50 protein-coding genes and 1 pseudogene (2 of these 51 cut by a window edge) are annotated in these 57671 nt (G+C 42.1%); 22 read left to right on the top strand and 29 right to left on the bottom strand.

The window, feature by feature from the left end:
• Positions 1-36: the 3' portion of a hypothetical protein gene (locus tag NG798_RS00505; protein WP_261219818.1), read on the top strand. The gene continues 90 nt to the left of window position 1, outside the view; 36 of the gene's 126 nt are visible here — the last part of the coding sequence; its start codon lies beyond the left edge, outside the window; its stop codon occupies positions 34-36.
• A gap of 560 nt (positions 37-596) precedes the next feature.
• Here the strand turns inward: NG798_RS00505 and NG798_RS00500 are convergent.
• The 4 genes and pseudogenes from NG798_RS00500 to NG798_RS00485 all read right to left on the bottom strand — a co-directional run bounded on the left by NG798_RS00500 (position 597) and on the right by NG798_RS00485 (position 3227).
• On the bottom strand, positions 597-1052 hold the full coding sequence (locus NG798_RS00500; RefSeq protein ID WP_261219817.1) for a tetratricopeptide repeat protein: 456 nt from the start codon (positions 1050-1052) through the stop codon (positions 597-599).
• Positions 1053-1077: 25 nt separating this feature from the next.
• Positions 1078-1536: pseudogene (locus NG798_RS00495) on the bottom strand (serine protease); the annotation flags it as partial.
• A 24-nt stretch (positions 1537-1560) separates the two neighbouring features.
• On the bottom strand, positions 1561-2445 hold the full coding sequence (locus NG798_RS00490) for a serine protease (protein ID WP_261219816.1): 885 nt from the start codon (positions 2443-2445) through the stop codon (positions 1561-1563).
• Between the two features lie 281 nt (positions 2446-2726).
• Positions 2727-3227, bottom strand: a complete 501-nt coding sequence (locus NG798_RS00485; RefSeq protein ID WP_261219815.1) for a COP23 domain-containing protein — start codon at positions 3225-3227, stop codon at positions 2727-2729.
• A gap of 505 nt (positions 3228-3732) precedes the next feature.
• Here NG798_RS00485 and NG798_RS00480 point away from each other — a divergent pair.
• Entirely contained in the window at positions 3733-3966 is a 234-nt protein-coding gene (locus NG798_RS00480; protein WP_261219814.1) for a hypothetical protein, read from the top strand.
• A gap of 758 nt (positions 3967-4724) precedes the next feature.
• Here NG798_RS00480 and NG798_RS00475 read toward each other — a convergent pair.
• From NG798_RS00475 to NG798_RS00360, 24 genes are all read right to left on the bottom strand, one after another.
• Positions 4725-5288: a hypothetical protein gene (locus tag NG798_RS00475; protein WP_261219813.1), complete on the bottom strand. Its 564-nt coding sequence runs from the start codon at positions 5286-5288 to the stop codon at positions 4725-4727.
• Positions 5289-5300: 12 nt separating this feature from the next.
• Positions 5301-5531, bottom strand: coding sequence for a hypothetical protein (locus tag NG798_RS00470; RefSeq protein ID WP_261219812.1), 231 nt, complete (start codon positions 5529-5531; stop codon positions 5301-5303).
• 68 nt (positions 5532-5599) lie between these two features.
• Positions 5600-7201 carry a hypothetical protein gene (locus NG798_RS00465; protein ID WP_261219811.1) on the bottom strand — a complete coding sequence of 534 codons (1602 nt, stop codon included), beginning with the start codon at positions 7199-7201 and terminating at the stop codon, positions 5600-5602.
• 51 nt (positions 7202-7252) lie between these two features.
• Positions 7253-8053, bottom strand: a complete 801-nt coding sequence (locus tag NG798_RS00460) for a hypothetical protein (RefSeq protein WP_261219810.1) — start codon at positions 8051-8053, stop codon at positions 7253-7255.
• A 44-nt stretch (positions 8054-8097) separates the two neighbouring features.
• A complete protein-coding gene (locus NG798_RS00455) occupies positions 8098-8613 on the bottom strand; it encodes a hypothetical protein (RefSeq protein ID WP_261219809.1) in 516 nt (171 codons plus the stop codon).
• 24 nt (positions 8614-8637) lie between these two features.
• The gene (locus NG798_RS00450; RefSeq protein ID WP_261219808.1) at positions 8638-10770 is read right to left on the bottom strand and encodes a hypothetical protein; all 2133 of its coding nucleotides are present in this window, start codon (positions 10768-10770) and stop codon (positions 8638-8640) included.
• Positions 10771-10775: 5 nt separating this feature from the next.
• Entirely contained in the window at positions 10776-13274 is a 2499-nt protein-coding gene (locus NG798_RS00445; protein ID WP_261219807.1) for a baseplate J/gp47 family protein, read from the bottom strand.
• Between the two features lie 24 nt (positions 13275-13298).
• Positions 13299-13751, bottom strand: a complete 453-nt coding sequence (locus tag NG798_RS00440) for a GPW/gp25 family protein (protein WP_261219806.1) — start codon at positions 13749-13751, stop codon at positions 13299-13301.
• 9 nt (positions 13752-13760) lie between these two features.
• The gene (locus tag NG798_RS00435) at positions 13761-14294 is read right to left on the bottom strand and encodes a hypothetical protein (RefSeq protein ID WP_261219805.1); all 534 of its coding nucleotides are present in this window, start codon (positions 14292-14294) and stop codon (positions 13761-13763) included.
• A gap of 40 nt (positions 14295-14334) precedes the next feature.
• A complete protein-coding gene (locus NG798_RS00430; protein WP_261219804.1) occupies positions 14335-15282 on the bottom strand; it encodes a phage baseplate assembly protein V in 948 nt (315 codons plus the stop codon).
• Entirely contained in the window at positions 15282-16250 is a 969-nt protein-coding gene (locus NG798_RS00425; protein WP_261219803.1) for a hypothetical protein, read from the bottom strand. The genes NG798_RS00430 and NG798_RS00425 overlap by 1 nt, the downstream gene beginning before the upstream one ends.
• 12 nt (positions 16251-16262) lie before the next feature.
• Entirely contained in the window at positions 16263-19829 is a 3567-nt protein-coding gene (locus NG798_RS00420; RefSeq protein ID WP_261219802.1) for a hypothetical protein, read from the bottom strand.
• 61 nt (positions 19830-19890) lie between these two features.
• On the bottom strand, positions 19891-20754 hold the full coding sequence (locus tag NG798_RS00415; RefSeq protein WP_261219801.1) for a DNA circularization N-terminal domain-containing protein: 864 nt from the start codon (positions 20752-20754) through the stop codon (positions 19891-19893).
• 2 nt (positions 20755-20756) lie between these two features.
• Positions 20757-22643, bottom strand: a complete 1887-nt coding sequence (locus NG798_RS00410; protein ID WP_261219800.1) for a hypothetical protein — start codon at positions 22641-22643, stop codon at positions 20757-20759.
• 49 nt (positions 22644-22692) lie between these two features.
• Positions 22693-23019, bottom strand: a complete 327-nt coding sequence (locus tag NG798_RS00405) for a hypothetical protein (protein ID WP_261219799.1) — start codon at positions 23017-23019, stop codon at positions 22693-22695.
• A gap of 50 nt (positions 23020-23069) precedes the next feature.
• Positions 23070-23576: a hypothetical protein gene (locus NG798_RS00400; protein WP_261219798.1), complete on the bottom strand. Its 507-nt coding sequence runs from the start codon at positions 23574-23576 to the stop codon at positions 23070-23072.
• A 67-nt stretch (positions 23577-23643) separates the two neighbouring features.
• Complete coding sequence (locus NG798_RS00395) at positions 23644-24723, bottom strand: phage tail sheath C-terminal domain-containing protein (RefSeq protein ID WP_261219797.1); 1080 nt, start codon at positions 24721-24723, stop codon at positions 23644-23646.
• Positions 24724-25345: 622 nt separating this feature from the next.
• Complete coding sequence (locus NG798_RS00390) at positions 25346-25807, bottom strand: DUF6760 family protein (protein WP_261219796.1); 462 nt, start codon at positions 25805-25807, stop codon at positions 25346-25348.
• A 21-nt stretch (positions 25808-25828) separates the two neighbouring features.
• Positions 25829-26170, bottom strand: coding sequence for a hypothetical protein (locus NG798_RS00385; RefSeq protein WP_261219795.1), 342 nt, complete (start codon positions 26168-26170; stop codon positions 25829-25831).
• Positions 26167-26670 carry a phage tail protein gene (locus NG798_RS00380; protein WP_261219794.1) on the bottom strand — a complete coding sequence of 168 codons (504 nt, stop codon included), beginning with the start codon at positions 26668-26670 and terminating at the stop codon, positions 26167-26169. Before NG798_RS00380 ends, NG798_RS00385 begins: the two co-directional genes overlap by 4 nt.
• Positions 26671-26784: 114 nt before the next feature.
• Positions 26785-27267, bottom strand: a complete 483-nt coding sequence (locus NG798_RS00375) for a phage tail protein (protein WP_261219793.1) — start codon at positions 27265-27267, stop codon at positions 26785-26787.
• Positions 27268-27332: 65 nt separating this feature from the next.
• The gene (locus NG798_RS00370; protein ID WP_261219792.1) at positions 27333-27821 is read right to left on the bottom strand and encodes a phage tail protein; all 489 of its coding nucleotides are present in this window, start codon (positions 27819-27821) and stop codon (positions 27333-27335) included.
• 118 nt (positions 27822-27939) lie between these two features.
• On the bottom strand, positions 27940-29655 hold the full coding sequence (locus NG798_RS00365; RefSeq protein ID WP_261219791.1) for a phage tail sheath C-terminal domain-containing protein: 1716 nt from the start codon (positions 29653-29655) through the stop codon (positions 27940-27942).
• 62 nt (positions 29656-29717) lie between these two features.
• The gene (locus NG798_RS00360; RefSeq protein WP_261219790.1) at positions 29718-30239 is read right to left on the bottom strand and encodes a DUF4255 domain-containing protein; all 522 of its coding nucleotides are present in this window, start codon (positions 30237-30239) and stop codon (positions 29718-29720) included.
• Between the two features lie 444 nt (positions 30240-30683).
• On the opposite strand from NG798_RS00360, the gene NG798_RS00355 reads away from it, so the two are divergent.
• From NG798_RS00355 to NG798_RS00315, 9 genes are all read left to right on the top strand, one after another.
• Positions 30684-31868: a sensor histidine kinase KdpD gene (locus NG798_RS00355; RefSeq protein WP_261219789.1), complete on the top strand. Its 1185-nt coding sequence runs from the start codon at positions 30684-30686 to the stop codon at positions 31866-31868.
• A gap of 63 nt (positions 31869-31931) precedes the next feature.
• A complete protein-coding gene (locus NG798_RS00350) occupies positions 31932-32630 on the top strand; it encodes a response regulator transcription factor (protein ID WP_261219788.1) in 699 nt (232 codons plus the stop codon).
• A gap of 72 nt (positions 32631-32702) precedes the next feature.
• Positions 32703-34016 carry a DUF4255 domain-containing protein gene (locus NG798_RS00345; RefSeq protein WP_261219787.1) on the top strand — a complete coding sequence of 438 codons (1314 nt, stop codon included), beginning with the start codon at positions 32703-32705 and terminating at the stop codon, positions 34014-34016.
• A gap of 63 nt (positions 34017-34079) precedes the next feature.
• On the top strand, positions 34080-34313 hold the full coding sequence (locus NG798_RS00340) for a hypothetical protein (protein WP_261219786.1): 234 nt from the start codon (positions 34080-34082) through the stop codon (positions 34311-34313).
• 22 nt (positions 34314-34335) lie between these two features.
• Positions 34336-36318 carry an ATP-binding protein gene (locus NG798_RS00335; protein WP_261219785.1) on the top strand — a complete coding sequence of 661 codons (1983 nt, stop codon included), beginning with the start codon at positions 34336-34338 and terminating at the stop codon, positions 36316-36318.
• Between the two features lie 165 nt (positions 36319-36483).
• Positions 36484-38553, top strand: a complete 2070-nt coding sequence (locus tag NG798_RS00330; protein ID WP_261219784.1) for a DUF4157 domain-containing protein — start codon at positions 36484-36486, stop codon at positions 38551-38553.
• 49 nt (positions 38554-38602) lie between these two features.
• Positions 38603-39163: a hypothetical protein gene (locus NG798_RS00325; protein WP_261219783.1), complete on the top strand. Its 561-nt coding sequence runs from the start codon at positions 38603-38605 to the stop codon at positions 39161-39163.
• 364 nt (positions 39164-39527) lie between these two features.
• Positions 39528-41477 carry a hypothetical protein gene (locus NG798_RS00320; protein WP_261219782.1) on the top strand — a complete coding sequence of 650 codons (1950 nt, stop codon included), beginning with the start codon at positions 39528-39530 and terminating at the stop codon, positions 41475-41477.
• Between the two features lie 56 nt (positions 41478-41533).
• Positions 41534-42145, top strand: a complete 612-nt coding sequence (locus tag NG798_RS00315) for a pentapeptide repeat-containing protein (protein ID WP_261219781.1) — start codon at positions 41534-41536, stop codon at positions 42143-42145.
• A gap of 46 nt (positions 42146-42191) precedes the next feature.
• Here the strand turns inward: NG798_RS00315 and NG798_RS00310 are convergent, their stop codons facing one another.
• Positions 42192-42401, bottom strand: a complete 210-nt coding sequence (locus NG798_RS00310) for a Nif11-like leader peptide family natural product precursor (protein WP_261219780.1) — start codon at positions 42399-42401, stop codon at positions 42192-42194.
• Positions 42402-42471: 70 nt separating this feature from the next.
• Here NG798_RS00310 and NG798_RS00305 point away from each other — a divergent pair, with 70 nt between their 5' ends.
• The 11 genes from NG798_RS00305 to NG798_RS00255 form a co-directional block, all read left to right on the top strand.
• Positions 42472-44976, top strand: a complete 2505-nt coding sequence (locus NG798_RS00305) for a PstS family phosphate ABC transporter substrate-binding protein (protein WP_261219779.1) — start codon at positions 42472-42474, stop codon at positions 44974-44976.
• Between the two features lie 380 nt (positions 44977-45356).
• A complete protein-coding gene (locus tag NG798_RS00300) occupies positions 45357-45935 on the top strand; it encodes a phage tail protein (RefSeq protein WP_261219778.1) in 579 nt (192 codons plus the stop codon).
• A gap of 167 nt (positions 45936-46102) precedes the next feature.
• The gene (locus tag NG798_RS00295) at positions 46103-46921 is read left to right on the top strand and encodes a hypothetical protein (protein WP_261219776.1); all 819 of its coding nucleotides are present in this window, start codon (positions 46103-46105) and stop codon (positions 46919-46921) included.
• A 33-nt stretch (positions 46922-46954) separates the two neighbouring features.
• A complete protein-coding gene (locus tag NG798_RS00290; RefSeq protein WP_261219775.1) occupies positions 46955-47506 on the top strand; it encodes a phage tail protein in 552 nt (183 codons plus the stop codon).
• 57 nt (positions 47507-47563) lie between these two features.
• Entirely contained in the window at positions 47564-49711 is a 2148-nt protein-coding gene (locus tag NG798_RS00285; RefSeq protein WP_261219773.1) for a VgrG-related protein, read from the top strand.
• A 97-nt stretch (positions 49712-49808) separates the two neighbouring features.
• Positions 49809-50096: a PAAR domain-containing protein gene (locus NG798_RS00280; protein ID WP_261219771.1), complete on the top strand. Its 288-nt coding sequence runs from the start codon at positions 49809-49811 to the stop codon at positions 50094-50096.
• 102 nt (positions 50097-50198) lie between these two features.
• The gene (locus NG798_RS00275) at positions 50199-50612 is read left to right on the top strand and encodes a GPW/gp25 family protein (RefSeq protein WP_261219770.1); all 414 of its coding nucleotides are present in this window, start codon (positions 50199-50201) and stop codon (positions 50610-50612) included.
• 437 nt (positions 50613-51049) lie between these two features.
• Positions 51050-53227: a putative baseplate assembly protein gene (locus NG798_RS00270; RefSeq protein WP_261219768.1), complete on the top strand. Its 2178-nt coding sequence runs from the start codon at positions 51050-51052 to the stop codon at positions 53225-53227.
• A gap of 93 nt (positions 53228-53320) precedes the next feature.
• Positions 53321-54370: a phage tail protein gene (locus NG798_RS00265; protein WP_261219767.1), complete on the top strand. Its 1050-nt coding sequence runs from the start codon at positions 53321-53323 to the stop codon at positions 54368-54370.
• Between the two features lie 80 nt (positions 54371-54450).
• Positions 54451-55788, top strand: a complete 1338-nt coding sequence (locus NG798_RS00260; protein WP_261219766.1) for a DUF4159 domain-containing protein — start codon at positions 54451-54453, stop codon at positions 55786-55788.
• Positions 55789-55905: 117 nt separating this feature from the next.
• Positions 55906-57671: the 5' portion of a cyclic nucleotide-binding domain-containing protein gene (locus NG798_RS00255; RefSeq protein WP_261219765.1), read on the top strand. Its footprint extends 58 nt past the window's final position; only the first 1766 of its 1824 coding nucleotides appear in the window; the start codon lies at positions 55906-55908; its stop codon lies beyond the right edge, outside the window.

The raw sequence follows: 57671 nt of genomic DNA, 5'->3' as shown, positions 1-57671 counted from the left end.
CAGAGAAATTTTTTGAGTGAGCCGGTGCCGGTGTGAATCTCGTCAATCGTCTTACTTGTGACAGTTGAAATTGTCACATAAGCTTGCCTCTTACCTGGTGGGCCATCTCTCTTTTTAGGGAAAATTGGTAGAAGTTTGGTAGAATTTTAGGGATAAGAGGCTGTAGTCGTTACCCCGTCAAGGGTGAGCGCTTCCATCGCACCGCAGAGGCCAGGGATTCGAGTTCCCTATTCTCCATTAATTAAAATCCTTTCACTGTAAGCATTATAGCCGTTTTCAACGCTTGGTTTTACCTACCTCTTTATGCCCTGAACTATAACCATTTATAGCCATCTGTAACCCTCTATATGGATTTTGGGTATAAAATGGCTATAAGCTGAAATCGTTGCAGGAATAGGGTTAGGGGGATGGAAGAAAGCAAGGGGAAGCGGCCAAAAGGAAAAAAAGGCAGTGTCGCAGAAATAGCATCTAGATGTGTTTTAATTGCTTGTTGTTCAGGTGTCAGGATTATATATCAAGTGGGAAGAGATGATAATTATCGCCTATTATACTGCTCAGCAATAAAAAAGTCATTCTGGGTTCACGAGTATTGATACTCATTGCAAAAGTGACACGCTCGCCCCTCTCCATGACTGCAAAGTAAAATCGCGCTTATTAATAGCAATTGCCTTATCAAAAGATTTTAAAGCCTCTTCAGGATTGTTTAAAAATCCAAGTAATAAAAGTCCACGCCAACGCCAAGCTTGATAAAATTGCGGGTGAATTTGGGTAGCTTTATCAAAAGACTCAAAAGCTTTTTGATATTCCTGATTATAAGATAATGCTAAACCCCTTGCATACCAAGCTTGCTCTAAATCCCCATTTAACTTAATAGCTTCATCAAACGCAGCAACAGCTTCTTTATATAAACCAATTCGCGACAACTGATTGCCATAGTTTATCCAATCTTTTGCCTTGGTTTTATCCTGGGGTGCTTCCAAGTTAAATGATGTAGCCCAATCAATTGAAAATTTATCGCCTTCGTTAACAGAATCAGGAATTGATGTCTCCACACTCAACTGTTGCTTAATCTTTAACTTACTTTCTGCTGACTTTAAAATCAGCCAGAAAAGTTTTTATTGGCACACCTAAACTATAGCCAAGCTGAATGTTATCCCTGTAATCTCCCTCCGTGCGTCCATGAATACCAATCACTCGTCCTTGAATATCCAAAACCGGCCCCCCACTCATGCCCCCTTGAGTTATATTCGTATAAACTAGCTCATAACCATAAGTCAAAGAACCCGGATCTTTCGCAAAAATAGAACCTTGCTCTTTACTCCAAATAAAACCCGGAGTAAACTTAGGTTTGGCTTTTTTTCCATCAGCTTTTCCCCAACCATAGGCAAAGACAAAGCGTTTTTTATCTAAATAATAATCCGCCAAAGTTGCCACTTGATAATTTTCATTACTGCTAAACTGCAACTCCGCTAAATCAGCCTGCGGATCAAGAGATTTCACCGTACTTTCCTTCACCGGATAACGTTTTCCATCGTGGGTAACAACTTCTTTATTTTTATTTTATGCCACATGATGCGCCGTCAAAACATAATAATTACTCCCCTCTTTCGCAATAATCACCCCTGAACCATTCTCCCCAAGAAAATCAATTCGCACCGTAATTTTTTTAGCAATTTCCCTCACATCATGGGGAATACCTGTTAAACTTAATTCCTGAGTTTCAACTAAACTGGGAGCCAATTTTGCCAACACCGGCACCCCCACCCCCCAACTCACAGCCATCATCTTATTTTTATCTTTTTCCGACGGACGCGAATTATCTTCAAACACAAAAGGATCGCCAAAAATCGGATAAGCATCTCTACCATTAACTGCAATTAATTCGCCGCGATTATTCAAAACCGGCCCGCCACTCATGCCTTTTTCAATAGCATTATCATACCCCAGCCGATAACCACCCTGCAAGGATTTCTCTGGCAGCACAGCAATTTTTCCCCGCGCAATTTTCAAATTATTTTGCTCCGAAGGAAAACCCGCCGCCACAAGTTCATCCCCCACTTTCAAAGCCTTAAAAAACTCGTTTTCTTCCAGATTTTCTGGAAATTCCGCTACCTGATAATCTGCCGAGGAACGAAACTGCAAAAGCGCTAAATCTTTGTCTTTACTATTGACATTTTTATCAATTTCTGCATCATAAAAATTGCCGTTGGGAGTTTGGATGCGGTGGGGGGTGCCAAGGTTGACGACGTGCTGATTTGTTAAGACTTTATAAACATCACCTTTTTTATTAATAATTGTCCCCGTTCCCCCCGATTGGCCGGCCATGACTTTAACGGTAATAGATTTTGCAAGTTCCTCCAAATTTTGCTGAGAGGATTGAGAAATTGCGGCGGTTGTTTCCTGTTTTTTTGGTGAGGAGTTGCAGCCATAAAAAACAGGAGACATGAGTAATAAGCTGCCTAAAAAGGCTGTGAAAAAAAGAGGTTGTTTTTTCATATTGTTTGACATAATTTTGGCTGAGTTTGTGCAAATATGCTGATAAACTGGGGTTTGGGGCCGGTAATTTTGGGACAATCCCCAGTGGCGCGGGCGTCCCGCCTGCGCGGGTAATGGCAATCGCAGGCAAGATGCCGGTGCGGGTAATCTCAATCGCAGGCAAGATGCCGGTGCCACTAGGGGGGGTGATTGTAGTTCCCTCCCTGTGGTTATCTATACATTTACTTTGCTTATTTTTCTGATGGAATAGATTTAACCCATTGCTCGAAATCAATATAAGGCCGGCCACTGCTTTGCTCAATGGGCCCCGCCGCACCGACATTTAAAAGATCATCAACTGCTTTACCGGCACTATCATTAGGCTTAAGAGTAAGCAAAGTTAAATCGCATTTCCCTCCTTTCGTATCAGAAAAGCAAATAACATCCTGATTATTTTCTCTGCCAACGGTGATAAAGTTTAAAACACCATTATTTTGAGCATTTTGCATTTGTTGCGTCACTTTTTCGCAACGTCTTTGCGGCGTAGATCCGCTACCTTCAAAATATTTTGATACCCAACGAATAACAGGTTTTTTTCCAATAGGTGTGAGTGCATAGGTGGTGGGTGTCTTGTTTTTACCAGCCTCACAGACAAAATTCATTTTAAGAGGCGGTGGCGTTTCTTCCTTACAACCGGCCACAGTTAACAACAAAACCCCAACCAAAAAACCATGCCAAATTTTAATATTCATGGCAGAATTACCTCTACCTAAAGGTATAAAACACTTTCAAACTTGAGAGGTATTATAGCTGAAGTTATGGGCCGGTGGCCCCACTTCACGAAAATTTAATCAAACTCAAAAAAACTCTATCTATCCCCTTCTACATCAGCCTCATTAAACATCCCAAATAGTTCTTAAATCTAATACAAAACTAGGCAGCACATTGCTTTATCTAAGCGTAATTGTGCGTGTAGCCTCTTTTGGATAAGCAATTCTTTCGTGTTCCACTCCACACACTTGTCAATCTCTTCGTTTAGGGCCACTAGCCGCTTTCTTGTGCGCGCGATCTCTTTGAGTAGCTCCTGAGATTGTGGGGCCGGTGTGATCAATGAGGGCGGTGATGCCGGTGGTATTTCATCTTCCGCATCTGCTTTACTTAATTGATGTAGCTCGATTTTCCACCAAAAGAAAGTGGGCTTGCGGTTCGTTTTAACCAGCTTTACTTGAAGCCGAGTTTTTATTAGAAAGGTCTAAGTTGGTTCAAGAGAAATTAGAGCCACAGGAAGAGATAGGTAGTGTGGCAAAAGCTTCGGAGGTTCCAGCAAGAGAAGCTGAACAAAAAGAAGATTGTTTAGCATTGCAAGTAAAGGCTTCTGATGAAGCGTCTGTTGTGAATGCTGTTTTCCAATTAATGGAATTGCTATCAGCGAAAAGCCTTTTTCAAGTGTCTATGCGCGGTCTAGCCACTGGCCAAGATAAATTAGTATAATTGGACTCAGTGCAAAAAGCGCCCGATGGTACAAGAAAAATTCACCATAATTCCAGATGAAGTTAGGGCAATTACAACGTAAAATTAGCCACTATTTTAAGATGGAAAACCTTACTATTTATGGAATTAAGAAAGTGATAGGAATGGTGGCTGCAAATCCATATCGTCAGATCCATAATCTAAAGAATCGAGATTTTAAAATTTTCTGAAATCACTTAGGAGCCAGCTTTTCTTTTATATCCAGCAAGTTCCCTATAACGTCCACTGCTCAAATGGTGGTGTTGTAGGTCGTCGCTTATTATGGAGAGATGTAGTAATAAAAAATACAAAAAATAATGCTACAATTAATTAGGATGTGATAAGCTTTGCTTAAGTCTGCGGCTATCGGGGTTAAAAGATAATGCCAACTAAAAAGCGAAATCGTCCTTTAAAACCTAGTGTGTAGTGACACTTGATAATGTTCTGAGGCTACAAGATATTCTAGGGTAAAACAAGGCGTTACTCGAAGTAAACCAAGTGTGAGAAAGTAATAATTAGATGCTTTGGGGTTTAAACTGAAAGAAAGGGTAGTTTTAAAGAGTAATAAACCGGTTGTATAGCTTTTTTTATGAGTATTAATACCGACGATTTATACTCTTCTGGAAGTAAAGGATATGTTTCTTACATTTAGCGTTTCTCAAATCAATGGGGTACAGAAAAAGCCGACAACTAGGCGTAAAATCGGCTTTTTAGCATACCTCATTATCTAAAAGGGTAGATTACTTTTGAGTAATTGTAATTGTTTTAATTGGCTGAACAGTGCCGGCAATATTTCTTAATAGATTTAACCTGCCTTTTACTTGCAATTTTATTTCAAAACTTAGACTATCTTCGGAGGTTTTATAATTGCCTTCTAAGATGTTGATTTTGTTAATTAAGTGATTTGTGGTGGTTTGCTGGCTTTCGTACTTGGTGATGGTAGCAACGTTATACTGCTGAATCAGATTTTCATTGTCAGTTAAAATGGCTCCTATGAGCAAAGAGGAAATTTTTTCAATATTGCTTAAATTTTCATCGTAAATTCCTATAAAAAAATCTTGGGTAAATTCCCTGACTGCGATGATTTCCTGCCGGTTTTCTTCGGGGTAGGGTTTGATCAAGTTTCCTTCTTTAATGGTTTGTTCTAGGAGAAATTTGCCGGTATAAATACTAATTTTGGGGTAGGGTTTGGGGGGAGATGTTGTTAGCTGTGCAAGGATAAAGTGTTTGTCTGACTGAGGCAGATAGGCGCTCAGTTCTGTTTTTAGGAGGTTGGTGATGGCGGTGAGGAGGTTGTAAATCATAAAAGGTGAAAATTAATTTTCGATTTCTTGAGGAGAAATTTCTATGGCCGGTGTTTGGGAATAGAGAGGATAAGTGTTTTCTGCTTTGGCTAGTTCTTCTTCTAATACTTGAATGGCACCGGCGATGCGGAGTAAGGTATCTCGGACATTGGCTTGTTTTGCTTCTAATTCGGCGGCAACTTTTTTACCGGCTTCGTATTCGGCTTTCAGTTCTTGCAGGCGTTGTTGTAGTTGTTGTTTCATGGCATTTTTAGGAAAGGAGAAAAGGCAAAACAGAGACAATAATAGCCTCTGTTAGCCCCATGCTTTGATTAATAATTCCAGGGAGTTTCTAAATCGTGAGTACCGATTTCGCGGAAATTAATATTGCCATCATTTTGCTTACTCATATCGATTTTGACGCTGAGATAGGTGGTAAAACCATTGGTGGCGGGAATCAAATCAGCGGGAATGCAAGCGGCGATATATCGCTGATAAGATTTGCTATTCCAATGACGAGCAAACGGGTTATCGTAAGTGGCTATAAACCTTTCAATGGGCTTTCCATTAACAGTAATGCCGTTGTGGATACAACCATTCCAGTCCGAGTTATGCTCCACAAGATAGAGCAATTTATCACGGCCAGAGGGGACAACTGGAACCTTTAATTCCTGATTTGTATTTGGCTTAATTACTGCTAAAACATCATTATTCCAATTATCTGAGTTCCAGGTTGCTTCATCGCCGCCATTACTTTTCCAGTGGTATCCGACTGCCGATTGAGTGGCATGATGCCAAGGATTTTTGCTGAATGCTAATCCAGAAAGCCAAAACCCCGAATTAGTATGAGGCTTAGAAATCAGCGCTAATTTTCTTGTTTCTCCAGCGGCAAGTTGGGGTAAATTTGTTCCGATTGGGATTGGCACCCATTGATGCAGATTGGAGTAACTATCACTTAAAGAACCATCAGGACAGTAACAGTTTGCCGATCTATATCCGCCAGTCCAAATTCCGAGGTCTCTTGTTTTTGTGTTGTCTTTGTCTAGCAAGTAAGCCGAGATTGCGTTCCAACGATCACCCAGCACTCTTACCCAAACGGTATCGTATCCTTCTGGAATGGTTACAACCGCCCCCTTTCCGTCGGTTTCATGGTTATTTCCGTAGCAAATCATTGGGCGACCATTCCACAAATTTCTTTCAGTGTGGCTTGTATTGTCGTATGTTGGGTTTCCCAGTTTAGCAATTGCCCCTTTACTTTCAGCCACAAATATATCTTGATAAACGATTGGTTCACTGGGATACATCCGGTGTTGCAACGGGTTTGTAGACTGGATATTTTTGGCGCGGATGCTGCCGTTAACTTCTAATGTTGCCTCTGGTGTTGTTGTGCCGATACCTACTTTTCCATCTACTATTAAATTGTCTGTAATTCGTAAAGGTGTTTGCACCTGAAGATAACCGGAGGAGTGGGCGGTTCTTAAGCGGCCAAAAACGGTAATAATATCTCCATCTTCGTTACCGAGATTGACGTTGCCCTCCATTGTTTCGGTATTTTTAGAAATGGTGGTTCCTTCAACGATGAGATTGCCATAAACTCGCAAATCTTTTGCTTGAAAGTTTACGGTTTCTTTTCCTTGAATTGCTGTGTCTATGTAAGTTTTTACTGCTTTTTGAGTGGGGAGAATTTGGTCACTATTGCTAGTCAAATTTTCATCATCAGAAAACTGATTAACTGCCACTCCTTCTTCTAATTTCAAAGCGCCTTTAATGGTTAAGGGCCCTTGTATATTATCAAGGACTTGCTGGTTAGCTTTGCTGAGTTTATCGTTTTCTAGGCGGACGATTTCCTGCATGGCTGCATTCCAGTCAGCAGAGCGAATTAGATCTCCAGATTTTTTGATTTCTGGTGTGAAGTTACCGTTCTCGTTAGTCATTGTTCGATTCTCCAAAGATTGTTAATTGTTGAAGTTATGGGATGGGATTATTTAGAGCTTCATAATGAAGGCAAGCGCATAATATGGAGGTCTGTTTTCGTGGGGTTGATTGCCGCCGGTGTTTTCAATGGATATGCCAGTTTGAGAATTACCTGTTTCGATATTGAAAGTTGTTCGGTTTTCTGGCTTTCCTGCTTGCTCTTGTTCTGTACCCGATCCAGGCCAAATAGCACCTCTTGAGTGATTGTGACCAGGATCGTTGACTCCGTGACTGTGTGTTGGCATTTCTGCAATGGTGAGAGTTACAGAATCAGCACCACCAGTTGCTCCTACTGCATAACCATTACCAGCACCGACAATAAATTTATCTGTCAAATTGGGAGTTCCATTGTTACCATCACAAAGAACCCATCCTGTAGGAATTTCCTCCCCTTTACCCGACCACATCAGAATCATGCCTTTGAGAACAACACCTTTAGCCACCGTCTCAACATAAGTTTCAACAGCTTTTTGGGCGGTATCAACATAAGTTCTGATTGCTTTTTGAGTAGGAACAATGCTATCACTATTCTCACTGAGACTGCCATCATTAGAAAACTGATTTACAGCGACTCCATCTGCTAATTTTAAAGCACCTTTAACTTCTAATTCAAGGCTTGTAGTGCTGGTTGTATCAACTGCTAAAGCGGCTTCTATTGTTAAGGGCCCTTGTAAAAAATCACCTCCTTGACGGTTGACTTTATGACTTTCTAGGCGAACAATTTCCTGCATTGCTGCATTCCAATCTTCATACAAGATTAGATCGCCTGGTTTCCTAAATTCTGGAGCAAATTTGCTGTTATTCAGAGCCATTATTTTGACCTTGGCTTAATTTTTGGTGTGACAATTTAACGGATTTAAAAAATGATTTCCCAAACTAGGGTTAGCTTGAAATCTGAGGTTTTGCTAATGGTAGGAAAAACAACGCGATTGTACATAATTCCTCCTTCGGCGGCATTAAATAAGCCAGCTTCTGTTAAGACTATGGGTTGATTGCTGGGTTCGGCAAAGTCTAAATCAACAGCAACTCTGACTTTGCGATTTTTTTGCTTAATAACTCCGCCGTCTACTTGAATTGCAATTTCATCAGAATCACTTAAGTCTCTGGAAAGATCAATGGGTTTTATTTCTTTGCGAAATACCTCTTGTTGTAAGCCGGTATCGGTGATGGGGTTTACTGAATTTGCGCCGGTACCAACTGCTAAATAACGAATGGGATCAATTTGTTGATTTAAAAACATTTTAGCAACTAAATCTCGGCCTGTATAAACAATGAAATTATTGGCTTCAACTTCATTGATCAGTTTTCCTTCGCCATTGAATCGTTGAATAGTTAGTCTGCCTTTCATGTCCATTGCATCAGCTATTATCATATCTTTAATCTCCTGATTTGTTAGTTACTCAAAAGTGTTGCCAGAATCAAACTCGGTATAATCGAAGACACCACTAATTACCAATTTATCGCTCATTTCATGGTAATTTTCATCGGGGTAGGAAGCGCGGCCAGAAGCAAAGCTACTACCAGAGTCAAATGTAGCGTAATCAAATCCTGATGTTAGTATTCTATCACGCATTTCTTGACGAATATCATCAGAATAAGGAATTTTTAATCCTAAAAGATTAAACTTTTCTTCGCTAATGTGTTCGTCCAGAAATGGGGAGCGTTCTATGGTCAATTGTACAGCTAGATCGTGATGAGAGCAGAGGAATTTTTCATAATTAATGATGGCTAAAACTCCGGCTGCTTTGACATGATTGATAATATTAGCAATTTGGTTGCGCGGATGATCTAGTGCTTCATCAAATTTATCGGTGTACCCCGGAATATCCCAAGGAATTATTACTTCAAACCTCCCCGGATTAAGTTTGTAAATTCTCATCTCTAAATAGACGGCAATTTGTGCAAATCCCAGGGTACTGAGGTTGTAATTTTTTTGATTGAATAAGCCTAGGGGATAATCTGGCACAAGTTGGGCTTCAAAACGCCATTTAGAGATATTTATAGGCAATAAAGGGGGAGGATTTTGGATGTAATAAGGTTGACCATTAACTAATACAGTATCCCTCCTAAATAATAATACATCACCGGCTTTGACAGCGCCCTCATAACTAATAACTTCGCCGGTATTAACATGAACAATCCGAGGATTGTATAACTTTTCAACTGGTAAAATGGGGGCAATTTCCACTTTAATTTCTATTTCCGAGGGTTCGGCATTAGGATTAAAGGTTGTAAATTCTTGAAACAGCCTTAATAAATAGCCGCAGGCTGAATTTACAAGATGTGGTTCCCTATCATCAAAAAATGAAACATCATAGGCGCCGGTATCAAATGAGTTATTAGAAGAACGTAAAACAATAACTTCTTCTGACTCTGATTCTCCGATAGGAGGACGCACAAACATAATTTCTGGGTCAAATTCTTCGATGCGAATTTGTTTTTTAGCCGCCAGTGCTGCGTCAGATTCACCTAATATTCCCAAGTTGGCAGCAACTAAATCAAGAATGCCTTGACGAGTGGCTGCACCTCTCCGCAAAATGCTGATGATTCCTTTGAGTCTTTCCCGATAAGGAGCATAACTTTTTTCTAATTCGTTGGGATAAGTAATTTCTAAGAGTAGCCGATTTTGTTTGGTGAGATTGCAAAGATTTTCTGCGGTTTTCCCTTCCCGTTTATAAGCTTCTAAAAAGCGGTTGAGTTCTTGAATTAAGATGTTTTCAACTTCGGCTTTTGAAGGAATATTGCTCGGCTGGATATATTGTGGATAAGCTGTTTCTAAAAGCAGCCGGTGTAGTCGCAAACGATATTCATAAGTGGTTGGCGCGGCGAGAAGTTGCTTGATAATTTCTAGGAGGGGTAAACTGTGAAAGTATGCCTTGTTTCTGGTATAAAAATATGGATTAGTGAGTTGTTTATTGAGTAAGGTGAGCAAAATTTCTTGCAGCGGTTGGGGCACCGGCTCACTGCCATCATAGTAACTTAAAATCTCTTTGCTTTTGGCATCAAGTTGAGTTTTGAGATACTTACTGAGGGGATTTTCAGCGACTAAAATGGAAATGGCTAATTTCGGCAAGTTTTTAAACGAATCTTGATGAAAACTTGGGCCGGTTGCTTGGTAGCGCTCAAGAAAATCTTTGGTTATTGGCGAAAAATTTTCGCGTAAATATTGAGATACTTCGTCTGTATTGGTTTGCAGTTGGTAGACAAAACTATTGACGTTTTTAATGGAACCGGCAGTAAAGCGATCACTAATTTGAATTAGTTGTGAAGTACCCCCCAATGTTTCTAAATAGAGGGTAAAAATTTTATCTAAATCGCCTTTTTGCTTGCCAATAAAGCCTTGAGAATCTTCATTGCTGGCAGTATCGACGTGATGAGCACGCATCACTTCCATTAAATCTGTTTCGGCTTGCTCAATGATGTAGCCAAAAACATCGATAAATTGATAAAGCAGACTGCCGGCATTTTTTGTGTCGTAAAAGTGGGGTAAACGACTGGCAATGTTGAGTGTTTTACCGAGTTTTTCCATAATAATTAACCTCCGGTAATTTCCACAAGAATTTGTAAGTTATCCCCGCTGAGATTGAGGGATTGCAGTTGTGCCCGTTCGACAATCCGAATGGGAATATCTTGGGTGAAAATAGTTTCTCGCGCTGTTAATTCTAAGGTATCGAGGATATAGTCTGCGCCGCGTAGAAAAATGCGGGTAAAATCAATGATTCGGGGGCTATTTTCACCGGCAGGAATGAGAGTTTGCAGGGTGGCTAAAGGAATATTGTTAGCGCGAGCACGAATTAATGATAGCAAGTGGATTCGTAATTGATTGTAGTCAAGATTTACACCCACATCCAAAGTCGGTAACTGTTGGGTAAAGGCGGGAGTAAACAGACTTCTTAAAGCCTCTGTCATGGCGGTTTTTAATTCTTCGATATTGATATTTTCTGGTGGTAAGCCGCTGCTATTTAATCTCAGGTGTAATTTAGTAATAGCGACTGGTACGGGGTTAATATCGCTATCGATGGCAAAATCATCGGCTATCTGGGGTTTTTCAAACGGTTCGACGCGAATTTCTTCTTTATCAAGATCAATGCGATCACGAGCATTTTCTATATCTAATATTTGAAAATCAGCTAATTTCCAATCGACATCAAGAACCGATAAAACTTTCCGCGCCTGCTCAACAAATTTTTCAATTTTGATGTTTTCCTCGGGTTTTAGTTGTTCGAGGTAATCTTTAAATGCTTGTCGCACTCGTGTTATTACTTTGTCTTTGTCTTGACGGGTAATTGTGATGGGTAAGGTTAATTTTACTGCGCCGGTAATTGTCAAGAAGCGTGAGTAAATAAAAGTTTTACCGAGTTGTACTTTTTCTACAAAACTCACCGGCACTGTTTCGCCATCAAACTTGATGGTGGGATGCCATAAATTGGGTAAAATTTGCACTTCTACTTCTACGTCTCGGTTGTAGAGTTGAGCTTTAATTCCACTCAGGGTGAGATTTTCGCCCACTTGAAGAATTTGGAAATAACTTTGCAGTGCTTGCAAAAAGCTTTGATAAATTGCTTCGTTTAAATTTTGTACTTTCACTTCCACGTCTACGATTAAAGGTTTAATTTCCGATGCAACAAGAATGGAATGAGCAACGAATTTTTCGAGAATATCGGCTTCTAAGCGTCTGATAGAGGAGTCATAATGTGTGATGTCTGGTTGGTTGCTTGTTTGCTGCGTTGTGGTGATGGTAAAGTTTAATAAGTCGTTGACATTTGGAGTGTCTAAAATTTTGCGGGTGAGTTGAGAAATTAATAGGGGTTTTCCCATTTGCTGAGTTTTTAGGAAGGCGTTTATTGCCTGTGTTACTTGTTGCTCAATTTGATATCTTTCGACGGTAGAAAGGTGCAAACTCTCATCTAATTCTATGTAGAAAATTCCATCTACTTGTATGGGTGTAGCCGGCTTTAAGATGGCATAAATTCCTGCTGCCCTTACTCGTTCAATTTCCTGTTTAATTAGTGTCACTTTATTAGTATCTGTAAAATCTATCCCATCTACAAATACTTCAATCATGCCAAAATCTCGCAATTCGATAGGTTCAAGATTGCTGACATTAAAACTCAGATCATTAATTCGTAATGGTTGCCACTGAGTTGTATAATTTTGGTTTAATTCTCCTGCCTTTCCTCCTATTAAGGCTTGAACTTTTAATTCGACTCTGTTACCGCTAAAAGTGGTTGTTTCTGTGGTGGCAAATTTTTTAGTGGTATTTTGAATGTTAATTGTTAATTCTGTTCCTCTGGGTATTTTTATTTCTGATACGGATTCGTTAAGGGATAGGGTAACTTTTCCTTGAGCGTAGTAAAAATTTTCTCTAACTTTAACTTCCCTGACTCCGGGCAAGCTCAAAAGAGCGCTTTCGATTGATGTAGTATTGGCATTACTAGCAGCAATTAAAGCTTTTTTCGCTCGTTCCCGCAGTTGTTCGTCTGTCTCCCGCAGCTTGCCGGTAAAGACAATTGCTTCGACATTGTTAACTGCTTTTATCCCTGGTATTGGTAGGGGCATAATGGTGATAGTTTGGGCGGGAGTAACTTCTGTTTCTCCGGCTTGGATCGCTTGTACGCGTACATCTACAAAGTTTTCTGTAGAGTAAAAAATTTGCGGTTCAATGGTTCTATAAGATTTTTTTGGCGATTCTTCAGTATCTTCTGTTGTGACTAAAATTCCCAAGGGAATAATGATATTTTCTTCTATTCCTAAATCACGCTCAAATGTGACTATTCCTGTAGCATAATCTGGTTCGCCGCGTTTAATTCCTAAAATTGCAACGACTTTATCGAGATCGATTCCTTCAGCAGTATCGACATACGCTGATAGGTAAACCTGCTGCATTTCTTCATACAAAACGGCGATTTCATAGGCAAAGGATTCGTATAGGGTACGCACTACGCTGCCGGTTTGAAAGTCGGTGAGGGTGGGGCTGGTGCGCTCCCTCATTGCCTCAAATATTTCGTTAAAATTCTTCTTATCGAATACCATAATAACCCTTTTTTTGTTTTTAATTTAACTTGCAACTATCGAGAGGTCTACAGTCACCGGCGTATCAAAATCTATCGCTTTTACAATGATTTTGGCTTTGAGAGTGTTAGGTTCTTTTAAGCGAGAGGCCGGTTGTACTGTTATCTCAATGATCTCTTCGATTCGTGGTTCTTGTTGCAAACATTCGCGGATATAAATATTAGCTAATGTTTGAGTTCTTAGGTTGTTAGGTTCACCGGCTAATAGATATAAACGCGAACCATAATCGGGATGTCCTAAATTTTCGAGTTCTCCTTGGCGGGTATAAAGTCGATTTAAAATCGCTTGAATGAGATTATCCATTTCCGAAACGGTGATTAAATCACGATTTTCGGCTTCTAAATCTACATCTTGCCAATCGGCAATTCTGATTAATTGGCGATTTTCAGCTTTAGAATTCCGGGTATTGTAGAGTGTTAGTTTTAGATCCTCTGGCATAGTTTAGTCTCAAGATTGTTTGATTTTTTGAAGGGTTGCTGGGGAAAAAGTTACATCAGCTTGAGTGAGGTCAATTTTGCCGGTAACTTTGATGTTTCCACTAATGGCTAAATTCCCAGAAATTGAAATTGGTTTGTCGTTTTGGGATATCTGAATTTCGCCGTCGGCAATTTTTATCACCGTCTCACCTACGCTAACTGAGATAACTTTGTCTGTAACTTCAATGGATTTTTTAGCATCGATTTCTACTGTAAAGTTGCCTTTGGCGATAATCTGATTTTTTGTTACTAAAGAAATGCCTTCTTTTTCATCCAAACAAATCATCGCATGACCGGCTTTTTTATCTGAACTATCATCGGGACATTGGTGATCTGTACCCTCGCACCAACCATTTGCATGAGGTTTTTCGATGCGACTTGGCATATCATTCGGACAGATAAAAATCTTTAGATATAACGGATCAGCTTCTTTATTTTCCTCGATGGGCTGTTGAGGATTGCCGGTGTACACATAATCGCTGTTTGCCCCTTTTATTCTAACCATAATGTGTTTCCAAATGTCGTTTTTTCAAAAAAATTCACAATCATCCAACCTTTGTATTTCTAGCTTTAGCTTGAATAGAATTAATCTTTTCTGTGGGTACTAAAATCGGACAAGGCGCACCTAAATTGCCCATATGAGTGTGCGTACTGAGGATAATATCATCATTATCACCCACCGCATTTGCTGCAACTCTTCCGCCAACTTGAATCGAGCCGGTAGCAGCATCACCTATTTTAATACTGCCCATACTTTTGACAGTCACGTTATTACTTGCAGCATCAATTGTAATACCACCGGCCTCAATTTTTATTTTACAAGTGCCGTTATCAATAGTAATATCGCCGCCACTGAAAACCATTTTACATCTGTCATTTTTAAGCGTCGCATCTCCGCCTTCTAAAGTTAATTGGCAAGTGCCATTATCCACAGTAATATTGTCCTCACTAAGAACAACTTTAGATTTCTCATTTTTCAGCGTCGCATCTCCCCCCTCCAAAGTTAAATGGCATTTTTCATTCGTCACATCAACTTTCTCATCATTAACAGTAATCACCTGCTTTTCATCCTTACTGGTAATCGTAATTTCTCCCTTTTGATTAATTTTTAAACTCCCGCCTTTTTCCCTGCCATGTTGCAGCAAAAATTCCTTTTCCTTATTGATCGGCGGTTGGTCTTCACCATTATACAACCGGCCAATAATAATCGGAGCATTAATATCACCTCCCACAAAAGTTACCAATACTAAATCCCCCACATTGGGAATATTAGCCAATCCAATATGAGGCGTAACAACCGGCACTTTCCGCAGTTCAAAATCCTTACCATCCGGTTGTTTTTTATTCTTCAACTTCACCGAACATTGGTAATTGTCCTTATCGCTATCAGAAGCATGAGGAAATATTGCCGTAACAATGCCCAATTCAGTCGTATAAATTTTTTGGGCTTCTTGTTGGGCAACTTTTTGCATTACCCCAATAATTGAATCCATTATTTAGCCTCCCAATCAATTACGGTTAAAAATCCCTGACGACGATTGATAATATGCTTAACTGCCGTCACTTTAAAACTGCCATTTTGCTTTTTAATTGGCATTTTTTGGATTTGAATCTCATCGCCTAATTTAACAGCAGCCGCACCCAGAACCGTTATTTGTCCTGCTTGCTTTTGTTTTAAATGAGATAGCATTCCCTTGGCAATTGTTTGAGCAACAGCTTGACTGCGTGCCGTAGGTTCTGCCAATCGCAAAACGTTTGCACCACTCCCCGCCGCCCCTTTAACTTCCTTTTTTGTCAACCAAGAATAAGCCTGTTCTCCTTGACCTAAACTAGCAGGACTTTCTCCATAAATTTCAACTTTTTCGATGGCTTTTTGGGGTTGTTCCGAGCGGTATTTGAGAAGCTCCTCACCGTAGGTAAAAGTATGAGTAGTAGCAGGACTATATTTAGCAAAAATCGCTTTGTCACGCTCGTTTGCATAAATATCAAAACCGCATTGTTGAGCTAAATTATGCAAGCCATCATAAGCCTTTTGGTGATCACCAACTGCATAGAAAGAAAATCTGATGCCATTTTCAACCTTGCCTACAGTCACCTTTGATTGTTTAAGGATATCTTTAACAATATCCCCGGCATAAGATTTTTCGTAAAGCCGGTTTACGCGCAACAAAGTTAACTTACTAAAAGCGCTCGTCGCTTCAATATTAACGCGCTCAATTTCCCAATCTACACTTCTAACTTCTCCTGTAAATACGAGCTTTGTTTCCTTTGCATAACCCAGTTCTATAGAAACCGGATCTTTTGGAGCCACCTGCACATTTTTCGGGATACCTAAAACAATTTCGCAAGTGTTAACTGGAACCTCCAAAGAAGCTTGAGAGCGCAATTCTAGTAACAGCGTTTTATCGTTTGCCGTGTAGGTAGTGTTGCCGAGTTTGACTTTGTAATTAATCTTTAACATCGAAATCACCCCCTAAACAGGAATCGCATTTAATAACCGATCAAAAGCATCTGCCACATCTTCTAAGCCAATATCTAATTCGGCTTGAATTTGTTTGAGCCGGTTCTTTAAACCTTGAAACAAGTTTTTGATTGCCTGACGCAATGCTTCACTTTTCTTGACAATTTTCTTTTGATATTGTCCGTCAAGAGCGCTGGCAACCGCCTTTAACATATCCTGAATTAATTGCACAATTCTCTCATGCAGTTTATCCAATTCATCAACAATTTTTTGCGGATAAATCTCGGCTAATTTGTTTTGCAGATAGGGAAAAATTGACTCAACATTCATTATCAGTTCACCGCTATAAATCGATTCGACTAACACGCGGTTGAAGTGGACGATATTATTTCGATAGTTGCCTTTGGCTAACTTTTGTGCCTCCGATGATAATGTTACACCCTGGAATCTGTCTGAAGTGTAAAGGCTTTCATCTAACAGCAAGTTATTCAAATCTCGAATAACTGCTAGTTTTGTGCCCGGCTCGTTGACACTAAGCAAAGACTGAGTATTTTCAGTCATTCGAGATTTAATGTAAGCAGCAATACCGTCTTGAGATTGCGCCAATTTTTGCAAGAAATTATCAAAATTGAGAAAATCGCTTTCTTCAAAACGGTTTAAAATTCGGTGCGGACTAAGGGTTTTTACTGTGTTAACAACATTGTTATAAGTGTCTTCCAATGCCGTCACCACTTCTCCCACTAAGCTGCTAACGGTAGTTTTAACAGCATTAATTGAATCGCGGATTTGATTACCTAAATTCGTTGCCAGATTTCTTAAAACTTCCGCTAATTTTCTTGGCGCTTCATCAACTTTTTGAATTGTCAATTTGATGTCACCAAGCACAGCACGAGGTTGGGAAATTAACTTATCCAAAGAAGTCAGCAGGTTTGTGAGAGGAGTAATCAGTTGTCGATTTAATTCCTCCGGCAAGATATGTTTGAAATTGTCGAGAATTTGCTGGCTATTAAAATTTTCATTGAGTTTTCTGCGTTCGGGTTTATTTGGTTTGAGACGATCCAGATTGTCTCTGAGCAATTGTTCGACTTGTTGATTAATTTGATTTGGTTTGGTGGCGTTGAGTTTGTCATAAATTTTTTGTAAGCGCTCAACCAAATCTTGATAATAAACCCGCAATTCTGGGGATGGATTATATTGAGCTAAAAGCGCTTTCTTTTCTTCCCATTGTGTTTGCGTTTCTGCCATCACAGGAGCATATTCGCTTTCCGCAGCTTGCAAACTGCTCAAATCGAAACCTATATTGGCTTGTCTCTGAGTTTCTACATAATCAATAATCGCTTCTTCCAATTGTTTGAGGGTGGTGTTTAACTGCTGTTTGGTAATGGGATTGATTTTTTGGATTACGCGATCTCGCAGTGCTTCAATTTTCTTGATGGTGCCGGTGAAACTAAAGCTCAAAATCTTTTCTAAAGTTAGCCACAAATCAGTTTGCAGCACATCTGCCAAACCCACAGTATCCATCAATTTATCTACTTGATTTAATCCCTCAGTTACTTTTTGCACCAAAGCTTCAACGGGGATGTTATCCAAGGTTTGCGTCACCGTTTGCAATTGCTTGTTCAGGAAATCTGTAATGATAGTGGGAGACAAAGATTCAATGACTTTCACCAATTTTTGATAAAGTTCTTCTAACTTATCAATTAAATGCTGGGGATTGATTGCATCCATTTTTTCCAGCATTTGATGATAGAAGTCTTTCACAGGTTGCAGCAAAATTGAAGGTTTGTATTCATTGATTTTTTCTACCGCTATATCCAAATACGGCTGAACAAATTGTTCAATTAAGGTTCCTGGTTGAAACGCCTCTATTTTGTCTGTGATTTTGTTTGCTTCCCCTTCAATTAAAACCACTACATTTTCTATTGGTTCCAGAATTTCTGCAAAAGCTTCTTTCAATTCTGGATTCACAATTCCCCTGATATCTACTTGTTTAATAACCAGCGTTCCCACTTTCAGCGCGCCTCTTGCGGGGGCACTAAATTTGCTGACATCAACTTTTCGCAATTTTTTTTCTACATCGCTGGTTTTATCTAACACCGCTTTAAAAGCCGGTTTTAGTGATACTTTCTCCAAGCTATCCGTCATTATTTTTAACCCGTCTTCTGCTTCTTGGAGAACCTGATTAACCTGCGGAGAGTCTAAAACTTGGCTGACTTTATCGAGTAATTGATTAATTTTAAACTCTAAAGCTTCCCGGTTTAAATGCGTTTCAATTTTGCCGTTAACTTCGCCGATAGCGCTTCTGAGTTGTTCGGTTGTGGTTTGAATTTGTCCAGCAATTGTATCAATATTCTGGACAAGAAATGTTGAGGCTTGATTGCAAACCTGCTTGACTGGTTTAATCAAATTTATTGCTTCCGCGCAAACTTGATCAATGAATTCTTTAATTTGTCGAATGGCATCAGACAAAAAATCTTTGACTTGATTTAAAACTTGCTTTCCTGTATCAATTGTTTGAGTAATTGCTGTTGTTGCTTGTGTCGCCAATTCCTCAGCCTTACTAATAGCAGTATCAATGAGTTGAGGAATTTGTTGGGTAAATTGTCGCAGTTTAGCTGTAATATCTGCAACTTTGTCATTGATAGTGTCAAGATAAGTTTGAATTTGCTCAAATAATGGCAGTAATGGCAGTGTATTTTGCTCGGTTGCTGCTACTTGCGAAAGTTGATTGATCGCTGTAGTGAAACTTTCGATGGTGAAAGTGTTTAAATTGGTAATTGCTGTTTGAATTTTCTCTTCGTTTTTTTCTATTTTTACAGAAAATTGCCGAAGTTTTTGCCGCAACTCTTTCATCGTCGATTCGTCAAGGTTGCTTGGATCTGCTAACTCGTTGAGAATCGCTTGATATTCAGCTAAATACTCACGCCGCTGATTAATATTTGTTTCCAGACTTTTAATCGCTTGCGAGGGAAGTTTTTCGGTTAAGGCGATAATTTGTTGGTTAAAAATGCTGCTTAAACTAGCCGAACCCAATTGACTGAGTAATTCATCAGGATTAGATAGTTTTTCCAGTAAGTTTTCAAAAATCTTTAATAAGGCGTTAAATGTTCGCGTTGGCAACATTTCTACCCTATTTAAAACTTCATTAAACTCGCCAAACATCGAGCTAACAACTGGTGGTAAATCACCCATGTCTAAGTTAAAGCTCAAATCTTGAGTCAAACTCTCCATCGTTGATTTAACTTCACCTATCAAATCCACGTTTTTAAAAGTCTCAGCACTAGGAAGGGGAATTGCTGCTGACAAACTTTCCAGATTCATCGTTGTCAGGCTATTGAATTTGACAGTTAATTCTGTTCGCAATTCATTGGGAGATAAAGGAACTGATAAAATTTTGTTTTGAATATCGCTTAAATCTAAGTTCGGCAAATTTAACTTGTCTTTGAATTCGGCAAAATTTGGAAGTTGTGGTTTAACTTTGCTGAAGATTGTTTCAGGCTGACTAAGTTGAGTTGTGAAATCTGATAATGCAACTTGAGGGTTGAGTGAGTCTAAATTTTCTAACAGGGAGAGTGCCATTTGTTTTATTCCTCCGTCAAAGTTTAATAGGTAATGCCAAATCTTTGATCAATTTTCACAACTAAATTTTAAAAAGTGCTTTCAATCCTGCCGTTGCTTTTTCAAAACCTTGAGTGGCTTCTTTCACCGGCTCTAAAGCAGTTTTTAAAGGTTCGATAGGGTCAGTAATTTCGGGGACATTTCCCATCTGCAAAGCATCTGACAACCTAGCAATATCCATGATTCTAGCCGCATCAAGTTTAATTTTTTCATCTAACTTAGAAAGCGGTGCTAAATCAGAAACTCCTCCTAAATCAGCAACTTCTCCTAAATCAGCAACTCCTACTAAATCAGAACCTACTATTAAATTAGAAGCTCCTACTAAATTAGAAATTCCTCGTGCATTAGAACCACCGGCTAAATTAGAACCACCGGCTAAATTAGAACCACCGGCTAAATTAGAACCTCCTAACCTAGAACCACCGGCAGAACCACCTTTTAACTTAGAACCACCTTTTAGTTTAGAACCAGCTTTTGGTTTAGAACTTTTTGCTGCATTAGCATTTTGCGGCGGTGGACTAGATTTAGGTGGCTCAACATACTCCGCAACAATCAGCCTATAACTAAATTCATTGGGAGATCGCGCCACTTGCCAAACTTCAATTTTTTCTATTACAACTTGGCTAAAATACGCTTCCCCAACTATTTCTGCTACAAAGTCAACAGCTTTTCTTTGTTTATGAACTTTTCGCAAAAATTCTAAATCGTCACCGGCTTTTTGTCCGTAAAAAATGCCGCTAATTTCCAATAACACCGAATCCCGTCCCAAATCTTGAACAAGATTTCCCACTTTACCAGGAATTCGATGTGCCACCCAGTCTGCTTGTTCGTAAGTGACAATTTTATGAACTCGATGTAGCTCTATTTTTCCTAGTTTAATTGCCATAATTACTCTCCATAAAAGCGGCGATATTCTCGGTTAATTTCTTCAGTAAACAATTCTACAATCATCTCCCTATCTATTTCTGGAGTCTGAAAGTTCGTCATGGCCGCTGGTTCTATTATATTGCTTTTATCTCTTCGTTCATATACTATTTCTGGTTGGGTTTCAAACTCTATTTCTTCGGTTTCTTCTAAAAAGATAGCATCTTTTACTTCTTCCGAAAAATAATTAACTTTCTTTTTAGATTTTTCCCTGGAATCTGCTAAATCAGTTTCAGCAAAAACAGTGATTTCCGAATCATAATTGCTTAGCTCTTCTGATTCGATTATATGTTCTCTATTCGGCTGCGATGCCAAAAATGCTGACAAATCTCTTAAGCCTTTAATTCCCTGAGAATTAGGCGCTGAATAACTAGGATTTGGCGAGGTTTGTAGAGCCGGCAAAAAAGGCCGGTTGATATTCGACGAATTTTGTGGCTGTGTTTCCTCGACAAATTCATCCTCTGAAAAAACATCAGTAACTTGATATTCTTCTGCCGGTTTGTCTGGGTTATTCTCAGTTTGAGCAGAAAACTGATTTAATTTTTGCTGCCTATTTTCCTGCCAGCTTAAAATTGGCCGGTTGACATTTGGCAAATTTTGTGAATGTATTTGTGGATGTATTTCGCTCAGTTCAGAAACCGGGTTTTGCAGCGCTATTTCCTTTAAAAAGCCTGTTTCTTCATCTTTAGTAATCGATTCCCAAACCGGGTTTTGCACCGCTATTTCCTCTAAAAAGCCGGTTTCTTCCTCTTTAGGAATCGATTCCCAAACCGGGTTTTGCACCGCTATTTCCTTTAAAAAGCCGGCTTCTTCAACTTTAGAAATCGGTTTTCTAACCGACTTTTTCACCGGCATTAAAGGAGGATCGACTCTCGTATTTACCTTAAAAAAGCCGGCTTCTTCCCAGAAAATTCCTTTGTCCTCATCTTTTGAGAAAACATCAGCAACTTGAGATTCTTCTGCCGGATTTTCTGAGTTATTTTCAGTTTGAGCAGAAAACTGATTTAACCTTTTCTCCCTACTTTCTTGCCGGCTTAGAGAAGAGGTAAAATTCTCGGTTTCTTCCCCTTCAGAAAAAACAGTTATTTCCCTCTCTTCCCCTCGCAAAGAAGATGATAACTTCGCTGTTTCTTCCCCTTGAGAAAAAGTATTTATTCTGTGCCTTTCTCCTTGTCGGGGAGAGTTAGAAAGAGGTTGTGGCGAAGTTGGGGTCTGAGGTTTTTTGTCAACATTCGGTAAAAATGGCAAATCAGAATTCGTGGGCAATTCTTGATAACTAGATTCACCGGCATCAGAGATTCGTCTCTCAGAATTCACTAAAAAATCGGCTCTCTCTAAAGCTTGTAAATTTGAATGAGTAGGCAATTTTTGCTCACTTGATTTGCCATTACCGAGAGGAATTGGCATCGCAGAATTAACAAAAGACTGGTATCTTTTCAAAGTTTCTAAGTAAGGATGAATTTTAGCCGGCTCATTTGATGCACTTTCCTTACCTTGATTGCTATTATTAGCACTCGCCAAATCAGACGGAATAAACCCTGTAGTTAGCAAATTTTTCCAAGCTTCCAACTCATTGATAGCTTGCTCAACTTGATAAACTTCTTGGCATAAAAGCGCAATTTCCTGCCAATCTTCACTTCGGAAAACATCCTCAGCTAACCATCCGTTTGTAGAGTTTCCCAATAAAGCTTGAAACTCATTGTTCAGAAGAATACCAAGGTCTAGTAAACTTTCACCGGCCATCTTTTCCTTCCTTACTTTGCGATGCCTTAACCACTTTCCTCGTCTAACAATTGTAGATACATCGACACCTGCGCCATAGTCATTGAGCGCACTTCTTGAGGAGTCCAACCAAAAGCACGCGCCAACCGATAACTCGCCAAAACCAGAGGCGAATCACTTAACTCGAACTCATTTTTTTTTCTGTTAGTCCGCTAATTTGCCGAATCTGAGCGATTAAAAAATTAACCAATCCTAGATTCATGCTTTTAACTTGTTCTAACGAGAGACTAGGATGCACCAACGATTCTTTAATCATCAGCAAAGGAATCAGCGCCGGATCGCTTTTACCGGCTTTCATAATCAATCCAAAGGTACCAATAGTCAGCGGACGTAATTGCACGACTAATTCCCGTTTTGCATTCGCTCCCAATACATCAGTGGGAATCGCTACATCAAAGATTATTTCTGAACCACCAAGCAGTTCTTCCGGCGTTACAAATTCCATTTGCAGATAAGGGGATAAAACAATTTCAACTCGAACAAGCTAACAAATTATCAGCCCGTTTCTTCAGAACTAATGCGTAACGCTTTAAACGTCACTCCTTCCATAACAAAATCATCTTCAGGTAACGCAAAACTCCAAGTTTCAAACTTCACCCCAAAAACAGTTAGCGTACTGCTATTATCTGGTAAAGCTGGATTTTTCAGCGAGATCACAATATTAAAAGAAGGCTGAGGAATCGAGCCGGTAGGCGGCGGACTTGTGGCACCATCGCCTAATAACAACTTCAACAAAGCGCCATTAATGTGTGCCCGTTCAATAAAACCGGAAACATTAATATTACCCGGACGTAATTCTGTAGCGAAGCGTTTTCCTAATTCGTGATAGGGACGTAATTCGTTTTCTACTTTAACCTGAACATTTTGTAAACGTCCCACAACGCTAGAAAATTCGTATTCACCGATCAAAGCTTCTGCTAATTTTCCTTCTTCAGATTCTGCATTATCTACAGCTAAAACCAGCGAAGCATCAGAGCCTCGAAAAACATTCACATTAGGCATGATTTTGTCCTTAATAAAATCTGGGCAAAAACTTCTTCAACGGGCGGTTTAGGTGATGGATGGATTTTTAGCCCAAATACATCGTCACTTGAATGAAATCAATACTAAACGTCGGTTGCAGAATCATTCTAACAGCCACTTCCCCAGAAATTTCTTGTCGGCGAGTTGCCGTAACTTCTAGCTGATAACTGACGAGAGCTTCGCTTTCTACCATACCAGTTAAAAAGCCATCTAAGGTAGCTTTCATTGCGCCTCGTACTCGCTCATTATTCAATTTACCAATATAAGGATCGCAAGAAGATCGCACTCCATAAATGGCATAATCAACAATGCGACGGGTAGTGATTTGATTCCAAGGGCTATCCGCTGTGGTAACGCCTTTAACTATGCGATATCCATTGCGAGCTTCTACCGTCAAGACTTTTTTTTGTACCAGTTCTTGCAGTTGAGCATTGTTAAATTCAGTGGTGATTCCTTCAATGCTCAAAGTTTTATTTGTGGGACTAGCTTGGACGTTAAAAGACGCAATTAAACCCGCAACAGCCGCCGCTAAATAAGCCCCAGGCAATTGATTTTGTTTGCCTCCAGATGTTACCAAAATTCCCGGTGCAGTAAAAATTAACCGGCCTTCATCATCGCTGAGATTGTGACCGCTAATTTGAGCCAAATCATCTTTGCCGGCTTTCAATCCGCTACCAATAATCCCAATTCTTTCGCGCTTAATACCTGCGGTAGTTTTCAAATGTCCTGTAAGCGCACCCACCATGCCCGCTTGATTCGCATCTTGTCCCGCCAATACAACAATATTGACAATTTTGTTTTCTAAGAGTGCTAAAGCATTTTCATAGGCTTTAACAGTTGCATCCGAAGCTCTCACAGCATAAACTGTCTGTCCTCCATTTTTATAAATTAATTCCAAAGCGCGAACCAAAGTTAGCTCGCCTTTATCTCCTCCTTGCCATTCATCGCTTTCGCCAAAGATTTCTTTAGCTTCTGCCAAACTACTCAACAATTGAACTTGATTCTCCGCACCCTTATTGGCAGTACCAACAATGCCAATATTCCCTGTAGCGACTCCACTAGGCGCAATTAAACCTTCGGCCCGCACTTCAACATAAGTGCCGGGTAAAATCATTGTTTGAGCCATAAAATGTTGTTTGCATTTGTTCTCTTCACTTATGTCATAGCTATGCTCTTTAAAGGGGAAAACGTTACAAAACTTATTTTTTAGGAGAAAGTGATTTAGTCATCGAAGTTGATAGAAAAGATATTAAAAACATCCATTTAGGGGTATAGCCTCCCGATGGTCGGGTGCGGATGGCTGTCCGTTTATTTGCGCTCTCCAAACTAGCTTGGATTAAAAAACATCAAGCTCTAGGTAAATTAGTAACTAAGCGAAATTCCGGCCCGATTTTCTACATCCCAAAAATTCACAACCCTATAATAGGTCGCTTCGGAAGATGACCCAATTTTTACGCGCTCCAGTTTCTTCGTCAAATTCGACTTTACAATTATTTTAAATTCGCGGGACAAAATATTTGTCTTTTTCAACTAATTCTTATATAAAATTCAGCCCGGCAAATCCCCTATCCATTACCCGGAGTACAGACGTTCTGCATCAATCATTTGTTTTAATTATTCGCCCCAAGTTTACCATATTTTGGGCAATTTATTTCACCTTTTTCTTAACATTCAACACTTCTGCTTTTTAACAATTTGTTTTAACCCATCAAGATTGCTCTTACCGGCTTTGCTCCTCAACACCGGCATCACTTAACAGCCGCCAACTTACGAATGTGAGCCACCCAACGCCGGCGCTCTGCGTGTTCCAAACATAAAATATCCCCTAAAGACCAGTGAAAATAAAAAGCAATTAAAGCAACTTCTTGATATAAATCCTCCAAAGCATAGCCCGTAAATCCACCCAAATTTTCCTGATTTCCAAGCCGATTAAGGCCATTAAAAAAATCCCGCAAATAAATCAAATCAATTAAAAAAAGCTGCTCCAAAACCTCTGGAGTAACCACCGATACGCTGCCAAAATTTGTAATTACCCTAGACAAAAGCACCAAAGCCCCATAAGCAGAATTTTCTCGAACACGGTGGTCTTTTTGAACAAATATTTCATCCTCAGCCGTAGTCAAACGCATCATCCCCTGCCGGTGAATATCGCCCCCCATACCAACCAAACCCTTCGGCAAAGTAAATTCAAACTCGGTGCGCTCCATCATAAATTCAAATAATTTTACAGCTTAACCATCCACCGGCCTTGAAACACTTTCAGTCTGTGGCAAATTGCTTTCTGTTTCCAGTTCATTAATTTGCCGGTAAAACTTTTGCAAATAATTTAAATCACAGGCAAAAAGATTTTCAATCACCGACGGATTCACCTGTTCTAAAACTCCCAAACGAACAATCACCCGTGATAAAATAATCACCGTCGCATAAGCAGGATTAGACTTCACACGCGGGTCACGCATCGGCACAATTTCATCAATTGCTCTTGCCAAACGCATCACACCCTTGCGATGAACATTACCATCCCCATCCAAATACCCCTTCGGCAAAGTAAACTCAAATTCAGTTTGAATCATACAGATATAGGCTTAATTCGTTTTAACTCTTCCACAGTCACTTCCATCTCTTCAATTTCTATTTGACTTTCTCCCACATTCACATCAGAAATCGTGTAGCTAGTAGGCCAAGCACCCTTAAACTCAAATCTAAACTGTTCTTCAGCAGCTTGATTATAAATCACCAAAGAACCATTACGCCGTTGTTTAGCCCAATTGCCATCACGCACCGCCTGTAACCAGTCCCACATCACCATAGAAAGCGTCAAACCTCGACGCAAAGTAAAATTCGTATAACTAATATTACCAGGCATTTTTGTAGTAACAATTCGACCCCGACTTTTGCCATTTTTGCCCCATTTTTGAGGAGTCACCTCGCAAACTTCGATTACTTCCTGAGTAGATTTAAAGCCGGTGCATTCCATAAAAAACCCATCCACCGCATCATTACTGCCATCCAGCCGTAACTCCAAATAAAACTTCGCCCTTGTAAGGATTTCGGGAAATTCTGCTCCAGGCATTATACCAACCTTCCAAGCAAATAAACGCCAAAAAAAATCAACATTTCCGGGTTCTAAGCAAAGAACTGCCATTATACAGATACCCGGAAATGGAAAAATAAAAAAATTCAGGCTCTACTGTTTCCGCACCACTTTGGTGAACTTAAGTTCTAAAGTATCTTCCGCAACTTGACCCGACTGATCGCCGCCGAGTGTGCCAATTTGTTTGAGGGTGCCTGGGAACAAATCAATAAAGTCAAAACGCATTTCCTTTCCATCCCCGTCATAGATAGTCAAAGACCCGGTTTTGCGGCTTGTTCTCGCCTCTATTTTTCCCCCAGAAAACGCCTCAGAATGGCATTTAATATACCAATCTTCCAGCTTTTTTTGAGCCGCTTCATTGCCGGCAACAAAGGTGAGCGTAATAGCAGAATTGTACTTCACACCGCCAATCGTAGCTTGGGTTTGAGAGACTCCACCCTTTGTGCATCCAATGGGAGCATCACCCCCCGCCACATCCATTGAAATTTGAGGCCCGCTGATTTTTTTAACCAGCAGATCCGTAATGCCATCAATTTCAAAATAAAACTTGGAATTTGTCAGAAACTCATCAGCCATTTGGCAACTCCTGTCTAATTAACAACAATTAGCTTTTGTTTCAAAAAAACTTGACCTTGAGAACCCTACTTCGTGCGGTTGAATTTTTCGCAAGTGATAGTAAAAGTTTCTTCCAGATAGGCATCTTGGGTAACATCCAAATCGGCACATTTATAGGAAGAAGGCCAAGATTCGGAAAACTCCCACATCGCCACGAGTTCGCTGTCAGAATCAAAGGCGCTGATTTTGCCGGTTTTTTTATTTTTTTTCCACTCTCCCTTGCCCCCATCTGACTTAGGCAGGCATTTTTCAAACCACTCATACATTTTTTTGCTGGCGCTGCTGCCGGTTAAACTGGCAATGCAAACAACATCAAAAGTAAATAATCCTTCAAATCCACCAGAGTTGACCTGGCGAATTGTTTTGCCATCTTTTGTCGAACCAATAATTGCTTCACCACCGGCCACTTTTGGTTTATATTCTGGGAGGGTGACGGTTTTAAACACTAAATCAGTAAGCCCGTCAAATTCAAGGTAAAAACTACTAGGGGCAATTGGTTTAAGTAAATCTGCCATATCCTGAACTCCTGCTCAACTCTTAAGCGCGATTAAACGATGCTCCAAAGTGTGGTTATTTTGTGTGGTAATGAGGAACAGGCAAGAAATTTCCCCCCATTCCCCAAGTGCGGATTTCCTATTGGTTAGGAGCCCACTGACTAAGGCGGAAAATCACAAATTCTGCCGGTCGGACTGGGCAAACGCCAACTTCCACATACAACCGGCCCAGCATCATCGTTTCGTGAGAATTGATGCTGCCATCACATTTGACATAAAAAGCTTCTGCCGGTGAGCCACCAAACAGCGCCCCTTCCCGCCAGAGGCGTTCAAGGAAATTGCTAACTGTGCGAGAAACCCGTGCCCACAAGTCTTGATCATTCGGCTCAAACACCACCCACTGAGTGCCCATTTCAATCGATTTTTCGATGTAACTGATCAACCGGCGGACACTGATATAACGCCATTGAACGTTATCGGGTTCAACCAAAGTCCGAGCCCCCCAAACTTTGTAACCCCGGCTGTAGCTGGCGAAGTTGCGGATGCAGTTGATACCCAAGGGGTTAAGCAATTCTTGCTCACGCATATTCGTATCGTAAGCCAAGCCAATTACGCCGCGTGGGGTTTCGTTGGCCGGTGCCTTAAAGACACCGCGAGATTCATCAGTGCGACACCATATCCCCATCATGTGACCAGAAGGAGGCACCATAATAGGCCGGCCTCCGTTGCGGGGGTTAGCAACTTTAATCCAGGGATAGTAAAGTGAGCCAAACATCGAACGTCGGTTAAACATACTCAACCACTGCGCCACATCTTGCGGTTTTTGCTGTTCAGCAGCAACGGCGGTGGTTCCTTTACCCGGTTTAACCGGCGGCGGGTCTAGCACAGCCATGCGGTAGGCAGGGCCAGGAAACGAGTTTTCACACATACTCAGCATCATTTCCATGACACCATGTACTTGATCCAAATCCATTAAACCTTCTTGGTACACCCGCATCAAATCCGGGCAGGCGATCATCGACACTTCGTCAATTTCAAAAATGCCCTGCATCCCCGTTTTGTCATCGCGTGCTCCTTGCATATCGCGCGGGAAGCGGTCAGCACTGGCAATATATGGTGGGGGGACGATTTCGTAAAGACCATTGACGGGCCGGCGAGACAAAGGCTGGCCGGTTTGGGACATATCCACAACCGATATAAATTCCGATGCCTCCAACGCAGTCACCACATAGTCGGCAACTTCGGTTTCAGCTTCGGGGTTCATCGTCAAGTGCTCGAAGCGCTCAAGCCGCTCGCCATTGCGGGTCACGGTGATTGTAAAGAATTCTCCCGTATTTAAGGGTGGTTCTGCATCTTCTGGCGCATCTTCTGGCAGCGGTTTCGGTTCTCCCGGCGCCACAGAAACTTGAATCCGGGCTCCTGTGCCGGGGAGGGCCAAACCAGTGCTTTCCTCATCGGCCTCAAGAGCTTTCAGGGTTAATCTTAAGGACGGACGTCCGCCGGAGGTGAGCAATTTGGTGGCGGTTTGTTCGGGTGGCGGCGGTTGGGTGCCGGGGAGTTGTGTACCAATGCTAGTTACCCAACACCGGCCCCCACCATTGAGAAACCAACCAGACACAGAAAACGGCAAGTAAGCGTTGAAGTCTGTAAACCCATCTGAGCCCGGTTTAGCAAAATATTCCAGGTACTGGTTCCAGTTGGTAATCATCATGGGTTTGAATAGTTCAGCATCACCTCGCACATCTTCGGTGAAACCAACAAACCCAGCCACACTCATACTCACGCCTTCTATGGGGCGACTGCCCCTGTCTACTTCTTCAACGTAGACACCAGGGGCAAAATAATCTAATGCCATAAGGGGTACTCCTCGATTTTGTATTATGCCAGTACCTTATTTGGGCCAATTCCCAACTATGTTTAGGAAGCTGGGATCAACGAAATGTGTTTGTTTGAAACAAGTTCTGTTTCCATTAAAAAAGGAACAGTTACTATCACTCGCAAGGCTGGCCGCATCGGCACACCTAGTGCTGTCCATAGCACTGCTGTTTCCCCGTATCCCACAGCAGAAACTTTCATCGGCAGTTTGCCATAACCTCTGAGGGCGACTGCCAGCGAGTCTTCCGGCAGCCAATGGTGAGGCAGCAGCAATATTAATGCTTCTGAAAGCAAACGCATTTCGCCGAGGGCTGTAAAATCCCAAGCGGTGACTAAAAATGAGATGTCAAACCAAAATGGCGATTTTTGCTTTTGAGTGCTTCCACCCACTTCCGCTATTGCCTGGTACTCCTGCTCACTTTGCCGAAACTCGTAGCAGTAGATGTTTACCCTGGTACCAAAGCTGGAATGCTGCGGGTGGTTGAAATCAATTTGCTCTGTACTGAGGTCGGAAGCCCCCCCAGCCAGAATTTCTGCTAAGGTCTGGGAAACAGCAGTGAGCATAGAATTCAACAAGCAATTCGTACAGGTTATAGATTAGCCAGATATAATCCTGAAGGTTAATAGACTTTAGTCGAGATTTTTAATCAGATATCGCGCCCAAACTAACCGGTAAGAGCATTAAGTAAATTTTTATGAAATTTATTAGTTACATTTCTACAACCATAGGTTTTGATCACCCCTGCATCAGCCCCACTACAGACTAATTGCCCCTACAAAAAGCGAGGAAATATGGTCAATTTAAGCCAAAAAGCCCCGAAAAGACACCTCAGATTAGATAAGTAGCAACGCCGGATCAAATTGTTAAATTTTTAAAGAATGTTTAATCGACACTCTTATTGCAGCGCACGAACGACTGTCTAAACAGCTTTACATATCTTTACAAAAGCTTGTCATCTATCCCAGGTTAGATATTATTTGAGTGGTGCTAATCATCAGGGAACCTATATGCAAAAGGTGCGTCTACACTCGACCGATTACAAATCTCCAACCTATTCGCCGCCCGAAGTAGAATTTCAAGCTTTTAAATCCGTCTGCCATAGACAAACTCAGCACTTGCTAGATCATTTACCGCTTTGTGCTGTTTGGCTCGTCTGCCGGCATCCAGACAACCAGCAACCGTTTCGGTATGAGGCTCAGCAACACAAGCTTTTTGATACTAATTCAGCCAGTCTATTTTATTATTTGAAGTCCGAGAAGTGGTTACAAGCACAATTCCCACCTTTTAAGCTAATTCAACTGGTGATGCCTGCCGAGTTTAATAATAGCGGCTTACAGGAAAACGAGAACACAACTTCTCGCAATCAACAAGAATCTACCATCTTTGTTTATGTTTACTTTTTTAACAATTCCCCAGCAAAGGAATATTTGCTGTTGTATTCACGCTCAGCCCTTTCTCAACAGCAGCAGCACAGCGTTGAACAACAAGCAGAACTTCTCAACGATTACCTGATAATTTATCGCAAAGCTTCCCAACAGCAGCAACAAATAGAACTGCTTAAACAAGCAGCAGGATCTTCAAAACACCAACTGCGAAATCCTCTAGCCTTAATTGCCCTTTATGCCGAAAATCTTTGCTTAGGATTGCCGGAAGGAGTTTTTAAAGAGCAGGCATCAGTAATCCGTCAAACTGTTGGCGAACTAAGCGAAAATTTGAATAATTTATACAAAATACAACCCCCAGAATTACGATTAAAACAAAATGATTTACTGGTTAGTTTCAGAGATGCTCTGCAATTGTTGCAACCGATTTTGCAAGAAAAACAACTGCTCGTTACCTACCCCGAAACTTCTGTTACTCTTTTTGCCGATAGTTGGCAAATCAAGCAAGTGTTTGAAAATTTGTTGAGCAACGCCATTTATTTTAGCCCGCTTGGCACAACAATTGAATGCCGGTGGCGTGTCTTTAAAAATGAAGTTTTGGTAGAGATTTCCGACGGCGGGCCCGGACTTTCACCACAAGACTTAAAAGAATTATTCGTACCATTTTACACCCGCCGGCCTGGAGGCACTGGTTTAGGTCTAAGTATAGCTAAAAAAATTATTCAAGACCATAAAGGAAGTATTTGGGCAGAAAATATTAACGAAGGTGGCGCTCAATTTTCCTTTACCCTACCCCGCCCTTCGGTTTGAAATTTAACCTCGGAAAAGAGCCTAAAAAAATACCCTTGTTCAAAGTAATAGGATAGATAAATTATGCTTGCCAGTCAATCACTTTCAATTTTGCTTGTTGATGACGAGCCTTTTTTTCGGAAGGGGTTGCAAACCCTGCTTAGTTTCTACAATCAAAGCTCTTCAGCACACTACAATATTGTGGGAGAAGCTGCTTCTATCCAGCAAGCTTTAAGCTTAACAATACAACAACAACCGGCCCTAATTTTGCTTGATTTAGAATTAGCACCTGATAATGGCCTAACGCTGCTGCTTTGGTTAAAAGAAAAGTGTTATCAAGGAAAAGTTATTGTTTTATCAAGCCATCAAGAGGATGAATGGGTATTCAAAGCCATGCAGGCCGGTGCGAAGGGCTATGTTTTTAAAGACCGGCTCGCAACTCAACTACCCGAAGCTATTGCAACTGTAATGAAAGACCAAATTTACTTAGCTCCAGAAGCCGCCACTGGTTTTTTTAGGTTGTTTCAATTTTATACTGGAAAATCAACATCGGCAGCAGCAGCCATTCATTTAACGACCCGCGAACGAGAAGTTTTAGAGTGGTTAGTAAGAGGAGCTTCTAATGAAGACATTGCTACGCACCTTTACATTACCGTCGCCACAGTCAAAGCTCACTTAACAGAAATTTTCCTAAAATTAGAAGTCAAAAACCGAACTCAAGCCATTGTCAAGTCTTTAAAATTGGGTTTAGTCTCTAATGATAACCTCTGGAAAAATCAATAAATAACGTCGTAATAACTGCTCTTCAAAAGTCTAATAATTAGGCTTTTTTACCCACATTAAAAAAGATAAAAAATGAGTAATTATCTCGCAATTGCCACAGTCACCGCCGCCCTGCAAAAAATCTTATTAGCAGCCGTGCAGACAGATGTGGACGGAGCGAAAGTGACAACACTACGCCCTCAAAGTATAAACAGCGCTACGCCAGAAACGGGAGTTAATCTCTACCTTTACCAAACCAGCCTTAATCAGGTGTGGAAAAATAGCGCTGATGTGCGTGCTCGTAACCGCAAAGGAGAAACTGCTAAGCGCTCACTTACTGCCCTAGATTTGCACTATATGCTGAGTTTTTATGGCAATGAGGGGGAATTGGAACCGCAGCGGCTTTTAGGTTCTGTGATTCGTACCTTAAGCGACCGGCAACACCTGACAAAAGATATGATTCAAGAAACAATTTTTGATGCTAATTTTCATTATTTAGCAAATTCTAATTTGGGCGAACAAATAGAAGAAATTAGCTTTTCTTTGCAGGATTTATCGTTAGAAGATTTATCAAAAGTTTGGTCGGTTTTTTTTCAAACTCCCTACGCCCTTTCGGTGGCTTACAAAGCAACAGCGGTGATTGTTGAAGGGGAGGAACCTGCTAAAAAAGCGCTGCCGGTTCGCAGTCGTGCTTGGAGCGTTGGGCCTTTTTCTGCTCAGCCAACCGTCAGTCAAGTTGTTTGCGCGGCTGGCGCATTAGAGCCGTTGGTGGCAAACAGCATTTTGCTGGTGAGGGGGTATAATTTAAAAAATGAGCAGACGTTGGTGCGGGTGGGTCAAGTTGAAGTTATCCCCCAAGAAGTGAGCGAAAAAGAAATTGTTTTGCCGCTGTCTTTGGTACCGATTAATTCTTTGCGTGCCGGTGTCCAAAGTTTGCAAGTGATTCACCGCCTGCAAACCAACACTAGGGGAGACTTTCGGTTTCTCGATGTGGCAAGCAAAGATATCGATCAACTGGCCCCTACTCAAAACGTAGAATCAAATGCTGCTGCTTTTGTTTTGCGCCCAACTGTCATCAAAGCCAGCGTTTCTAACTTGCAGGGGAGGGAAGAAGAGGTCAGATCGGCTGAGATAAAATTGCGTGTCGATGTTAGCATTGGTAAGCAACAAAGGGTCTTGTTAGCGATGAATCAAAAATCGGCAAATAACCCCGCTGCTTACTTGTTTGAAGCCCCACAGCGCCGCACTGATACTAGCCTTATTGTCGTGCCGGTGCAAAATGTCAAACCAGGAGAATATTTACTGAGGTTGCAAGTAGATGGGGCCGAAAGCCAGCTAACAATAGATACTGACCCAAACAGCAGGACTTTCAATCAGTATAACAGCCCGAAAGTCGTAATTCGCTGAAGCCTTATTTTCAGAGAAAAGCTTATTTTCTATAGACCCAAATTATCAGGAAAAAACAAAACAATGGATGAAGAAGAATTGATAACACACCGGCTCAATCAAGAAGTGGAAATGCTCAGTGTTAACAAACTCACAGAACTGGGCAACAAAGCCATAGAATTAAAATTGATTGCCGGTCATGGTTATCGGGGCGGGCAGTACGAAATTTTGCAGAGCGGAAAAGCCCTGCTTATGTCCCCAGACGAAGCCCAAAAATATTTTGAAGAGTTGATACAATCTGCTGAAAAAACCGACTAAAGAAAACTTCAAAAAAAGGTAAATGACTCCATTAACCCAGATAAAATCTAGCAATTGGCGAAGAGAAAATCAGCATTATTTAATGAGAGAGGTGGAAGCCGTAAGACAAGCCTTAAAAAGGCAGATTGATAGGATAAACAGCAACGGGGAAACAAGCGATCAATCGATTGCAGTACCTACTATCTCTCCGCAGGATTTCCAACCGCCACCGGCCTTAAAAAGAGTCTGTGAAACTTTCGGATTGTCGCCCTTTGAACGAGATATTTTACTGCTATGCGCCGGCATGGAATTTGATAGCAATTGGGCCTCATTGTGTGCGGCAGCAGCAGGTAATCCGCAACAAAATTATCCCACTTTCAGTTTAGCTTTAGCAGTGTTACCGGCCCCCCATTGGGGAGCGCTAACACCGGCAGCACCCTTGCGAAAATGGCGATTAATAGAAATCAGTCCTGCTAACAATCTCACCAGCGCTTGCTTAAGAATAGACGAAAGAATTTTGCATTATATAGCCGGTGTACAGCATTTAGACGAACGTTTAGCAGGCATAATCGAGCCGGTGATTCAAAGAAGTGAGCTAGTACCCTCTCACCGACAAATCACAGAGCAAATGGTAGCCGCTTGGGTGCGAGCATCTCAAGCGGGGGGAGAACTGCCGGTTTTGCAATTGTGCGGAGGAGAAATTGCCAGTAAAAAAACAATTGCCGCCGCCGTTTGCGCTGAATTAAACTTAAATTTGCACACAGTTTCAGCCCAGACAATTCCCACCGATAGCAGCCAACAAAATTTATTTAAATGTCTGTGTGAAAGGGAATGGCTTTTGAGCGACAGCGTTTTATTGTTAGATTGTGATGAAACAGACACGACTCAATCAATAACTGAGGCAACAATTGCCCGCTTTATTGAAAGTGCAAATCTGCCTTTAATTGTCACTAGCCTAGAGCGGATGCGGCAACGACAACGCCCTATTATTAGTTTTGATGTTGGCACTCCGACAAGTGAAGAACAGCGAACAATTTGGCAAAATGCTTTAGGGGAAATGGCCAAAGAGTTAAACGGTAAAGTGGAACATTTAGTTTCGCATTTTAACCTCACCGGCCCAGCAATTAAAGCAGCTTGTTTAAAAATTGAAGCCGCAGAAAAAGAAGAATTTTATCAACAATTGTGGGAAAATTGCCGCCTTCAAGCGCGCACCCGTCTCGATGATTTGGCACAGAGAATTGAGGGAAGAGCCGGCTGGGAAGATTTAATTTTACCGGATAAAGAACGGATGATTTTACAGGAAATTGCCGCTCATGTTGGGCAGCGTTGGAAGGTTTATGAACAGTGGGGTTTTAGTAATAAAAGCCGGCGAGGTTTGGGGATAAGTGCTTTGTTTGCCGGTGGTAGTGGGACGGGAAAAACAACGGCTGCGGAGGTGTTAGCGCAGGAATTGAAGTTAGACCTTTATCGCATAGATTTGAGTTCGGTTGTTAGTAAATATATTGGCGAAACTGAGAAGAATTTGCGGCGGTTGTTTGATGCAGCGGAAGCAGGAGGAGCGATTTTGCTATTTGATGAAGCGGATGCTTTGTTTGGCAAGCGTTCGGAGGTGAAAGATTCCCATGACCGGCACGCCAATATTGAAGTTAGCTATTTGTTGCAGCGGATGGAAAGTTATGGAGGCTTGGCAATTTTAACGACTAATTTAAAAAGCGCTTTAGATGGGGCTTTTTTACGCCGGCTGCGGTTTATTGTGCAGTTTCCGTTTCCTGATGCCGGTCAGCGGGCGGAAATTTGGCGGCGTGTTTTTCCTAAACAAACACCTACCGAGGGGTTGGATTTTAATAAATTGGCTAAGTTAAATGTGGCGGGGGGAAATATTAAAAATATGGCTTTAAATGCGGCGTTTATTGCAGCGGAAGCTGGGGAGCCGGTGGGAATGAAACACATTTTGCAAGCGGCGAAAAGTGAATATGTGAAAATGGAGCGTCCCTTGACAGATTCAGAGGTGAAGGGGTGGGTTTAGTGTAGAAAATAGGCGAGGTAGGTTGTGTGTGGGCAGGAATTTGAAGTCAGAGGCGGTTTTAGAGAAGTTAAGCGCAAAATTAGACTTTAGTCGAATAAAGCTGAGCAGGGTTTTGTGGAAAATTAGAACAAGATAATATATCAAAATTGTCAGCGAGGCTAGGCTATGGCAACCGGACGGCAGATCCAGAAAAAAGGGCAATCGAAATCCACACCCACCTCTGGGATGTTCCAGCCGCGTCCTTTTGCCGAACCGGCTCAACCTGAATCAGTAACAGCACCAGAACAGACACAAGTTGAAGCGTCACAAACAGGCGGCAATCTTTTATCTCGCGTTACATTTTCTGCACCTCCACCACCGATTCAACCTAAACTCACTATTGGGGAACCTAACGATAAATACGAGCAAGAAGCGGATACAGTTGCCAAACAAGTTATGAAAAAAATCAGTACCAGCGCATCTCCTGATGAGGGATCGGGCGGTGGTGGTGATGGATCTGTGCAGCGTCAAATGTTCTCTAAACCTTTGATCAGCCGGTTGACGGTGCAACGGCGGGAGGCGATAGAAGGAGGAGAGGCTTCGTCCCATTTGGAAAGCAGGATTAACCAAGCCAAAACCGGCGGAAGGCACCTGGAAACACCACTTCGACGAAAGATGGAAGGAGCATTTGGTACTGACTTTAGCAAGGTGAATATCTATAACGATTCTACAGCCGACCGACTCAACCGTTCCCTGAGCGCTCGTGCCTTCACGACTGGCAACAACATCTTTTTTAAGCGCGGGGAATACAACCCAAATAGTTCGAGTGGGCAAGAATTATTAGCCCATGAACTCACTCATGTAGTGCAACAGGGGGGAGAAATTCAGCGAACACCAGCAATTCAGAGAGAAAAAATTGAAACCAAGGTTTTTACTGAGATTATTCAATGGCTGACGCATAAAGCTTCGTCTCAAGAGAACGTAGCCCTATTTTCTCAGTTTTTAAGTTTGAAACAAGAGGTACAGGAAGAAATTTTATGTCAAATTAATGGAGATGCTTACGCCCCAGAAACTCCCACCAGCCTAGCAGAATTTAAACCCAAATTAAAATTGGGAAAGTCTTCTGGAAAAGATGTAGATTGGAATTTATTTGCGGGTCGGGTAAACAGTTTCTTACACTTTAGACCTGAAGCAATTGCAGACAAAAATAGTAATGTAATTGATGATAATATTCTTGAAGAATTCCTTGCCTATCTCGAAAGGAAAGCAGAGAAACAAGAACATAAAGATTTAATAAATTACATTAAAGAATTGCCCAGGGATACAAAAGAAAAGGCTTATTTATATCTGGCCAAAGGTAAGACCAATAATAGTTTTGAAACCTTTGATAAAAAATCTATAAAAGGGGGATGGAGAAGCTATATTCCTTTCACAGGCGGAGGGGCGAAAATTGATTGGGAGAAAATCTCTCGAACTTTCATTCATGCTTCTAAAGATACGAGCGAGGAAGCGCAGATTTTTGGCGGTAGAACAGCCGGTGGTTTAACCCCCTCCGTAGGTATAGTGAGAACAGGAGTAAATTTTGTAAGTGATGTAACTGGTTTGAAAAATGCTACAGATAAACAGTTGAGCAATGAAGATAGAGCTACAGGCTTGGCAGATATGGCAGGTTTTGTAATAAGTCCGGTGGCTTTAGCTTCTAACCTGGCAAAAGTACAGATTAGCGAAAATAGAATGTGGGCGGCTCACGATCTGCAAAAGAGCAAAAATGAAGAAATATCTCAGACGGCCACAGTTATGAAAGATATTCAATCTTTGAATCGTTCAAAAGCAGCAATTGATTCGGTTAAGTGCGGAATAAAGCTATTCGCTCCCGATGCTTTTCTGATAGGCATAGCCATTAGCGTTGTGTTTGCAATTATCAAAGGGGTTTTTGCTTGGAAAACAATGGGAGTAATTAGAGAGAACTTAGTTGATAAAATGTTTGGAATTGAACATATTGAATCAAAAGCTAGAGAAAAATTACGGAACCAGGCTTTACAATCTCAAGGGTTTGCAACTCCCCAGCAATGTTATGAAGAGTATGTAGCAAAAATGGCAATAAGATTGAATAAAGTAGGAGTTTTACGCCAAGAAGGCAATCTTAATGAACAAAAAGAGGCGAGTACAATGATTACTGATGTGATGGGATTGCGTTTAGAGCCTGAAAAACAAATTCCGAATCCTCCCAGAATAGCAGAAGCAATGGGATGGTAAGAAAATTAAAGGGGGCCATACTAAACCTAATTAAGAAAAGGAAACTACTATGTCTGCTGATTTAGAAAACCAAAAAATACTTTTAGCTAATCTTGAAAGTTTATTTCAAGAAGGGGGTCTTCAGACAAAACTGGAAGAACCCGATGATTATGCTCCATTTTATACATTAATTAGTCGGTTCGCAAATCTAGGCAAAGAAGAAAATTTTGTAGTTGATCTTCAGCTTTCTTTTTTACCATTGGTAGTAAGCCGTAGTTCCGATATTAGCTCTAAAAAGTATTTATTTCAGATTTTTGTAGAAATTATTGAAGAATTCAATGAAACACAAGAGTTAGAAATTTTAAAAACTATTAATAAAATCAATAGTAAGATTTCCACAGGTAGTTTTGGCATTACTGGAACAGTTGTTTACTTTAAATGGAATGTCATGTTTGACACGAATATCAACTTAAATTTAAGTCTATATACATCATTGCTGGAAAGTTACTGCGATTGCGCCCTTTTTACAATAGATCATTTTATTGATACTATAAGCCAAGTTTCAACTACTCAAGTAAGTGCTACGCAAGCTCTTGAGATAAATGATCATTTGGGGTTTTTTAAAACATAACTTTTAAATCAAGCTGGAGAATAATAACAAGCTGGATATTGTTTATCTTTTTGGTAGAGCATAATGAAGATTATGCAAGACTGTACATTTTTTGCTGTTGTTACTCAAAATTTCAAAGGACTCTTGATATCTCAAGAATTAAGTGAAAGTTAACAAGCTCATTTGGCGTAACATTGTTGTTACATAAATGTGAGGAGAACTCTCCCTATTAATGAGCTTTTTTATAACTCCATTCAAGGGGAATATTGATTTAAAAATTTGAGTACATCAATTCTAATATGTAATAAAATGAATCTAAAATCCAAACAAAATTATTATAGTGATAGAATAAACAAATACCGCGATTTGAAGTAAGAGGTGAGCAATGCGTTATCGAATTCAAACCAAAAAAAAATCTACAGAAAAACCGGCACCGGCATCCAGTCCAATTCTCAACCGGCCCTTTGCCCAACCCACCCAGGCATCGCCTACGCTACAAACTAAACCAGAAAATGCAGAAAACTTCGGCCATAACTTCGCCAATATACCCGTACTAAACCCGCAAACAGAAGCCGAAAATTCCTCGCCACCAACTATCCAGTTAAAGGGTGCAAAAACTAAAGAAAAAAACAAGGAGCAAGACCAACCTATCTACTACATGGATGAGCAAGGTGTGGCGCATAATCAACCGGCACCTTATTACATGGATGAGCAAGGTGTGGCGCATAATCAACCGGCACCTTATTACATGGATGAGCAAGGTGTAGCTCACAACAACTTGCCGATTATTGTAGACCCCCAAGGCAACGCATTCACCATGAGCGATGAGGAATGCAAAAATATCATCAAAGCAAATGACTCTAGCTGGACAGAAGTTAAAACCAAATTCAAAGATCAGGAAAGTACCATGTGGGAGCTTTGGTCTTACCGTAAGCGCTATGTGGATCAACTTATCAATCAATTACGCAAAAAATATCCTGGCCTAATCTCAAAATCAGTAGGCAGTAAAGACCGCGAGTCGGACTACGATATTACTATTTCCTCTCCGGGGACAGATAATGACGTCAAAGCTGTTGCCGAATTCAATAACATTGTTAAAAGCGAATTTGGAAAACAGCCGGGAACAGTTTTTGATACCAATTTGTACGCCAAAGACTATTTGAAAGTTGAAGAAAACATCGACGATACTGCCAAAAACGACACCCAAGGAACAGATAAAGATTTAGACCAACCGGAACAAAGCTTTAGCCAAACAAGCAACCTGGATCAGGATGTGGCGGCCTTGGTGAAACAGCGCAGATATATGAATCCTGTAGAATGGGATAACTATCTCAATTCGGTTCTCACGGGAATAAACAATAAGCAGGAAAGAAAAGCCGTAGTAAAACAGTATGAAGAAGCCGATGCTATTTTTCAAATTGCGGCTTACGATCTGCTAGAAGAATGCAGAGCAGCAATGAAGGAAAAAAATCTTGATCTGCAAAGCCAACCAAAACTTTCAGAACAAGAACAGAAAGCAGTTGACGCTAGTCCGTCAGCAAGTCGGAATATACTTGCAGGGCAATTACTCGCTATAGAGGAACTTCACGAAATCACCTCCGAACAGCCCGATTTAGTCCTAGAAAAAAGCAACCAGCTTTATCTTGAGCGGATGACAAAAGTTCGGCAAATTCAAGCAGAAATTAGTAAATTAGAACAATCACAAAATCCTGAAGCTGCGGCTGATCAAATCAACGTCCTCAAAGCAGAAGTCAAAAAACTATTGGGTGAAGCTTGCTTTTTTGCCAGTGAAGCTTATCACAGCGAAGGCGCAGTCAAGCACGTTGTGGCCGGTTTGCAAGGAAAAGATTCCCAAGCAGCGCTGGCAAAGCTAACACCCATTGATATTTTACAGTCCTTTAACGAACAACTTGGCGACTTCCTCAAAGATATAGTCCACTACACCCATGAAGACGCACCGGATGGCAAAACTTTTTACCGTTCTTCTAAATATCTGTACCGCCTTTTTGATGCCGTTATAGAACTGAGAAAAAGACCAGACTTTAACGATATGAAGCTGCAAATAGAAAACACAAAACCAGTAGAAGATATGGCAAAAATCGTTAAAGGAGAACTCCTAGCAGTTCGCAAAGGAGAGAAAACCTTTAATAGCGAAGAAGAAAAATTAGCTCACTGCGAGAAAGTAGTTAATGACCTGTTTAAAGTCAAAACTGCGGAAGGACTCAAGCAAGTAGTCCTAAACATGAGTTCAGACTTTAACCAAAAAGTGAGAAATAAACTTTCATTTACCCAGGATAAAGAAGAAAGCAAAAAATACTTCCAATACCGGCAGTAACAACATTATGGGGTCGGTATAGGTTGCCTCGAAGAAAACAGTCAAAATCAACTTCTATGAAACAGAAAATACTAATCACCGGCCTCCTGCTGGCCTCCACACTTCCCCTACCGGCACAAAACCCCACCCAAATTAACCAACTCCTCAACAGCAACTCTTGCCAAAAATGCGACTTGCAGGGAGCAAACCTCACCGGCCTTTCTTTCAGCGGTGCTAACCTGGCCGGTGCAGCCCTTTTAAACGCCAACCTTTCAGGAGTTAACCTCAGCAACTCTAAATTAATTGTCGCCAATTTAAACCGCGCCAACCTCAATAATGCTAATCTAAATAACACCGATTTATATGGAGCCATTCTCACCGGCACAGACCTAAGAAACGCCACCTTAATTAACGCCGACCTAACCAACGCCAACCTTTATTTAGCAGACTTAACAGGGGCAAACTTAGCCGGTGCAAACCTCAAAAGCGCCAACCTCGAAAGCGCCAAATTAAAAGACGCCAACCTCGCCGGTGCCACCATCACAAACGCCATTTTGTGCAAAGCAACCATGCCCAACGGTTCCATATCCCAGCAAGGTTGCCCCAAACCACCCGCCGCTGAAACACCGGCACCCCCAGCACCGTCACCCCCAGCACCGGCACCCCCGCCACCCAATCCACCAAAATAAAAGCAGAGTGCGTTAAATAACCCAACACACCCCGCTCAAACTTAACTTAAAGTCCAGGAATTTCCGACAAATTTGCCTTAAACTCCTCAACCTGAAAACCCGTTACCTGCTTCCACTCCTCAACCGTAAAATCATAGCCAAGCTCCTTAGCCATCTGCACAAACATTTCCGGGTTCGCCGCCGTATTCAGCCGCTCTCTCAAAGCCGGATCTTCCTGAGCCGATCTGAAAAGTCTAACAACTTCTTCCCTTGCCATTTTTCTGTCCTCCAAATTAGTTTTCTAATATCCTAACCCTAACACCAAAAAATTACAAAAATTGACTATTATGGTAAAAAAAATAGCCGAAGGATTAATAAAAGAAGGGACAGCCAGAGAAACCAGCAAAATCGCCAACAAAATAGCAGCAACCCAAAACAAATTTTTGAGCGGTTTCTTGCGTTTCATACCCTCTAAATTCCAGTGGGTGTTTGCTTACCTACAAGAAAACATTAAACTCGAAACCCCAGATGTAGGCGAAATCAAAGACAAAGCTCTTGAAAAATTTAAAAAACTAAACCAGCCGGACTCAGAAGAAACTTCCTCAGAAGTCGAACCCACAGACAACGCCAGAGGAAAAAACGGCCTCCACAACCTGCAAAAAAAAGTTTATTCAAAATACCCTTGTACCGCAGGAAACCCATTAAACTGTCAACAAAACCTTACACTCCAACCAGAAACAAATAACTATTGCTCGCAATGCCAATTTCCCGCCCTCTTGCCTCCAAACTCAAAAATTCGCGGCGCTCAAGGCGTTTATCAAATTGAATCTTTTTTAGAAAATCGAGGACTAGGACGGCTATATTTCGCCACAAAGATCTCAACCAAACAGCCGGTTATTCTCAAAGAATACTTGCTGCCAAAACTTTATTTTAACCAACAAGAAACTCAGCAGCGCAAAGACCTATTTATCCAAATGGCCGGCCTAAATTTAGCCGACGGCAGAATACAAGACTTTCGCCTGATCACCCCCCTAGAAGCCATCGCCGATCCCTATCAAGAACGCTGCTACTTAATAGCCAAAACCAACCCCTACAACCCCCCTACTCTCGCAAAATACCTCATAGAAAAAGGAGCCTTCACGGGCCCCCAAGTGCGGAATTTTTTAGACCAATGTTTGCAAAGTTTAGAAAGCCTACACGGGCAAAATTACCGCCTGCCTTGTGGTTTAATAAAAAAAGGATTAACACACGGAAACCTCAACCTTAACAGCATCCTCATAGCCCCAAAAAATCAAGGATTTCTGATTTACCTAACTGATTTTGCCCTCTGGGAAAACCGCTTTTATCCACCCCTAACAGAACCGGCCATCATCACCCCATCTATTGATTTAAAAGACTTAGGCTACATCGCCTTTTACTTATTAGCCGGTGGCACAACAAACCCCGAACATAACCACCCTCTCCACCCCAGCATAGACCAAGACTGGCCTGCCATTAACCCCGCACTAAAAAGCTTTATCCTCAACCTCACCGGCCTGGGTTCTATCACCTTTGAAAGCGCAGAAATTGCCCGTCAAAACCTGCTAAAAATCTCCTTTCCCAACGACGACACACCCCTAGATCCCAAACCGGCCTCAAAAGAAGAAACTCAAACAAAAAAATGGTTAAATCCCCGTTTTATTGCTCTATGTAGTGCCGGTTTATTGTTTTTAATCTTCCTCAGTTACCTATTGACAGCTAAACCCACCCAAAAAAAAGCAATTGCCAGCGAAAACCCCACCTGTTGCCTACAAGATGTCTTAGGAATTCCAGCAGGAGAATTCACTTGCACAGCCACAAAAACCGGCACCTGGGATTATATATTAACCCAGCCAAACTTAATAGCAAAAAACATCACTTTCCACCAACATTTGCAAGGCCGGCTGGAAACCATTCTCAAAGAAAACAAGAAAAGATTTAACTTCACCTACCAACCAGAAACCACCCTCCAAGAAACCATCAACCAAATTAGAACAGAAAAAGCTGATTTTGCCATAGCAAATTTAGCCGTTATTGAAAGCACATATCCCGCCTCTCTTTACACAGAAATTGGATATCAACAATTTGCCAGCGATGGTTTAGCAGTCTTTGTTGCTTTCGGCTATGCCAAAAGAGAAAACAGCATCCCCCGCAGCTTGGGAGGAAGCATTTCTTTTGAAAATTTGCGAAAAATTTACACCGGCAAAATCACCAACTGGAAACAATTAGGCGGCCCCGATTTACCCATCAAACTTTACATCCCAACAGAAGAAGAAGCAGTGCGATTTTTTGAGCAGCGCGTGCTAAAAGATGAAGCCACCATTACCGCTTTTAGGAAGTTGATCAACGAATCAAACCTGCCAGAAAAATCTAATAAAATCAGCTTTCCACAAATTACACCCCTCGCCACTTTTGCCACCCTCAGACAAGTAATTAGAGATTTTGAAAACGACAATATTGGCAGTATCTCTTTTGGCACTGTTAGCAAAGTTTTCGGCCAATGTTCTGTTTATCCGTTAGCACTGGTAGAAGGTAACAAAGAACCGGTTTCACCACTGGTAAAAGACAACTTACAGCCGGTGACTCCCGAAACAGATTTATGCAACGAAAAAGGCGCCTACTCCCCCAATGTTGAAGCATTTTTATCCAAAACTTACCCCTTAGCTTATCCGGTAGTGGTTCTCTACCCCAGAGACAACCGCCGCAAACCTGCCGGTGAAAAATTTGCAGAGATCCTAAACACAATTGAAATGCAGAGTTGGCTTTCAAAAACCGGCCTCGTACCCATGAGAAAACAGCCAGAAAAATGCGACTGCAAAGCTAAAGAGGAATAAATTAGACTTTTGGCTACTACCGCCGGCCTCCAACTCACCTTAAACTGCTAGTCAGTTTTGTTGGAATTAATGCCTTTAGGGAGAAAACTACGTTTCTTGTTTTTCATACCAGACCGATTTTGAAGGGTTTTTTAACCGCAGATGTTAGGCGTAGCCGCGCGTAGCGCTACGCAGATGGACGCAGATAGGTTAATTGTTAAACCGGATTTGGTATCATCTGATGCCACTTAACTTAAGCGATAGGTTTCTTTGCCCGTGCCACTTTTAGCACAAATTAGCCTACCCGCTGAGTTTTGAGTTGCGTTACCTATCCTCACTTTTTCCTAGCCATAACTTCCAACTTACAACGTAAACAATAAAACCCCCCGGAGGTGATTCTCATGCCGGCTATTGATACCAGCACTAACAACCTCAATTACATCACCGCCAATCGCTTTTATGTTGAAATTGAAGAATCAAGTTATATTAGCGCCTGCTTCAGCGAATGCACCGGCTTGAGTGCAAAAGTTAACTATGAAACTTACTTTGAAGGAGGCGTAAATAACCAGCAGCGAATTGTTTTAGGGCACACCCAATTTTCAGAAGTTACTCTCAAACGCGGTCTTACCAATGATGTAGTATTTTGGGGGTGGGCTAGTCGGATGTTAACTAAACTTGAACCCAGTAATGGAAACGCTGTTAATCCCCAGCGCCGTAATATTAATATTTTGCTATTTAACCAAGCCGGTGAAACCCTACAATGCTGGACATTAATAGGCGCGGTTCCTGTTAGTTGGTCAGCCCCTTCTTTACAAGCAAACGCCAACACAGTCGCTATTGAAGAATTAACTCTAGCCTGTGAAGGTTTAAAAGTTTCTGTGAACACGAAACCCGATGGAGGAGGTAACTCCTTTGGAGGCGGGGCCACTTTGCACACCGGACGCGATGCTCAATCTGGCGGTTTCTTCCCCAGTAATTAAGCTAAAAAATAAGTAGAAGCACTTAATTATTTGTAGGATGGGTAGAGCGTAAGCGAAACCCATCAAAGCCTCTGTTGGGTTTCGTTCCTCTACCCAACCTACATTACACCCTGAGTTTAATTAAGTTGACTTACTTATCAATAACAAATAACCAAAATATCTCAAAAATGAATTTAAACGATGCCGATAATAAACCGCCTTTTAATAATAAGGCAAACCCAGAAACTCTGGGGATAAAAAACCCTTTGCTCACACCGCAAACCCTGGGACAAACCCCTCTTGGCTCAGAGTTTTATCTCCCTCAAACCGCCCAATCTTTAGCGGTTTTCTTTTCAGTTCCAGAACATGATTCCTCCCCAGACGATGAGGAAATACAGTCTGACCCCGAAAGCTTAAAATCTCAGCCCAAAATTGAGGAAACTACAGACAACAAATTAGAAAAAAACGAATTACCTCTACTGCCAAAAGTGGTAGAAAATTTAGCTCACATTCCGCCAAAACCGGCCCTGCAAACTTCAACCCCCGCAAGGCTTCCTCTCACCCTAGATATTTTTGCAGAACCGGCCAGCAATTTTCCTGATATTGTCTTAGAAACCCCCCCAAGCAATACCAGTATAGTGAGAGAAGATTCCGAAGCATTTTTTAACCTCAATTCCCAAGGAATTTTTTACAATAACCCAGAAGAAAACCTAGGCGTAAATTTAGATGAACCCACCCCTACCCAAGAATTTATGATAGCCAGTGAAGGAGAAGAAATAATTTTTACTCCCAGCGGTTTCCAACGGCAAGAAAAAAAGCAAATACCACCCCCAACCGCAGAGCAAAAGCCTACCCCACCCGTCACCATTCAAGCAAAAAAAACCTCACCAAATCAAGAAAATGAAAACCTAGAAGTTATAGCCGAAAAAGTGTACAAAATCATCAAACAACGCTTACAAATTGAAGGCGAAAGATCGGGGCGCTACCGATCTGGAAGATTGCCATAATAAAAACCATCCTATCAACTTATTTACAAAACAATGGCAACTAAAAATAATAACTCCGTGCAATCAGGAAAACTCGAAAAAGCCAAACTGATCTCTGATGAAAGCGACACCATCGAATTTATGTTCAACCCCACCCAGCTTGTTTTCCAACAATCTGTTCAATTAAACCCCAGCGATGGAGCCCGCACTGAGTCAGGATTACCAAAAGTCAGCTTTGGCTATCCAGAACCTTGCACCCTTAGTTTAAGCGATATTTTATTGGATAGGTATGAAGAAGGCACCAGCGTTTTAGACGATCTCAGAAAAATGATCAAAGCAGTAAACTTTGCAGAAAAAGGCGATGCAAAAGGCAAACGTCCGCCGATTTATATTTTTACTTGGGGTGAACAACAATACCTGCGTTGTTTTGTAGAAAGTATCACTTATAAACTCACCATGTTTTTGCCTAACGGACTGCCGGTGCAAGCCAAAATAGACATGACTCTCAAAGAAGTTGACGCATCTGTAAGTCAACCCAACCAAAAATCTGTTTCAGCCAACCGGCAATCAGATAACCGACAAAACCGCCTTATTTCTGGCCGGTAAACGCAGATATTTTCACAAAAAAACTCCTCATAAAAATACTAATCCTTATAAAAAGCCATGCCTCCTACCCGTTATATTGCTCAACCTATTTTAGAAATTGACGGCCAAGCCGTACCCGAAGATTTAATAGAAGATATTATCGAAATTACCGTCGAAGAAAACATCCATGAACCGGGAATGTTTACCCTCGTTCTTAATAACGATTACTTCGCCGGACGTGAGCAAGACAGGCCCTGGCGACATGATAAATTATTTGCCATTGGCAAACCCATAAAAATCGGTTTTAGTGCCAGCACCACCGAAGCCACCGAATTTGCAACCGAGAAAAAAAGCTACGTCCTAGAGGCCGAAATTACCGCCATAGAAGCACATTTTAACAGTCAATCTCAAGCCCCTATTTTTATTCGCGGTTATGACGTAGCCCACCGGCTGCACCGAGGCCGGTATAACCGCTCATTTCAAAACATCACCGACAGCGATATAGTCAAAAAAATTGCCGGTGAAGTAGGCATAAAAACCAATACAGTTGATAGCAGTGGAGAACCCCACGATTATGTATTTCAAGAAAACCAAACCAACATGGAATTTTTGCAAGAACGAGCTGCAAGACTAGGGTTTGAGTTATTCGTGCAGGATGGCAAACTAAACTTCCGTAAACCCAAAGCCGGTGAATCTTTAACCTTAAAATGGTTGCAAGATATTGATAGTTTTCACGTTCAAGTTACCAGCGCCGAACAAGTTAGCAACGTTGAAGTGCGCGGCTGGGACTACACAAAAAAAGAACCAATTGTTGCTACAAAAAATTCTCCTCAACTTATTACAGAAACTAAGCATGGACAAGGAAAAAAAACCAGCACAGCCTTTAACGGGCAACCGCAAAATCCCAAAATGATTGTCGTAGATCAGCCGGTATTTAGCAGTAAAGAAGCTGAGAATATTGCTCAAGCGCTTTGCGATGAATTGGCCGGCGAATTTGTACAAGCCGATGCCGAAAGCCAAGGCAACCCGGAAATACGCCCTGGTAAAACTGTCACCCTTGAAGATATGGGGAAATATAGCGGGAAATATTACATTACAATCGCTCGCCACCACTACAAAAACCGCACTTACACAACAGAATTCAGCGTTCGGGGGTTGCGTGGTAGTAACTTGCGAGCCACCCTTTCCCCTGAAACTCATCTGCAACCTGGACAAACTTTTTTAGCCGGTGTTGTTACTAATAATAAAGACCCTAAAGGCTGGGGAAGGGTAAAAGTTTGGTTTCCAACTTTAACACCAAAAGAAGGAGCAGATGCCCACGAAAGTAACTGGGCGAGAATAGTAACAATTGGTGCCGGTACGGGGCGTGGGTTTGATTGTTTGCCAGAAGTTAATGACGAGGTACTTGTTGCTTTTGAACATGGCGATATTCACCGGCCCTATATTATTGGCAGCGTTTGGAATGGCACAGATGCACCCCCCGAAAAAGTCGATGATTCTGTTGTTGATGGCAAAGTCCGCTTGCGAACCTTTAAAACACGCACCGGCCACAAATTGCAATTTGTAGAAGAAGATAAAGACCCCACCAAAAAAGGCATTCATCTGGAAACAGTAGGGAAACACAAACTACAAATGAACGATAGCGATAAAATTATTGAAATAAAAACAACGGACGGACATTCCACACAATTAGACGACAAAAATAAAAAAATAGAAGTAACAACAACCAAAGGCCATAAATTATTAATGGATGATAACGGCTCCAAAAAAATAGACTTAATCTCCACCGGCGACATCAACATCAAAACCGGCACATCTGGAACTAGCAAAACAATAGATATCAAAGCAGGAGAAGCCCTCATCACCGCCACTACAAAAATACTTTTAAAAGTAGGCAGCAGCAGCATAGAAATTAGTAACAGCGGCATCAATATTACCAGCCCCAAAGTTAGCATTAACGGCCAAACCGGCACCGAAGTCAAATCCGGCATGAAAGTTACCGTTCAGGGAGGGATGCAGGTTGATATACAGGGGGGAACCCAAGTCGGAATCAAAGCCGGAGCCTCTCTCAGCGCTCAGGCCGGTGGTTCTTTGAGTCTACAGGCCGGTGGTTCCTTAAGTGGTCAAGCAGCAGGATCTCTCAGTCTCAACAGTGCCGCCTCCTTCCAAGTTAATGCCGGTGCCACTGCCGGTATTTTAGCCCCCCTGATTCGACTTAATTGTTAACTTTTTAAGCAAGGAGAAAACACCCAAAAAAACTACATCCCATCCTAAATATTTGGCGAATAAACAACAGAAAACTACCCAGAAAAGGACATAAAAAATGTTACCAGCAGCCCAGCTTACCAATCTAACAGTCACCGGCGATGTCATCACAGCCCCCGGAGCCCCCAACGTCCTAATTCAAGGATTACCAGCCGCCTGTGTTGGCGACGTAGTAGCCGGGCCCGTTTGTGTAGGCAGCATCACAATGGGGTCATTTACCGTCCTCATAGCTGGCAGGCCGGCGGCCCGCACCACCTCACTTGTCGTCGGAGCCAACCCAATTACAGGCATCCCCGTCACCACAAGCGTCATCGGACTTGGAGTTACCGTACTCATTGGCGGATAAACCAGGCAGAAACAGCCATTTCAAACTCGACTAAAGTCGAATACGCTGAAACTTTCAGCTTTGCTAAACTGGCTGCGAAGTCAAAAACCACCCTGCCCAACAATGCCAGATATCGCCAACAACCAACCCAGCCCCCACCTGGGAAGTGGATTGTCTTACCCACTGCGTATCAACCTACAGGGCAACCTGCAACTAAGTTCCGCCACACGGAACATAGAAGAATCGATTTTTTTAATTTTGGGTACAAAAATAGGAGAGCGAGTCTACAGGCCGACATTTGGATCGCGCCTGTCTGAACTCGTTTTCGCCCCCATGAACACCCAAACCCTGATGTTAATTCGCTTGCACGTTCAACAAGCCCTAGAAATGTGGGAACCCAGAATCATTGTTGATGGGGTGTACACAGAACCCGATCCTATGCGTGGCCGTGTCGATATCCTAATTGAATATCACCCCAAAGATAGCCACGACACTCGCAGTTTAGTCTATCCTTTTTACCTGCTACCACCAAGCTAAGGCAAAACAAATTAAGACTGCTGCAAAATATAATCCCTAGCGTCTAATAGTTACAGAGTAAAGATTACTACCGAGTCGGCAAAAGCGTTATAAGTCTAAAAGTTAGGGTAACAACAGATATCAAAAACGGGAAGGTAAAAAACACTGATTTATCTCATATTCACTCCCTTTCTTATCTGCGTTTATCAGCGTTTATCTGCGGTTAAAAATAAACCCTTAAATCTGACAGATAACCTATCGCAACTATATACTAACAATGCCCCCAGACAGGATATGAAAAGACAACCATCGCGGAAAGACAAATAAAACTTAGGAGAATAATAACTATAAAATAAAAGTGCAAATAGTTTTTTAAATAAGACAGAGTTTTAGCGCTTTGCTTGATATACCTCAAAAACAAATAGACTTCAATCCCAACAACTTATAAAAAAACAACTATGGAATTTAACTTCTTACCAAAACTACCAAAATCAAACCTAGATGACCGCACCTTTGAAGACCTAGTAGAAGAGTGCCTGGTACGAATTCCCCGCTACTGCCCAGAGTGGACAAACTACAACCCCAGCGATCCAGGTATCACCCTGATTGAACTATTCGCGTGGTTGAGCGATCAAATGTTTGCCCGCTTCAACCAAGTGCCCCGACGTAACTACATCGCCTTTTTAGAACTATTGGGAATTCGGCTCAACCCACCGGCCCCCGCCCAAACCGCCCAAACCTTTTACCTAAGCGCCGCCCTACCAGAAACCTACACCATACCAGCCGGCACAGAAATAGCCACTCCCAGAACAGAAAACGAAGAAGCAATAATTTTCAGCACAGACCGGCCCTTAACAATCGCCAGCCCAAGAATCCGACACTTTCTCACCGCCGAAAACGCAGCAGAAAACCAACCACAAATGCTGCGGGATCGATGGGCCGGCACCTGGAGACGCGAACCCGATGGACACTGGCAAGGCTTACCCCTAGCCATTTTTAACGAACAACCCCAACCAGGAAATAGCTTTTACCTAGCCTTTGAGCCAGACCAACCCAGCGAAGGCAACGTCATCGCCCTAACCTTAACCGGCCTCGCCGCCACCCCCACCGGCATCAATCCCGAACAACCCCCCCGCCACTGGGAAGCGTGGGACGGACAAACCTGGCAGCCGGTACTACTACGCGAAAGCGACGACAACAGCAAAGGCTTTAGCTTCAATAATCAGCGTCAAAACAACAACCCCCTCCAAGCAGCCGATGTAGTCCTGCACTTGCCCCAGCAGTGGCCCGTCGTTCAATTTGTCACCTATGTTGGCCGGTGGCTGCGCTGCACCTGTACCCCTCCCAAACCCAACCAACCAAGCTACAGCAGTTCACCCCGCATTGTCGGTTTAAACGTTCGCTCCATTGGCGGCACAGTACAAGCCACCCAAAGCACATTAATTCGCAACGAACTGTTAGGAGAAAGCGACGGCACACCAGGGCAAACTTTCGTGCTGCAAAACGCTCCCCTCTTACCCCGCCGCGACACAGAACGCCTGCTCGTAACACCCCCCGGAGGACTACCCCAACTGTGGCAAGAAGTCAGCGACTTTGCCAGTTCTGGCCCCCAAGACCTGCACTACACCATTGATGACCTAACCGGCACCATTCAATTTGGGCCCTTAATCCGCGAACCCGGTCAACTGCAACAGCAAACCCGCTTGCGGACAGCCGGTCAGACAGCCACCAGCAACCAGCGGGCCGCAGGAGAAGCAGATGCGCGCCACTACGGAGCCGTCCCCCCCAGAGGCTCCACAATTCAAATGGTTGCTTACCGCACCGGCGGAGGCCAAAAAGGAAACGTCCAGGCCGGCACCATTACAATGTTAAAATCTGCCGTTCCTTACGTCGCCAGAGTCATCAACCACACCAGCGCCCGCAACGGAGCCGATGCCGAATCCTTAGAAGAAGCCGTTATCCGAGTGCCGAGACTGCTACGGACAAGGGATCGAGCCGTCACCTCAGAAGACTTTGAAACTCTCGCCAAAGAAGGCGGCAGAGGAGCCGTTGCCCGCGTTCTCTGCCTATCGCCCACTCGGAAAGAGCAGGCCGGTAGGGTCGAATTACTCCTAGTTCCCCAAACCAACATCACAGGCATCGACGCCGGTACCGGCATTGATCCAGATTTTTTCAACCTTTCACCCCAACTCACAGAGCAAGTACAGGAATATCTCGACGAACGGCGCTTGCTCGGCGTGCAGGTAACTTGCCGGCAACCCGAATATGTTGGCGTAGCAGTGCAAACCGAAATTTCCCTAGAACCCGAATATAACAACCCCAGCGCCCGCCAAGAAATTCTTTTAAAAGCTCAGGTGGCCCTCTACCGCTTCCTTAACCCGCTCTGCGGCGGCCCAGAAGGTACCGGCTGGCCTTTTGGTCGTCCCGCCTACCCTTCCGATATCATCACCCTCTTACAAAAAATTGCTGGCATTCGCTATTTAGGAGCCGTCCAGCTATTTGAATTACGCCGGCAGGGTTCAACATGGGAGCGAATCATGCCCCGCGAACCCACGATCAATCCTGGCCCCCTTGGGCTGATTGTATCCTGGCGCAACGATCAACTGCGTTCCGGTCACACTATTAATCTGATTTAATTGCCGTTGCCCAACCACTTTTTTTTATCTTTTTAATGACCAATGACAAACAACAAATTCCCCTAAAAAATCCCCCATTCAACATCCCCTAAAATGACACAAGCTCGTGATGTTCTTCCTCTGCGCCTGCAATTAACGCCGATGCAACTCCCAGAAACAACGCCAGTGGCGGTGGGAAAAAGCAGCGGTAGTTCCGCTTTTTCTGCGTTGGCTACTGCACAAGAAAATGTGGCCGGTTGCAATTTGTTGGTGCGCCCCGGAGAACCGAGCGAAATTATTGTCAAAATTGAAAACTTGAGCAACCGTTATTTAGAATTAAATGCCCTAGTTGAGGGCGATTTTCCCTCACCTTGGTGCCGGTTGCGTCTGGAAGGTTCCCAGATCGCTCCCGGTGCCAAAATGGAAGCAGTGCTTTATTTTCAAATTCCTGCCAACTTTTTTGAGTTTGATGAATCTTTACAGCCGCAAAAAAGCCTTCAACTCGATTATCAAGGCATGATTTATGTGTCGGTAAACCAAGAAAACGGCATTCAATTCAAGGAAGCAGCAAGTTTTAATCTTTACATCCGTCCGCGCAGTTTGTACTTGAATTTTTTGCCAGAAATTTACTCCCAAGTAGATTTTATTGGCCGGTTGCTGGCAATTTTTGAGCGCACTTTTGAACCCGCCCCGCAAACTTTAGATGTCCTTTGGGCTTATCTTGATCCGCTCACTGCACCCGAAAAAATGCTGCCTTTTTTGGCTTACTGGGTTGGCTGGCCGGCCTACCCCGGATTGAGCGTTGAACTCCAGCGAACTCTCATTCGTAACGCCATGCAAATTTATCGCTGGCGGGGTACAAAACGCGGTTTGCGGTTTTATCTAAGTTTGGTGCTCGGTTTACCTTTAGACGAAAACCTCAGAGAAACTGAGAAGCATATCAGTATTGAGGAGGTTTCTAGTAAAGGTTTGGTTATGGGAGAAACCCTCCTCGGACAAGACTCTTTCATCGGTGGTGGGCAACCCTATCATTTTATTGTCCGTTTGCGCCCCCTTGCCGGCGGGTTCATTAATGAGCATTTAGCCCGCCAAATTATCGAACAAGAAAAACCCGCTTTTTGTAGCTACGAATTGTATATAGAAAATCGGAATAATTCCTCATAGCTAAAAAACAAAATAATCAATTATTATACTTATTTTTAACCTGACTTTTACCCTTTTTTTACCAAACTTCTACCCCTACCATGACTAAACACTGGCCGCCCCCAAATATCAAACCTTTAAAGCGTCTTCAAGTGACAGATGGACTGCTAATAGATGCGTCTCGCTGGCGACTAGCTCACGAATACCACCGGCTGCGACAAAACCTTCAGTTTCAATCTCTTAACCACCCCGGAATTGTTTGCGATTTAGGGGTGAAATTAATACCGGCACCAGCAATAGCTCAGCCTCAATATCGGGATGGCCGGTGGGTGCAAATTCAGCCCGGTATTGCTATTGATATGTTTGGCAATTTTATTGTTGTTACCGAACCAATAGAATTTAGAATTAGCACTGCGGTGACTGCATCCGAGCCGGTGACAGTTTATTTGGTGGTTTCTTACGTTGACCCAGAAAAAACTCGTCGATCAGAAAATGGCGATATCGTCCAAGAATCTTTTCGTATAGATGAAAAAACAAGCCCGCCTAATGATTGGGAAGTAGAAGTATGTCGCTTTGAGTTGCACGCAGGGGAAGTAAATTTATCGAACCCTCAAGATGTATTTTTTCCTAGAAAAAATGATTTAGATTTGCGCTACCGGCCTCAAGCTCAATGGCGGGCATCAGCATTAGTAAGGGTGGGGGTTTCTAGCGCCAATGAACCAGAAGATAGCCGGATTATTTCCAATCTTTCTTATTTACTTCAAAGTGCCGGCAGTCTTTATCCAAGGTTACAAACAGCCTCAGAAATAATTAAAATTAACTGGAAAAGCGAAGCGGAGGAACAGGAAAAATTAATAAAGTGTGATTTAATTTTTTTAACCTACGAACAATTGAGTGCAATTAAAAATACAGAAAAAGAAACAATGCTTCGAGAGTATTTAAAAAGCGGAGGGGTTGTATTGATAGAAACATCTCTAAAAAACACAGAATTGGGAGAAATGTTAGACTTACACGCCCAACTTCAAGACTCGCTGCTTGATGTGCCAAAAACTGATGGCAGTAGTTACCGGCAGCAAATAGAAACCGAAATCCAGGCGTTAGAAATTGAGTTAAAAAGCTCAATTAGCGAAATTTGCTCACCTGTTGTCCATCTGGCGAACCTATTGGGGTGGGGAGGTGAAGGAACCTTGCACCGCAATCATCCACTACGAAATGAGCCATTTTTGTTTGGCCAATTGCCGATGGTAGATGACGTGCCGGTTCAAGTGTACAACTGGGGAGGATTGGTGCTTGTACTAGGCGATCTTTCCTGCGGTTGGGGTTTGGATGAGGAGCGTTTGCTGCCAAGAGAAACAATTCGTACCGCTCAAGAAATGGGGGTGAATTTGCTGCATTTTGCCTGGCGAAGGCATCAAATGACTTTGCTACAGCAACAATGAACGAAACGCGCCATCGGGGAGTTTATCCATCTTTTTAGACAAACTAACATCTTATAAACCGGCCCCTACTTATAGCTAGAAAAAAAATCGCATTTAATTGATAAACGGTTAAAAAAAATGGTTTCCATTCGCCAAGTGATACCAACAGCATTAGCCTTACAAATCGCCGCCACAGTGGGGCTGATGGGTTATACTTCGTTTCAAAATGGGGAGCGAGTCATCAGCAATATGGCCGCACAAATGCAGGAGGTCGCCGGTAAGCATATTGAACATAGCCTCAATACTTATTTTGAAGCGCTGACCGGCATTTATCACCTTAACCTCAGCGCCGCAACCGGGAGTTTGGACGATAGGGCGGGTTCTTTAATGATGTTGATGGCTGGCCCGAATAGGGATGAACCGGCCAGTACAGTCGCTAACCCAAACCAATTAATGCAGATGCCAATTTGGGAGTCGGTGAGCCAAATTAAATTTGCCAGTGAGACGGGGGAATTTGTCAGTATTCAAAGAAGCTCAAAGGGGAAGTGGGAGCGGGTAGAAAATGCCAACAATCCTGATTTTAAGCCCCAAAATGAAAGCTGGTATAAAGTAGCAGTCAGTGCCGATAAATCCCTATGGAAAATTCAGCGAGACTCTACCTCTCAAAAGCCAATGCTGACTTTAAGCGTGCCTTTATATGACAGCAGCAATCAGCGTAGGGGCGTAGGTGCGATAGAGGTGAATCTGTCAAAAATTCGCTCGTTTCTTGAGACAGTTACAGTTAGTGAATCAGGGTTTAGTTTTATTGTAGAACGGTCGGGAATGCTGGTCGAAACTTCTCAGCAAAACAATAAGGCCACTCAAGAAATGCTCAATTGTTTGGCAGGGGTTGGCAATTTGAAAGATATTAAAAAATCCCAGCAATTAGAGTTTCGCAATAAAGCTGGTTGCCCTGGCCCTCATTGGTTTGTTAGGGTGATTCCTTGGGGGCAATCATTTAATTTAGATTGGTTGGTGGTTGTGGTGGTGCCCAAGGAAGATTTTATGGGAGAAATTCACTCCAGCACCAACTACACAATTTTAATGTGCTTGGTAGCAGTGGGGGTGGCGACGGTTGCCGGTGTATTGATTTCGAGATGGCTTTTAGTGCCGGTTTTGCGCCTCTCAGGAGCGGTGGCGGAAATTGAGGCTGAAAGCTTTAACCCCGACTCGCTGGATAGGGTTGCTAAACGCAATGATGAACTGGGAAACCTAGCGCGAATTTTTCAGCAGATGGCTGTAGCAATTGTTGGTCGAGAAGAAAGTATGAAACAACAACTCGCCCAGGTGCGTAAAGATAGCGAGAAGTTACAAAAAGCTAACAGACTATCTCCGACACACGATCACCACTTGCAGCAGTTGCTCTTGTATTCTAAGCAAATACGCAGCAAAGTCGCCAGCAAAAATTCAGTCAATTTGGCAGCTTTTTTACGGAAAGTGACTTGCTTTGAAGGGTTTACAGATTTGCAAATCCAAAGACTGATTGACATCGGCTTTAAGAAACCGTTGTCGGTGGGAGAGTTTTTGTTTAGAGAAAATGACCCCGGAGATACTTTTTATATGATTTTGTCAGGTTCGGTAGAGGTTTATGAAGGAAAAAATAACGAAAGTTTAAGGAAAAAATCGGTGGGTGAATTTTTTGGAGATTTGTCTCTATTGTTGGGGATTCCTTGGGCTGAAACGTTGAGGGCTTTTGAAGATACACTGCTTTTTGCTGTCAGCCGCGAAAAATTCCAAGTGTTTTTGCAGGAAAATTCCGAACTAGCTGGAGAAATTGCTTACAAATTAAAGGATTACCAATCAGAGTTAGAGAGGCGGAAACAGTGGCTTGAAGAGGTCGGTTTTTTAGACTCTCAGGACAGCTT

Origin of the sequence: Ancylothrix sp. D3o (assembly GCF_025370775.1) — a bacterium.
Taxonomy (GTDB): domain Bacteria; phylum Cyanobacteriota; class Cyanobacteriia; order Cyanobacteriales; family Oscillatoriaceae; genus Ancylothrix.
This window is presented reverse-complemented; position numbering and strand designations above follow the sequence as displayed.

What these genes read in the sequence shown, in the direction of transcription:
- NG798_RS00490 (WP_261219816.1), bottom strand. Translation starts at nt 2,445, where the DNA reads ATGTCTCCTGTTTTTTATGGCTGCAACTCCTCACCAAAAAAACAGGAA.
- NG798_RS00485 (WP_261219815.1), bottom strand. Translation starts at nt 3,227, where the DNA reads ATGAATATTAAAATTTGGCATGGTTTTTTGGTTGGGGTTTTGTTGTTA.
- NG798_RS00475 (WP_261219813.1), bottom strand. Translation starts at nt 5,288, where the DNA reads ATGATTTACAACCTCCTCACCGCCATCACCAACCTCCTAAAAACAGAA.
- NG798_RS00470 (WP_261219812.1), bottom strand. Translation starts at nt 5,531, where the DNA reads ATGAAACAACAACTACAACAACGCCTGCAAGAACTGAAAGCCGAATAC.
- NG798_RS00465 (WP_261219811.1), bottom strand. Translation starts at nt 7,201, where the DNA reads ATGACTAACGAGAACGGTAACTTCACACCAGAAATCAAAAAATCTGGA.
- NG798_RS00460 (WP_261219810.1), bottom strand. Translation starts at nt 8,053, where the DNA reads ATGGCTCTGAATAACAGCAAATTTGCTCCAGAATTTAGGAAACCAGGC.
- NG798_RS00455 (WP_261219809.1), bottom strand. Translation starts at nt 8,613, where the DNA reads ATGATAATAGCTGATGCAATGGACATGAAAGGCAGACTAACTATTCAA.
- NG798_RS00450 (WP_261219808.1), bottom strand. Translation starts at nt 10,770, where the DNA reads ATGGAAAAACTCGGTAAAACACTCAACATTGCCAGTCGTTTACCCCAC.
- NG798_RS00445 (WP_261219807.1), bottom strand. Translation starts at nt 13,274, where the DNA reads ATGGTATTCGATAAGAAGAATTTTAACGAAATATTTGAGGCAATGAGG.
- NG798_RS00440 (WP_261219806.1), bottom strand. Translation starts at nt 13,751, where the DNA reads ATGCCAGAGGATCTAAAACTAACACTCTACAATACCCGGAATTCTAAA.
- NG798_RS00435 (WP_261219805.1), bottom strand. Translation starts at nt 14,294, where the DNA reads ATGGTTAGAATAAAAGGGGCAAACAGCGATTATGTGTACACCGGCAAT.
- NG798_RS00430 (WP_261219804.1), bottom strand. Translation starts at nt 15,282, where the DNA reads ATGGATTCAATTATTGGGGTAATGCAAAAAGTTGCCCAACAAGAAGCC.
- NG798_RS00425 (WP_261219803.1), bottom strand. Translation starts at nt 16,250, where the DNA reads ATGTTAAAGATTAATTACAAAGTCAAACTCGGCAACACTACCTACACG.
- NG798_RS00420 (WP_261219802.1), bottom strand. Translation starts at nt 19,829, where the DNA reads ATGGCACTCTCCCTGTTAGAAAATTTAGACTCACTCAACCCTCAAGTT.
- NG798_RS00415 (WP_261219801.1), bottom strand. Translation starts at nt 20,754, where the DNA reads ATGGCAATTAAACTAGGAAAAATAGAGCTACATCGAGTTCATAAAATT.
- NG798_RS00405 (WP_261219799.1), bottom strand. Translation starts at nt 23,019, where the DNA reads ATGGAATTTGTAACGCCGGAAGAACTGCTTGGTGGTTCAGAAATAATC.
- NG798_RS00400 (WP_261219798.1), bottom strand. Translation starts at nt 23,576, where the DNA reads ATGCCTAATGTGAATGTTTTTCGAGGCTCTGATGCTTCGCTGGTTTTA.
- NG798_RS00395 (WP_261219797.1), bottom strand. Translation starts at nt 24,723, where the DNA reads ATGGCTCAAACAATGATTTTACCCGGCACTTATGTTGAAGTGCGGGCC.
- NG798_RS00390 (WP_261219796.1), bottom strand. Translation starts at nt 25,807, where the DNA reads ATGATGGAGCGCACCGAGTTTGAATTTACTTTGCCGAAGGGTTTGGTT.
- NG798_RS00385 (WP_261219795.1), bottom strand. Translation starts at nt 26,170, where the DNA reads ATGATTCAAACTGAATTTGAGTTTACTTTGCCGAAGGGGTATTTGGAT.
- NG798_RS00380 (WP_261219794.1), bottom strand. Translation starts at nt 26,670, where the DNA reads ATGCCTGGAGCAGAATTTCCCGAAATCCTTACAAGGGCGAAGTTTTAT.
- NG798_RS00375 (WP_261219793.1), bottom strand. Translation starts at nt 27,267, where the DNA reads ATGGCTGATGAGTTTCTGACAAATTCCAAGTTTTATTTTGAAATTGAT.
- NG798_RS00370 (WP_261219792.1), bottom strand. Translation starts at nt 27,821, where the DNA reads ATGGCAGATTTACTTAAACCAATTGCCCCTAGTAGTTTTTACCTTGAA.
- NG798_RS00365 (WP_261219791.1), bottom strand. Translation starts at nt 29,655, where the DNA reads ATGGCATTAGATTATTTTGCCCCTGGTGTCTACGTTGAAGAAGTAGAC.
- NG798_RS00360 (WP_261219790.1), bottom strand. Translation starts at nt 30,239, where the DNA reads ATGCTCACTGCTGTTTCCCAGACCTTAGCAGAAATTCTGGCTGGGGGG.
- NG798_RS00355 (WP_261219789.1), top strand. Translation starts at nt 30,684, where the DNA reads ATGCAAAAGGTGCGTCTACACTCGACCGATTACAAATCTCCAACCTAT.
- NG798_RS00350 (WP_261219788.1), top strand. Translation starts at nt 31,932, where the DNA reads ATGCTTGCCAGTCAATCACTTTCAATTTTGCTTGTTGATGACGAGCCT.
- NG798_RS00345 (WP_261219787.1), top strand. Translation starts at nt 32,703, where the DNA reads ATGAGTAATTATCTCGCAATTGCCACAGTCACCGCCGCCCTGCAAAAA.
- NG798_RS00340 (WP_261219786.1), top strand. Translation starts at nt 34,080, where the DNA reads ATGGATGAAGAAGAATTGATAACACACCGGCTCAATCAAGAAGTGGAA.
- NG798_RS00335 (WP_261219785.1), top strand. Translation starts at nt 34,336, where the DNA reads ATGACTCCATTAACCCAGATAAAATCTAGCAATTGGCGAAGAGAAAAT.
- NG798_RS00330 (WP_261219784.1), top strand. Translation starts at nt 36,484, where the DNA reads ATGGCAACCGGACGGCAGATCCAGAAAAAAGGGCAATCGAAATCCACA.
- NG798_RS00325 (WP_261219783.1), top strand. Translation starts at nt 38,603, where the DNA reads ATGTCTGCTGATTTAGAAAACCAAAAAATACTTTTAGCTAATCTTGAA.
- NG798_RS00320 (WP_261219782.1), top strand. Translation starts at nt 39,528, where the DNA reads ATGCGTTATCGAATTCAAACCAAAAAAAAATCTACAGAAAAACCGGCA.
- NG798_RS00315 (WP_261219781.1), top strand. Translation starts at nt 41,534, where the DNA reads ATGAAACAGAAAATACTAATCACCGGCCTCCTGCTGGCCTCCACACTT.
- NG798_RS00310 (WP_261219780.1), bottom strand. Translation starts at nt 42,401, where the DNA reads ATGGCAAGGGAAGAAGTTGTTAGACTTTTCAGATCGGCTCAGGAAGAT.
- NG798_RS00305 (WP_261219779.1), top strand. Translation starts at nt 42,472, where the DNA reads ATGGTAAAAAAAATAGCCGAAGGATTAATAAAAGAAGGGACAGCCAGA.
- NG798_RS00300 (WP_261219778.1), top strand. Translation starts at nt 45,357, where the DNA reads ATGCCGGCTATTGATACCAGCACTAACAACCTCAATTACATCACCGCC.
- NG798_RS00295 (WP_261219776.1), top strand. Translation starts at nt 46,103, where the DNA reads ATGAATTTAAACGATGCCGATAATAAACCGCCTTTTAATAATAAGGCA.
- NG798_RS00290 (WP_261219775.1), top strand. Translation starts at nt 46,955, where the DNA reads ATGGCAACTAAAAATAATAACTCCGTGCAATCAGGAAAACTCGAAAAA.
- NG798_RS00285 (WP_261219773.1), top strand. Translation starts at nt 47,564, where the DNA reads ATGCCTCCTACCCGTTATATTGCTCAACCTATTTTAGAAATTGACGGC.
- NG798_RS00280 (WP_261219771.1), top strand. Translation starts at nt 49,809, where the DNA reads ATGTTACCAGCAGCCCAGCTTACCAATCTAACAGTCACCGGCGATGTC.
- NG798_RS00275 (WP_261219770.1), top strand. Translation starts at nt 50,199, where the DNA reads ATGCCAGATATCGCCAACAACCAACCCAGCCCCCACCTGGGAAGTGGA.
- NG798_RS00270 (WP_261219768.1), top strand. Translation starts at nt 51,050, where the DNA reads ATGGAATTTAACTTCTTACCAAAACTACCAAAATCAAACCTAGATGAC.
- NG798_RS00265 (WP_261219767.1), top strand. Translation starts at nt 53,321, where the DNA reads ATGACACAAGCTCGTGATGTTCTTCCTCTGCGCCTGCAATTAACGCCG.
- NG798_RS00260 (WP_261219766.1), top strand. Translation starts at nt 54,451, where the DNA reads ATGACTAAACACTGGCCGCCCCCAAATATCAAACCTTTAAAGCGTCTT.